This is a genomic window from Actinoplanes awajinensis subsp. mycoplanecinus (assembly GCF_001509495.1).
GTDB classification, from domain to species: domain Bacteria; phylum Actinomycetota; class Actinomycetes; order Mycobacteriales; family Micromonosporaceae; genus Actinoplanes; species Actinoplanes palleronii.
Window position 1 is genome coordinate 113,974 of sequence record NZ_LLZH01000167.1, and the last position, 56,012, is coordinate 169,985.

The 56,012-nt window shown below is 71.3% G+C and carries 54 protein-coding genes (2 of these 54 only partly in view); 23 read left to right on the forward strand and 31 right to left on the reverse strand.

Annotated features, from left to right (window positions below):
* Positions 1-160 carry the 3' portion of an NAD-dependent epimerase/dehydratase family protein gene (locus ADL15_RS19335; protein WP_067692758.1) on the forward strand. It extends 482 nt beyond the left edge of the window, so only the last 160 of its 642 coding nucleotides appear in the window; the start codon falls outside the window, past its left edge; the stop codon is at positions 158-160.
* Positions 161-164: 4 nt separating this feature from the next.
* On the opposite strand, the gene ADL15_RS19340 is transcribed toward ADL15_RS19335, so the two are convergent.
* Positions 165-1,115, reverse strand: a complete 951-nt coding sequence (locus ADL15_RS19340; protein WP_067692762.1) for a glutathione S-transferase family protein — start codon at positions 1,113-1,115, stop codon at positions 165-167.
* A gap of 67 nt (positions 1,116-1,182) precedes the next feature.
* Between ADL15_RS19340 and ADL15_RS19345 the strand changes: the two genes are divergently transcribed.
* Both ADL15_RS19345 and ADL15_RS19350 read left to right on the forward strand, forming a co-directional pair.
* A complete protein-coding gene (locus ADL15_RS19345; RefSeq protein WP_067692771.1) occupies positions 1,183-1,815 on the forward strand; it encodes a TMEM175 family protein in 633 nt (210 codons plus the stop codon).
* A gap of 11 nt (positions 1,816-1,826) precedes the next feature.
* Positions 1,827-3,143 carry an exonuclease domain-containing protein gene (locus ADL15_RS19350; RefSeq protein WP_067692775.1) on the forward strand — a complete coding sequence of 439 codons (1,317 nt, stop codon included), beginning with the start codon at positions 1,827-1,829 and terminating at the stop codon, positions 3,141-3,143.
* A 456-nt stretch (positions 3,144-3,599) separates the two neighbouring features.
* Here ADL15_RS19350 and ADL15_RS19355 read toward each other — a convergent pair whose 3' ends face one another.
* Entirely contained in the window at positions 3,600-4,349 is a 750-nt protein-coding gene (locus ADL15_RS19355) for a hypothetical protein (RefSeq protein WP_067692778.1), read from the reverse strand.
* A gap of 60 nt (positions 4,350-4,409) precedes the next feature.
* Between ADL15_RS19355 and ADL15_RS19360 the strand changes: the two genes are divergently transcribed.
* Genes ADL15_RS19360 through ADL15_RS19370 form a run of 3 tightly spaced genes read left to right on the forward strand, consistent with a single transcriptional unit; the run spans position 4,410 to position 6,971 of the window.
* Positions 4,410-5,105: a response regulator transcription factor gene (locus ADL15_RS19360; protein ID WP_157441470.1), complete on the forward strand. Its 696-nt coding sequence runs from the start codon at positions 4,410-4,412 to the stop codon at positions 5,103-5,105.
* Positions 5,098-6,453 carry a sensor histidine kinase gene (locus tag ADL15_RS19365; protein WP_067692788.1) on the forward strand — a complete coding sequence of 452 codons (1,356 nt, stop codon included), beginning with the start codon at positions 5,098-5,100 and terminating at the stop codon, positions 6,451-6,453. The genes ADL15_RS19360 and ADL15_RS19365 overlap by 8 nt, the downstream gene beginning before the upstream one ends.
* A gap of 35 nt (positions 6,454-6,488) precedes the next feature.
* Positions 6,489-6,971 (forward strand): DUF4388 domain-containing protein, encoded by a 483-nt coding sequence (locus ADL15_RS19370; RefSeq protein WP_067692794.1) that lies wholly within the window; start codon positions 6,489-6,491, stop codon positions 6,969-6,971.
* Positions 6,972-7,019: 48 nt separating this feature from the next.
* Here the strand turns inward: ADL15_RS19370 and ADL15_RS19375 are convergent, their stop codons facing one another.
* Entirely contained in the window at positions 7,020-7,790 is a 771-nt protein-coding gene (locus ADL15_RS19375) for a DUF5995 family protein (RefSeq protein WP_067692796.1), read from the reverse strand.
* 177 nt (positions 7,791-7,967) lie between these two features.
* On the reverse strand, positions 7,968-10,778 hold the full coding sequence (locus tag ADL15_RS19380; RefSeq protein ID WP_067692798.1) for a LuxR family transcriptional regulator: 2,811 nt from the start codon (positions 10,776-10,778) through the stop codon (positions 7,968-7,970).
* Between the two features lie 176 nt (positions 10,779-10,954).
* Here ADL15_RS19380 and ADL15_RS19385 point away from each other — a divergent pair, with 176 nt between their 5' ends.
* From ADL15_RS19385 to ADL15_RS19395, 3 genes are all read left to right on the forward strand, one after another.
* Positions 10,955-11,563 (forward strand): adenylate/guanylate cyclase domain-containing protein, encoded by a 609-nt coding sequence (locus ADL15_RS19385; RefSeq protein WP_067692801.1) that lies wholly within the window; start codon positions 10,955-10,957, stop codon positions 11,561-11,563.
* A gap of 100 nt (positions 11,564-11,663) precedes the next feature.
* On the forward strand, positions 11,664-13,751 hold the full coding sequence (locus ADL15_RS19390; protein WP_373873108.1) for a DNA gyrase/topoisomerase IV subunit B: 2,088 nt from the start codon (positions 11,664-11,666) through the stop codon (positions 13,749-13,751).
* Between the two features lie 14 nt (positions 13,752-13,765).
* On the forward strand, positions 13,766-16,285 hold the full coding sequence (locus tag ADL15_RS19395) for a DNA gyrase/topoisomerase IV subunit A (protein ID WP_067692805.1): 2,520 nt from the start codon (positions 13,766-13,768) through the stop codon (positions 16,283-16,285).
* A 119-nt stretch (positions 16,286-16,404) separates the two neighbouring features.
* Here ADL15_RS19395 and ADL15_RS19400 read toward each other — a convergent pair whose 3' ends face one another.
* Together ADL15_RS19400 and ADL15_RS19405 are read right to left on the reverse strand one after the other, a co-directional pair.
* Entirely contained in the window at positions 16,405-16,647 is a 243-nt protein-coding gene (locus ADL15_RS19400) for a hypothetical protein (RefSeq protein ID WP_067692809.1), read from the reverse strand.
* Complete coding sequence (locus ADL15_RS19405) at positions 16,641-17,084, reverse strand: MarR family winged helix-turn-helix transcriptional regulator (RefSeq protein WP_067692811.1); 444 nt, start codon at positions 17,082-17,084, stop codon at positions 16,641-16,643. The genes ADL15_RS19400 and ADL15_RS19405 overlap by 7 nt, the downstream gene beginning before the upstream one ends.
* Before the next feature lie 74 nt (positions 17,085-17,158).
* Between ADL15_RS19405 and ADL15_RS19410 the strand changes: the two genes are divergently transcribed.
* Complete coding sequence (locus tag ADL15_RS19410) at positions 17,159-17,533, forward strand: cupin domain-containing protein (RefSeq protein ID WP_067693055.1); 375 nt, start codon at positions 17,159-17,161, stop codon at positions 17,531-17,533.
* 236 nt (positions 17,534-17,769) lie between these two features.
* Here the strand turns inward: ADL15_RS19410 and ADL15_RS19415 are convergent, their stop codons facing one another.
* Positions 17,770-18,723, reverse strand: coding sequence for an aldo/keto reductase (locus tag ADL15_RS19415; RefSeq protein WP_067692814.1), 954 nt, complete (start codon positions 18,721-18,723; stop codon positions 17,770-17,772).
* A 49-nt stretch (positions 18,724-18,772) separates the two neighbouring features.
* A complete protein-coding gene (locus ADL15_RS19420; protein ID WP_067692817.1) occupies positions 18,773-18,973 on the reverse strand; it encodes a hypothetical protein in 201 nt (66 codons plus the stop codon).
* Positions 18,974-19,071: 98 nt separating this feature from the next.
* On the opposite strand from ADL15_RS19420, the gene ADL15_RS19425 reads away from it, so the two are divergent.
* A complete protein-coding gene (locus ADL15_RS19425; protein ID WP_067692819.1) occupies positions 19,072-20,529 on the forward strand; it encodes a GGDEF domain-containing protein in 1,458 nt (485 codons plus the stop codon).
* On the opposite strand, the gene ADL15_RS19430 is transcribed toward ADL15_RS19425, so the two are convergent.
* The 9 genes from ADL15_RS19430 to ADL15_RS19470 form a co-directional block, all read right to left on the reverse strand.
* A complete protein-coding gene (locus ADL15_RS19430) occupies positions 20,526-21,350 on the reverse strand; it encodes a class I SAM-dependent methyltransferase (RefSeq protein WP_067692821.1) in 825 nt (274 codons plus the stop codon). The two genes, ADL15_RS19425 and ADL15_RS19430, sit on opposite strands and share 4 nt — an antisense overlap.
* Positions 21,347-22,663 carry a GH1 family beta-glucosidase gene (locus ADL15_RS19435; protein ID WP_067692824.1) on the reverse strand — a complete coding sequence of 439 codons (1,317 nt, stop codon included), beginning with the start codon at positions 22,661-22,663 and terminating at the stop codon, positions 21,347-21,349. The genes ADL15_RS19430 and ADL15_RS19435 overlap by 4 nt, the downstream gene beginning before the upstream one ends.
* A gap of 76 nt (positions 22,664-22,739) precedes the next feature.
* The gene (locus tag ADL15_RS19440) at positions 22,740-23,741 is read right to left on the reverse strand and encodes an ABC transporter ATP-binding protein (RefSeq protein ID WP_067692827.1); all 1,002 of its coding nucleotides are present in this window, start codon (positions 23,739-23,741) and stop codon (positions 22,740-22,742) included.
* Positions 23,738-24,796 carry an ABC transporter permease gene (locus ADL15_RS19445; RefSeq protein ID WP_067692831.1) on the reverse strand — a complete coding sequence of 353 codons (1,059 nt, stop codon included), beginning with the start codon at positions 24,794-24,796 and terminating at the stop codon, positions 23,738-23,740. Before ADL15_RS19445 ends, ADL15_RS19440 begins: the two co-directional genes overlap by 4 nt.
* A 44-nt stretch (positions 24,797-24,840) precedes the next feature.
* On the reverse strand, positions 24,841-25,821 hold the full coding sequence (locus tag ADL15_RS19450) for an ABC transporter permease (RefSeq protein WP_067692835.1): 981 nt from the start codon (positions 25,819-25,821) through the stop codon (positions 24,841-24,843).
* Complete coding sequence (locus ADL15_RS19455) at positions 25,818-26,882, reverse strand: ABC transporter ATP-binding protein (protein ID WP_067692841.1); 1,065 nt, start codon at positions 26,880-26,882, stop codon at positions 25,818-25,820. The genes ADL15_RS19450 and ADL15_RS19455 overlap by 4 nt, the downstream gene beginning before the upstream one ends.
* A gap of 70 nt (positions 26,883-26,952) precedes the next feature.
* Complete coding sequence (locus ADL15_RS19460; RefSeq protein WP_067692844.1) at positions 26,953-28,638, reverse strand: ABC transporter substrate-binding protein; 1,686 nt, start codon at positions 28,636-28,638, stop codon at positions 26,953-26,955.
* A gap of 164 nt (positions 28,639-28,802) precedes the next feature.
* The gene (locus tag ADL15_RS19465; protein WP_067692846.1) at positions 28,803-29,807 is read right to left on the reverse strand and encodes a LacI family DNA-binding transcriptional regulator; all 1,005 of its coding nucleotides are present in this window, start codon (positions 29,805-29,807) and stop codon (positions 28,803-28,805) included.
* Positions 29,808-29,963: 156 nt separating this feature from the next.
* A complete protein-coding gene (locus ADL15_RS19470; protein ID WP_067692849.1) occupies positions 29,964-30,818 on the reverse strand; it encodes an NAD-dependent protein deacetylase in 855 nt (284 codons plus the stop codon).
* A gap of 95 nt (positions 30,819-30,913) precedes the next feature.
* Between ADL15_RS19470 and ADL15_RS19475 the strand changes: the two genes are divergently transcribed.
* The 3 genes from ADL15_RS19475 to ADL15_RS19485 all read left to right on the forward strand — a co-directional run bounded on the left by ADL15_RS19475 (position 30,914) and on the right by ADL15_RS19485 (position 33,131).
* On the forward strand, positions 30,914-31,225 hold the full coding sequence (locus ADL15_RS19475; protein WP_067692851.1) for a hypothetical protein: 312 nt from the start codon (positions 30,914-30,916) through the stop codon (positions 31,223-31,225).
* A gap of 72 nt (positions 31,226-31,297) precedes the next feature.
* Positions 31,298-31,993 carry a hypothetical protein gene (locus ADL15_RS19480; protein WP_067692852.1) on the forward strand — a complete coding sequence of 232 codons (696 nt, stop codon included), beginning with the start codon at positions 31,298-31,300 and terminating at the stop codon, positions 31,991-31,993.
* Between the two features lie 88 nt (positions 31,994-32,081).
* Entirely contained in the window at positions 32,082-33,131 is a 1,050-nt protein-coding gene (locus ADL15_RS19485; RefSeq protein WP_157441465.1) for an App1 family protein, read from the forward strand.
* A gap of 4 nt (positions 33,132-33,135) precedes the next feature.
* Here the strand turns inward: ADL15_RS19485 and ADL15_RS19490 are convergent, their stop codons facing one another.
* The gene (locus tag ADL15_RS19490; RefSeq protein ID WP_067692854.1) at positions 33,136-33,318 is read right to left on the reverse strand and encodes a hypothetical protein; all 183 of its coding nucleotides are present in this window, start codon (positions 33,316-33,318) and stop codon (positions 33,136-33,138) included.
* Positions 33,319-33,336: 18 nt separating this feature from the next.
* On the opposite strand from ADL15_RS19490, the gene ADL15_RS19495 reads away from it, so the two are divergent.
* Positions 33,337-33,987 carry a hypothetical protein gene (locus tag ADL15_RS19495; RefSeq protein WP_067692856.1) on the forward strand — a complete coding sequence of 217 codons (651 nt, stop codon included), beginning with the start codon at positions 33,337-33,339 and terminating at the stop codon, positions 33,985-33,987.
* Between the two features lie 778 nt (positions 33,988-34,765).
* Here ADL15_RS19495 and ADL15_RS19500 read toward each other — a convergent pair.
* Complete coding sequence (locus ADL15_RS19500) at positions 34,766-36,334, reverse strand: DEAD/DEAH box helicase (protein WP_067692859.1); 1,569 nt, start codon at positions 36,332-36,334, stop codon at positions 34,766-34,768.
* Positions 36,335-36,490: 156 nt separating this feature from the next.
* Between ADL15_RS19500 and ADL15_RS19505 the strand changes: the two genes are divergently transcribed.
* The gene (locus ADL15_RS19505; RefSeq protein ID WP_067692861.1) at positions 36,491-37,342 is read left to right on the forward strand and encodes a sigma-70 family RNA polymerase sigma factor; all 852 of its coding nucleotides are present in this window, start codon (positions 36,491-36,493) and stop codon (positions 37,340-37,342) included.
* A 56-nt stretch (positions 37,343-37,398) separates the two neighbouring features.
* Here ADL15_RS19505 and ADL15_RS19510 read toward each other — a convergent pair whose 3' ends face one another.
* On the reverse strand, positions 37,399-37,911 hold the full coding sequence (locus ADL15_RS19510) for a hypothetical protein (protein WP_067692863.1): 513 nt from the start codon (positions 37,909-37,911) through the stop codon (positions 37,399-37,401).
* Positions 37,912-38,077: 166 nt separating this feature from the next.
* On the opposite strand from ADL15_RS19510, the gene ADL15_RS19515 reads away from it, so the two are divergent.
* Positions 38,078-40,378 carry a HelD family protein gene (locus ADL15_RS19515; RefSeq protein WP_067692870.1) on the forward strand — a complete coding sequence of 767 codons (2,301 nt, stop codon included), beginning with the start codon at positions 38,078-38,080 and terminating at the stop codon, positions 40,376-40,378.
* A gap of 65 nt (positions 40,379-40,443) precedes the next feature.
* Here ADL15_RS19515 and ADL15_RS19520 read toward each other — a convergent pair whose 3' ends face one another.
* Together ADL15_RS19520 and ADL15_RS19525 are read right to left on the reverse strand one after the other, a co-directional pair.
* Positions 40,444-41,187: a class I SAM-dependent methyltransferase gene (locus tag ADL15_RS19520; protein ID WP_067692874.1), complete on the reverse strand. Its 744-nt coding sequence runs from the start codon at positions 41,185-41,187 to the stop codon at positions 40,444-40,446.
* A gap of 107 nt (positions 41,188-41,294) precedes the next feature.
* Positions 41,295-42,218 carry a sigma-70 family RNA polymerase sigma factor gene (locus ADL15_RS19525; RefSeq protein WP_067692882.1) on the reverse strand — a complete coding sequence of 308 codons (924 nt, stop codon included), beginning with the start codon at positions 42,216-42,218 and terminating at the stop codon, positions 41,295-41,297.
* Positions 42,219-42,426: 208 nt separating this feature from the next.
* Here ADL15_RS19525 and ADL15_RS19530 point away from each other — a divergent pair, with 208 nt between their 5' ends.
* Positions 42,427-42,927, forward strand: a complete 501-nt coding sequence (locus tag ADL15_RS19530) for a DUF456 domain-containing protein (RefSeq protein ID WP_067692885.1) — start codon at positions 42,427-42,429, stop codon at positions 42,925-42,927.
* A 169-nt stretch (positions 42,928-43,096) separates the two neighbouring features.
* On the opposite strand, the gene ADL15_RS19535 is transcribed toward ADL15_RS19530, so the two are convergent.
* A complete protein-coding gene (locus ADL15_RS19535; protein ID WP_083971471.1) occupies positions 43,097-44,269 on the reverse strand; it encodes a D-alanyl-D-alanine carboxypeptidase family protein in 1,173 nt (390 codons plus the stop codon).
* A gap of 50 nt (positions 44,270-44,319) precedes the next feature.
* Positions 44,320-44,751 carry a hypothetical protein gene (locus ADL15_RS19540; RefSeq protein ID WP_067692888.1) on the reverse strand — a complete coding sequence of 144 codons (432 nt, stop codon included), beginning with the start codon at positions 44,749-44,751 and terminating at the stop codon, positions 44,320-44,322.
* A gap of 197 nt (positions 44,752-44,948) precedes the next feature.
* On the opposite strand from ADL15_RS19540, the gene ADL15_RS19545 reads away from it, so the two are divergent.
* Entirely contained in the window at positions 44,949-45,299 is a 351-nt protein-coding gene (locus ADL15_RS19545) for a histone-like nucleoid-structuring protein Lsr2 (RefSeq protein ID WP_067692891.1), read from the forward strand.
* A gap of 43 nt (positions 45,300-45,342) precedes the next feature.
* Here ADL15_RS19545 and ADL15_RS19550 read toward each other — a convergent pair whose 3' ends face one another.
* The 4 genes from ADL15_RS19550 to ADL15_RS19565 form a co-directional block, all read right to left on the reverse strand.
* Complete coding sequence (locus tag ADL15_RS19550) at positions 45,343-46,224, reverse strand: LLM class flavin-dependent oxidoreductase (RefSeq protein ID WP_083971455.1); 882 nt, start codon at positions 46,222-46,224, stop codon at positions 45,343-45,345.
* Between the two features lie 9 nt (positions 46,225-46,233).
* Positions 46,234-46,704, reverse strand: coding sequence for a MarR family winged helix-turn-helix transcriptional regulator (locus ADL15_RS19555; RefSeq protein WP_067692897.1), 471 nt, complete (start codon positions 46,702-46,704; stop codon positions 46,234-46,236).
* 71 nt (positions 46,705-46,775) lie between these two features.
* Positions 46,776-47,918, reverse strand: a complete 1,143-nt coding sequence (locus ADL15_RS19560) for a PP2C family protein-serine/threonine phosphatase (RefSeq protein WP_067692900.1) — start codon at positions 47,916-47,918, stop codon at positions 46,776-46,778.
* Positions 47,919-48,033: 115 nt separating this feature from the next.
* Entirely contained in the window at positions 48,034-48,426 is a 393-nt protein-coding gene (locus ADL15_RS19565; protein WP_083971457.1) for an ATP-binding protein, read from the reverse strand.
* A gap of 129 nt (positions 48,427-48,555) precedes the next feature.
* Here ADL15_RS19565 and ADL15_RS19570 point away from each other — a divergent pair, with 129 nt between their 5' ends.
* Positions 48,556-50,382: a sigma-70 family RNA polymerase sigma factor gene (locus ADL15_RS19570; RefSeq protein ID WP_067692904.1), complete on the forward strand. Its 1,827-nt coding sequence runs from the start codon at positions 48,556-48,558 to the stop codon at positions 50,380-50,382.
* A gap of 10 nt (positions 50,383-50,392) precedes the next feature.
* The gene (gene fgd / locus ADL15_RS19575; protein ID WP_067692907.1) at positions 50,393-51,391 is read left to right on the forward strand and encodes a glucose-6-phosphate dehydrogenase (coenzyme-F420); all 999 of its coding nucleotides are present in this window, start codon (positions 50,393-50,395) and stop codon (positions 51,389-51,391) included.
* 54 nt (positions 51,392-51,445) lie between these two features.
* Here the strand turns inward: fgd and ADL15_RS19580 are convergent, their stop codons facing one another.
* The gene (locus tag ADL15_RS19580; protein WP_067692910.1) at positions 51,446-52,513 is read right to left on the reverse strand and encodes a glycosyltransferase family 2 protein; all 1,068 of its coding nucleotides are present in this window, start codon (positions 52,511-52,513) and stop codon (positions 51,446-51,448) included.
* 200 nt (positions 52,514-52,713) lie between these two features.
* Between ADL15_RS19580 and ADL15_RS19585 the strand changes: the two genes are divergently transcribed.
* Complete coding sequence (locus ADL15_RS19585; RefSeq protein ID WP_067692913.1) at positions 52,714-53,586, forward strand: LLM class F420-dependent oxidoreductase; 873 nt, start codon at positions 52,714-52,716, stop codon at positions 53,584-53,586.
* Positions 53,583-54,239, forward strand: a complete 657-nt coding sequence (locus ADL15_RS19590; protein ID WP_067692916.1) for an HAD family hydrolase — start codon at positions 53,583-53,585, stop codon at positions 54,237-54,239. Before ADL15_RS19585 ends, ADL15_RS19590 begins: the two co-directional genes overlap by 4 nt.
* Before the next feature lie 179 nt (positions 54,240-54,418).
* On the opposite strand, the gene ADL15_RS19595 is transcribed toward ADL15_RS19590, so the two are convergent.
* Together ADL15_RS19595 and ADL15_RS19600 are read right to left on the reverse strand one after the other, a co-directional pair.
* On the reverse strand, positions 54,419-54,769 hold the full coding sequence (locus ADL15_RS19595; protein ID WP_067692919.1) for a hypothetical protein: 351 nt from the start codon (positions 54,767-54,769) through the stop codon (positions 54,419-54,421).
* Between the two features lie 215 nt (positions 54,770-54,984).
* A protein-coding gene (locus tag ADL15_RS19600) for an FAD-dependent monooxygenase (RefSeq protein WP_067693061.1) crosses the window boundary here: on the reverse strand, positions 54,985-56,012 show its 3' portion. The gene runs 139 nt beyond the window's last position; 1,028 of the gene's 1,167 nt are visible here — the last part of the coding sequence; its start codon lies beyond the right edge, outside the window; its stop codon occupies positions 54,985-54,987.

A 56,012-nucleotide genomic window follows, 5' to 3' on the forward strand; every position in this document is an offset into this window, starting at 1 on the left:
GTGGTACAACGCGGTCTACACGGTCACCGCGCCGCTGATCCCGTTGTTCCGCCGGGTAGCGCCGCAGTACGTGACGAGCACCGACGTGATCGGCCAGGCGATGCTGCGGGCCGCCCGCACCGGTTTCCCGCGCCGCGTCGTCACCAACGCCGACATGTGAGCGCTCAGACAGCCCGCACCGGGGGAGTGCCGTCCCCGAACGGGCGCCCGCCCAGCGACTCCCGGCCGTGCGGCGTCAGCCAGCCGCTCAGATCCGGTCCGGCCGGGATGATGCCGCTCGGATTGATGGTCCGGTGCACCTGGTAGTAGTGCTGCTTGATCTGCACGAAGTCGATGGTGTCCCCGAACCCCGGTGTCTGAAAAAGATCACGCGCGTACGCCCACAGCACCGGCATCTCGGTCAGCTTCGACCGGTTGCACTTGAAGTGCCCGTGATACACCGCGTCGAAGCGCGCCAGCGTGGTGAACAGCCGTACGTCCGCCTCGGTGATCGTGTCGCCGACCAGGTAACGCCGGTCGGCCAGGCGCGCCGAGAGCCAGTCCAGCCGGTCGAACAGCCGGTGGTACGCCTTCTCGTACGCCTCCTGCGACGACGCGAACCCGGCCCGGTAGACGCCGTTGTTCACGTCCGCGAACACCACAGCGTTGACCTCGTCGATCTCGGCGCGCAGCTCCGGCGGGTAGAGCAGCGGCGCACCCGGCCGGTGGAACGCGGCCCACTCCAGCGACAGGTCCAGGGTGATCTGCGCGAAGTCGTTGGTGACCACGGCGCCGGACGGCACGTCCACGATCGCCGGGACGGTGATCCCCTTGTCGTAGTCGGGGAACCGCTTCAGGAACGCCTCCTGCAGCCGCTCGATGCCGAGCACCGGATCCCGGCCACCCGGATCCAGGTCGAACGTCCAGCTCCGCTCGTCGTGGGTCGGGCCGGCGACACCCATCGACAGCACGTCCTCCAGGCCGAGCAGCCGCCGTACGATGATCGCCCGGTTCGCCCACGGGCAGGCCCGGCTCACCACCAGCCGGTACCGCCCCGCCTCGACCGGGTACGGCCCGTCCGCGGCGATCCGGGTCGAGATGTAGCGCTGATCACGGTTGTACTCACCGGTTGCCATCCCCCCATCGTGCCCCCGCCGGACCTGGCAAAACCGGTGAGATCGACATCCCGGCATACTGGCGCGCATGACCGAACCGGAAGATCCGGCCGCCACCCCCGAGCGTCTGGTGCTGTTCACCGACGCGGTGGCCGCGATCGCGATCACCCTGCTCATCCTGCCGCTGCTGGAGACGCTCGCGGACGTCGAGGAGCACACCGACCTGTCCGACCTGATCCACGACAACCGGGCCGGGTTCGGCGCGTTCCTGCTGGGCTTCGCGGTGATCTTCCGCTTCTGGTGGGGCCACCACCGGGTGTTCGGCCACCTGTCGCAGCTGCGGGGACCGATCGTGATCCTCAGTGGCCTGTGGACGCTGGCGATCGTGACGCTGCCGGTGCTCACCGCGGTCATCACCGACTTCCCGCCGTCAAGCGGCTCGGTGGCGATGTACTGCGGCACCCTGGCCCTGGCCACCGGCTCGCTCAGCGTGCTGTCGATCTACGTGTACCGCCGCCCGGAGCTGAGCGTGGGCCGTACCCCGCTGCCGTTCGACGAGGTGGTCGGCACCCTGGTGACCTTCGGCGCCCTGCTGCTCGCCGCGGTGATCGGCTCGGTGTTCCCGCAGATCAACTACTTTGCGCTGTTCCTGCTGTTCCTCACCGGACCGGTCGAGCGCCTGCTCCGATCCCGCTGGCGCCGCCCCCGTCCGGTCGCCTAGTTTTCTTTTCCATGTACGCCGTAGTCGACCTGCAGACCACCGGCACCAGGACCAGCTGGCACGACCGGATCGTGGAGATCGCCATCGTCCGGCTGGACGCGACCGGCACGGTCGTGGACGAGTGGTGCACCCTGGTCAACCCGGACCGTGACCTGGGCCCCCAGTCGTTGCACGGGATCACCGGCGCCGAGGCCCGCCGCGCACCGGTCTTCGCCGAGGTGGCCGGCCAGATCGCCGAACGCCTGGCCGGGCAGCTGCTGGTGGCGCACAACCTGCTCTTCGACGCCGGTTTCCTGCTCGCCGAGTTCGGCAAGCTGGGCGTGACCGTGCCGGTCGACGACGACTGGGGACTGTGCACGATGCGCCTGGCCGGGCACTTCCTGCCCACCGCGTCGCGCAGCCTGAAGGCCTGCCGGGCCGCCGCCGGACTGCCGCCGCACCGGGAGTACTCCGCACTGCACGGCGCCCGCGCCGCCGCCGAGCTGCTCACCTACTACCTGGGCCGGGCCGGTGATCCGCCGCCGTGGGCCGAGCTGTCCGACGAGGTCCGGCAGATGAAATGGCCCGCGCTGCCGGTCACCGACGTGGTGCCGGTCGCGCGCGGCCGCACCGAGGAGCGCGAACCGCACTTCCTCACCCGGCTGGTCGAGCGGCTGCCCCGCCAGCTGAACCCGAAGGCGGACGCCTACCTGGCCCTGCTCGACGGCGTCCTGCTGGACCGGCACATCTCGGCCAGCGAGGCCGACCAGCTGGTCACCACCGCGGAACGGATCGGCCTGTCCCGCGCCGACGCCGAGTTCCTGCACCACCGCTACCTGTCCGGCCTGGCCGCGGTCGCCCTCGCCGACCAGATCCTCACCCCCGCGGAACGCCTCGACCTGGACGGCGTCGCCGAGCTGCTCGGCCTGACCAGCGCCGACGTCGACCGCGCCCTGGCCGGCGCCGCCGAGCACCCGTCCGCCCCGATCGCCCAGTGGCAGCTCAGCCCGGGCGACCAGGTGGTCTTCACCGGCATCCTGCAACCCCCGCGCGAACACCTCGAAGTCGACGCCCTCACCCACGGCCTGCGCACCGCCCGCAAGGTCACCAAACAGACCCGCCTGCTGGTCGCCGCCGACCCCGACTCGATGTCCCACAAAACAACCCCCCCTTCCTGTCCCCCCCCCCCCCCACCCCATTTCCCGCCCCCCCCAACCCCCCCCGCCAGTACAACATCCCGATCGTCACCACGACCGCCTACCGCGCGATGCTCGAGGCCCTGCTCCGCTAACCCCTTTCTGGTACGAATGCGGAGCGCCCGCCCGCAGGCCACAAGCCAAGCCCCCTGACTGCGGCCCGCCCCACCGCGCCCCTTCCGACCCGGCCGCGCCTCCCGCACCACCCCACTCACCGCACCCCCACCACCCAGCTGGCGCTGAGGGGTGCCAAAGTCCGCGGGACGCACCCCTGAGGACCAGCCGGAGTCGCGCGGCTGGTGCTCAGGGCTGCCTCGGAGCCCGGGAGACACCCCTGAGCGCCAGCCGGTACCGGGAGGCGCGCTGCGGTCCGGGGCGGGAACTGCCTCGCGGGGTGAGTTGCGTGGGGGCAGGGTGGGTGCCGCGGTTCGGTGGGGCGAGGCATCCCCCCGTGGTGACGCCTCGCCCGGCTCTCCGGTGGTGGGGCGCAGACGCCCACACGAGGGCTCGACGGTGGACCATGTCGTAGCCGCCGCCCTTTATAGCATGTAGGAGAGCGCTTTCCGAGGGTTATACAGGTGTTTGGGAGCGTTCCCAATTCGATGCGTCTCACTTGAGCAGATATGGGGCGATCAGCTCACTCCATCGGGGTTCACCCGTCTCGGCGATGTGCCGGACCGTGCCGGCCAGCATGTCGGCGAGCTGGATCTGCGGGTGCGACTCGGCGTCCAGGAAGCGGAACCCGAGCAGGTCGCCGCCGCAGCGTTCGCGCAGCAGGTCGATCCGGCGGGGCGGGAGCTGGGTCTGCCGGTCGTGTGCGACGGCCACCGGGCCCCACTGGCGGACCGCCGCGACCAGAGCCGGTACCAGCGGGTCCAGCACCGACCGGCCGATCGGGTCCTCGCACAGCCACTCCCGGAACGCCGCCGCGCCGGGAAACGACGGGGGACCCGCCGCGCTGGGGAAGGGCGGGGACGCGGCCATCGAGGGGAGCGGGTCACCGCGGCGTAGCCGGAGCGCGTCGTTCACCGCCGCGAGGCCGGTGTCGGGGAGGTCGAGGCCGAGGACGGACGCGGCTACCGATCGTACGAAAGCGGGTTTGTCCAGGAGGAAGACGTGGCCGTTGCCGCGCATCGGTCCGGAGGGGCCGAGGAACCAGGCGAGGGTTTCGTGGTGTTTCGCGCGGAGCAGATGGTTGGCCTTGTACTGGGTGGCGGGGGAGCGGATCCGGGCGCGCAGCTCGGTCAGCACCCCGGCGGGATCCGCGATCCGCACCGACGCGTGCGCGAACAGCCGGGTGGTCGAGCCGATCAGCTTTTCGCCCTCGTACCCGGATTCGTCGCACGCGATCTCCCGCATGCGTCCTGTCTAGTCGTCCTTACCTCGCTCGAACATCGGATAACCCGCCGGAACGGCATGATGGCTCCCGTGACTGACGCGTCCAAGGGTCTGGTTCTGATTGTCGAGGACGAGCGCCCGATCGCCGATCTGGTCCGGCTCTACCTGAGCCGGGAGGGCTTCGGTGTGCAGGTGGAGCACGACGGCGCGGCCGGGCTGGCGGCCACCCGGCGGCTGCGGCCGGTGGCGTGCATCCTGGACATCGCGCTGCCCGGGATGGACGGCACCGAGATCTGCCGGCGGATGCGGGCCGACGGCGACTGGACGCCGGTGATCTTCTTGACCGCGCGGGACGACGAGGTGGACCGGATCCTCGGCCTGGAGCTGGGCGGCGACGACTACGTGACGAAGCCGTTCAGCCCGCGGGAGCTGGTCACCCGGGTCAAGGCGTTGCTGCGCCGGGCCGCGGGCCCGCCGGAAACCGATCGGGTACGACAGCTGGGCCCCCTCGCCCTCGACCTCGGCCGCCGCACGGTCACCCTCGGCGCGCTGCCCCTGACCCTGACCGCGACCGAATTCGATCTGCTTGCGCACCTGGCCGGCCGGCCCGGGCGGGTGTTCACCCGGGAGGAGCTGCTCGCCGCGGTCTGGGGTTACGCCTCACACGCCGGCACCCGCACCGTCGACGTGCACGTGGCGCAGGTCCGGGCGAAGCTCGGCGCCGCGGCCGGCCTGATCCGGACCGTCCGGGGTGTCGGGTACACCGCCGATGCGTGACTTCTTCCGTACGCTGACCGGCCGCGCCGTGCTGGTCACCGTCGCGACCGCGGTGGTCGCCGTGATCGTCACCGCGCTGGTCGCCGTCCCGGTCGCGGTCCGCGCCGTGAACCTGCAGATCCGGGCCGAGCTGGTGGAGAAGTCCGCGATCGCGGTGGAGCTGCTCACCGACGAGCGCCCGGCGGCCCGCGAGAAGATCGCCAAGCGGCTGCGCCAGGACGCCATCGAGATCTACCTGATCCGGCGGGGCGTGCCCGACCACGCCGGCCTGCCGGCCGCGGTGATCACGGAGGTGACCGAGGGCAGCCTGGTGAACGTGCGGGCCCGGGTCGACGGGCGGTGGTCGTTCGTGGCCGGTCGCCCGCTGCCCGGGGTGGACGCCGGTGTGGTGCTCACCCGGCCGTCCTCGACCGGCGTCGCGCTGCAGGTGCTCGGCGGGGTCTGGTGGGCGCTGCTGGCCGGCCTGGTCGGCGGGATCCTGGCCGGCGCGCTGCTGGCCCGGTTCGTCTCCCGGCCGATCGAGCTGGCCGCGGCGGCGGCCGGGCGGCTCGCCGCCGGGGACCGGTCGGTGCGGATCGCCCGGCACGGCCCGGCCGAGGCGGTGCGGCTGGCCGAGGCGGTGAACCAGCTGGCCGCGGCGTTGCAGACCAGCGAGGGCCGGGAGCGTGACTTCCTGCTGTCGGTCTCGCACGAGCTGCGGACGCCGCTGGCCACCCTGCGCGGTTACGCCGAGGCCCTCGCCGACGGTGTGGTCGGCCCGGACGACGCCCCGCAGGCCGGCGCGACCATGCTGGCCGAGGCCGACCGCCTGGACCGGCTGATCTCCGACCTGCTCGTGCTGTCCCGGCTGGAGGCCGCCGACCTGCCGCTGGACGTGGTCGCGGTGGACCTGGTGGAGCTGGTCCGGGAGGCCGGCCGGGCCTGGTCGGCGCGGTGCTCGCCGGACGGACCGAACCTGACGGTCGACCTGCCGGACGAGCCGGTCACCGTGGCGACCGACCCGGGCCGGATCCGGCAGGTGCTCGACGGGCTGTGCGAGAACGCGCTGCGGGTGGTGCCGGGTGGTGCGCCGCTGGTGCTCGCGGTGCGCGCGGGGGAGTCCGGCGGTGTCGTCGAGGTGCGCGACGGCGGGCCCGGTTTCACCGACGACGACCTGGCCGTGGCGTTCGAGCGGGGCGCGCTGAACCGCCGCTACCGGGGCATCCGCAAGGTGGGCAGCGGGCTCGGGCTGGCGCTGGCGGCCCGTCTGGTCGGCCGGCTGGGCGGGCGGATCGAGGCCGGGCACGCCGCCGAGGGCGGGGCGCGGTTCACCGTGGAACTCCCTTACCGGACCCGAACAATCGGCTGACGTGCGTCGATCGGGGCGGGGCCAGTCTCGTACCCATGATTCGTACCGGAAAAGCTCTTGTCGTCGCGGCGACCGCGACCCTCGCTCTGGCCGGATGCGGCGCGGCCGCGGTGTCCGAAAAAGAGATCGACCCCGAGACCGTGGCACTCCAGGCGGTCGGTTTTGTCACCGATGAGGAGACCACGGCGACAACCGACAGGGTACGACCGAAAGTCGTCCGCCAGCTCCTGCGTCACAACGCGCTCCACGGCGAGGTGACCGTGCAGGCCAAGGACGGCGAGAAGACCGTCGTGGTGCAGCGCGGGAAGATCACCGCGGTGACCGACAAGGGCCTGACCGTGGAGTCCACCGACGGCTTCACGCTCACCTGGACCTACGGCGACCCGCTGCGCGTGGTGCAGCAGCGCAAGAAGGTGGAGCGGGACACGCTGAAGACCGGCACCGAGATCGGCGTCGGCGGCGTCGAGAGCGGCTCGGCGACCACGGCCCGGCTGATCGTGGTGAAGAAGCCGAAGTAGGGTGCCCGCTCGTGGATCCCCCCTCGAGATCCACGAGCGGAACCCGCCCTACTGCAGGAAGTCGGCGAACGGCGAGAGCAGCAGCTTGCCCAGGCCCGTGGCGGTGCGGTCGAGCCGGCGGCGCTCGTGGTCGAGCTGCGCCAGGTCGTGCCGGATCGCCCAGAGCTTCTGCGCGTTGCGCCAGGCGACATTGCGGGTGTATTCCACCATCTCGCCCTGCCACCAGTCGTCCAGGTCGCCGTTCATCGTGTCGATGAGCAGCTGCCAGCGGTCGAGATACCCCCGGCGCAGGCCCGGGATCTCCTCCGCGAAGATGTCGTTGACCTGCAGGTAGTCGTGGTGCTGGTCGCTGCCGTCGATCGGGTCGGTGCCCAGGTGGTCGAACGTGGTGACCAGCGCGAACGGCAGGTCGAAGTTGATGTGCGCGTTGACCCCGGCGACCGCCGACGGCAGCGGGCGGGCGTCCGGCCCGGGGATCCGGGTGAACAGGCCGGCCCAGACGCCGGGACAGGCCGGGCTGCCCTCGGTCCAGTAGCGCAGCGCGTCGAAATAGCGCCCGGCGAACTCGACGTCCAGCCGGGACAGGAACGCCGGATCCTTGAACTTGCCCGCGTAGAGCCGGTCCAGGACGTTCTCGGTGATGGCCAGGTAGAGCTTGTTGAAGTCCGCCAGCGGGTTGCTGTTCAGCAGCGGCGGGACTTGACAGAGCACGTCCTGCAACGCCTGGAGCTGGGTGACGACGGCGGGCACGTCATCCGGATGCTCCTGCAGGATGGTGGACATCTGACGTTGCACTGGTCCCCAGATGGGCTGGGTCATCGGATCCTCCACGCGACTTGCCGGGGTTACGCGGAGGGCCCCCAGCACCGCCCGGCGGCCGGAACCACCGGGCGGTGCTCCCCCGTGCGAAACAGCCTTTCACCGGCGCCGCGCGAGGGGATCGGTAGAACGACGTATTCCGTGTACGTATGTCACGGCGAGATAACGAACGCCTGGTCAGGCCGCCGTCAAGAAGACGCGACTGGCCTGCACGCGAGTGCGTACCTGAAGTTTGTCAAAGATGTGGCCCAGGTGCACGCCGACGGTGCGCTCGCTGATGAACAGCTGCTCGCCGATCTCCCGGTTGGTCAGCCCCTCGGCCACCGCTTCCAGCACCTCGCGCTCGCGGCCGGTGAGAACCGACAGCTCATCGCCCTGATCCGGCTCCGGCGGCGCCATCGCGACGGTGTCCGCGTCGTCGGCCAGCGACACCCGGAACCGCTGGGCGATGCCCCTGATCTCGTTCGCCAGGGGCCGGGCGCCCATCGCGATCGTGGTCGCGTACGCCTGACGCAGCCCGGCGATCGCGGTCGCCCGCCGCCCCCGGCGCTGCAGCGCCGCCTCGGCGTGCCGCAGGCGCGAGTACGCGGCCGGGTACGGCTGCTGCCGGCGATCCCAGATGGCCGCAGCCCGGGCCCACGGCTCCGGGTCCTGGCGATCCTCGATCCGGCTCAGCTCCGCGGCGCAGAGGTTGAGATAACCGTCGAGCACCGCCCTGACCTCGGTCGCGGCGTTGTCGGCGCCCTCCTGCAGCCGGCCGACCACGGTGTTGAGCCGGCGCAGCGCCGCCGGGTCGACGGGTGAGCCGGCCACGTGCGCCTCGGCCTCGGCGCGCAGCCCGTGCCAGGCCAGCACACCGAGCAGCACCAGGTCGTCGGAGCGGGTCTCGGTCAGGCCGCGCTGCACCGCGGCGCGGGCCTCGGCGTGCTCCTTCTGCCACATCGCCAGGCCGGCGCGCAGCGTGAGCATCGGCAGCACGTGCCGGGCCCCGCCGCCGGCCAGCAGGGTCGCGACCGCGTCCAGGTCCCGGCGGGCGTTGTCCACCTCGCCGAACCCGACCCAGAGCCGGCAGCGGGCGAGCAGCAGCTCGACCGCGTCGGCGCCGGACGGGCGGTGCTGCATCGCCGCTTCCAGCATGGAGTCCGCCTCGGCCCACTGTCCGATCCGGAACAAGCCGTTGCCGGCGATCGCCAGCAGCCGGGTCTGGTACGTCCGGCCGACCCCGCGCGCGGCCAGCGTGGCGGCGCCCCGGCGGGCCACCAGCACGCCCTCCTCGATGCTGTTCAGCGGGCCGGTCAGCAGCTCGGCCAGGTGCAGATAGGCGCAGCCCAGGTCGTCCGGGTGGCCGGAGCGCTCAGCGATCTCCACGGCGTGCCGGATGACCGCCAGCCCGGCGTCCGGGTCCTCGCGGAACGCGGCGCTGAAACCCAGCGCGGCGCTCGCCCGGACCAGGTCGGCGGTCGAGCCGTTGACCGCGGCCAGCTCCAAGGCGTCGCGGGCGCGCTGGTTGGCGTCCGCGTACCGGCCCAGGTGCAGCAGCAGCTCGGCGAGGAACGCGGCGGCGGTGGCGCGCAGCTGCGGGGTGCAGTCCGGGGCCTGCAGGGCGAGTTCGTACTCCCGCTCGGCGATCTCGGAACGGCCGGTGGCGGCCAGGTAGCGGGCCCGGCGCAGGTGCAGCTCGCACTCGCTGGGCGCGTCCTTGCGGCCGGCCAGCTCCTCCAGCCTGGCCAGGGCCAGCACGTGCTCGCCGCACTGGTGCGCCGACTCGGCGGCGTGTCCGAGCAGCTCAGCGCGTTCTGTGGCGTCGTCGGCGGTCAGTCGCAGGGCGATGGTCCAGTAGCGGTGGGCCTCGGCGAAGCCGTACAGGCCCTCGGCGGAGCGGGCCGCGGCGACCACCGACGGCAGCGCCCGGGCCGGCACGCCGGCCCGCTGCCAGTGATGGGCCAGCCGGGCGTGGTCGTCGGCGCCGCCGGCCGGCTCCAGGGCCTCCGCGTACCGCCGGTGCAGGGCGGCACCCTCGGCCGGCAGCACCTCCTGCTCCAGCACCTCGGCGACCAGCCGGTGCCGCAGCCGGTACCCCTCGGCGTCGCTGACCACGAACCGGTACGCCACCGCGGCCCGGATCGCCTCCAGCAGGCCGTCCTCCGGCAGGCGTACCACCTTGGCCAGCACGGCGTGGTCGACCGGCTCGACGCCGGCCGCGACCGCGTGCACCACGGCGTGCGCGTTGACCGGCAGCTCGTCGACCCGGGCCAGGAAGATCTCGCGCAGCGTGTCGGACAACTCGACCCGCCCGTCGCGCAGGTCACGGGAGAGTTCCTCGACCACGAACGGGTTGCCGCCGCTGCGCTTGTAGACCCGGTCGGCGTCCTCGCCGGCCACGTCGCCGCCGACGATCGCGGTGACCAGCTCCCGGGTGTGCTCCTCGGTCAGCGGCGCGATGTCGACCACCCGGACCGAACGGAGCCGGCGCAGCTCGGCCAGCACCCGGCGCAGCGGGTGAGTACCGTGCAGGGCCTCGGCGCGGATCGCGGCCAGCACCGAGATGCGCACGTCACCCAGGCCGGCCAGCAGGTAGAGCAGCAGCTGGCGGGTGCTCCGGTCGGCCCACTGCAGATCGTCGAGGACCAGCAGCAGCTGCCGGTCGCCGGCGATCGCCCGCAGGTCGCGGGAGACCCGCTCGAGCAGGGCACCCGGGTCGTCGGCGACCGTCGTGGTCGCACTGTCGTGCCGGCGCAGCGCCTGCAGCACCGGGTGCAGCGGTGAGGCGTCGCCGATGTCCAGGCAGGTGCCGAGCAGCACCGCGAAATCCCCACCGCGCAACGCGTCGGCGGTCTCGCGCAGCAGCCGGCTCTTGCCGACACCACTCTCGCCGGTCACGAATACCGCGGCGGTTCCACCAGGACCGACGTTGCGCAGGTAGGACTGAATATCGGCCAGCATGCCGGTGCGCCCGACAAGCGGCCCGTCGTCCCCCTGGCTGGCCATGTCCGGCAGCCTAGTGCGAAAGCACGTACCACGTTGTCGTCGGTTCGGACTGTTCTGCGTCACAAAAATGACGAGCGCCGATAGCCGTCACAGATACGTCGTTCTGCGGATCCGCTGGTGAACAACGGCTGGCACCGTACTCCCGGTCAACGCAGTGATCTGGGGGAGCGTGAGACATGACCACCATCACCGTAGCCGTCCAGGAGCGGCGCCAGACCGTGACCGTGCTGTTCATCGACATGGTCGGTTTCACCGCTCTGGTGGACCGGCTGGACTGCGCGGAGGTCCGGGCGTTGCAGCGGGACTACTTCTCGGTCGTGTCCGAGGTGGTCCGTGACTGCGGCGGCATCATCGAGAAGTACGTGGGGGATGCGGTGATGGCGGTCTTCGGCGCCGGCGAGGACGGCTTCGAGCCGGAAGCGGCCGCCTCGGCCGTGCGCGCGGGTCTGTCGGTCCAGGAGTCGTTGAGGGGGCGGCTCCTGGCCGGCAGGCACCGGGTGCGGACCCGGGTCGGGCTGGCCACCGGCGAGGTGATCGTCGATCCGGTGATGACCTTCAACGGCGGCTACGGGATGATCAGCGGCAGCGTGGTGAGCACCGCGGCGCGGCTGCAGGCCTACGCGCCGCACGACACCGTGGTGGTCTGCTCGTCGACCCGGGACGTCACCGACGCGCTTATCGCCTATCAGGAACTGCCACCCGTGTCGGTGCCCGGCAAGTCCTATCCGCTGGACCTGTGGCGAGCGCTACAGCCTCAGTCTGCCCCGCTGGTGGCGGTCGGCTAGCCTTTTTGTGGGTTTTTTCCGGTATTTTCGGGTCGGGTGGTCACGACCTGCCTCGCCTGGGGCAGAAGTGTCGGAGGCTCCGGGTAGGCTCGCGCCGTCCTTGACCACCTTGGCCGATCGGGAGTGCCGCCCTGTGACCGCACAGCCAGACACCTTGTACGGGGCTGACGACCTCACGCACCTGGAAGGGCTGGACGCTGTCCGGAAACGCCCAGGGATGTACATCGGGTCGACCGACAGCCGGGGCATCAACCACCTGGCCAACGAGATCATCGACAACTGCACCGACGAGGGTGTCGGTGGTCACGCCACCCGGATCGCCATCACGCTGCACAGCGACGGCTCGGTCCAGGTCGACGACGACGGCCGGGGCATCCCGACCGACGTGCACGCCAAGTCCGGGATCAGCGGCGTCGAGCTGGTGCTGACCCGCCTGCACGCCGGCGGCAAGTTCGGCGGCTCGGGCTACAAGGCCTCCGGCGGCCTGCACGGCGTCGGCGCCTCCGCGGTCAACGCGCTGTCGCTGCGCTTCGACGTCACCGTCAAGCGTGACGGCAAGGTGCACGAGATCTCGTTCCAGCGTGGGGTGCCGGGCGTCTTCGACGGTCCCGGCCCGGCGGCGACGTTCCGCCCGGAGGCCGGTCTGCGGATCGTCCGCAAGATGAAACGCGGCGAGCCGACCGGCACCGCGATCCGGTACTGGTACGACGCCCGGTATTTCGAGACCGGCGCCCGGCTGGACGTCGACGCGGTCCGCACCAAGCTGCGCAACACCGCGTTCCTGGTCCCCGGCGTGCAGTACACCGTCTTCGACGCGACCGCCGAGGAACCGGCCACCGAGGAGTTCCACTACCCCAACGGCCTGACCGACATGGTGGAGTTCCTCACCCCCGCGTCGGACAAGCCGGTCTCCGGCATCCTGCTGGTGACGGGTGAGGGGACGTACAAGGAAAACGCCGCCGACGCGAACGGCGTGATGCAGTCCAACGTGGTCCGGCAGGCCCAGATCGAGGTCGCCTTCCGCTGGGGCACGGGCTATGAGCGCAACGTCGAGTGCTTCACCAACACGATCCGCAACGTGCACGGCGGCACCCACCGCAAGGGCTTCGAGCGGGCCCTGGTCCGCTCCCTGACCGAGGCCATCCGCAACGCCCGTGGCCTGCTCAAGCCGAAGGAGGAGCCGCCCGTCCTGGACGACCTCCTGGAGGGCATGACCGCGGTCATCCACGTGCGGGTGCCGGAGCCGCAGTTCACCTCGCAGACCAAGGACGAGCTGTCCACGGCCGGCATCACCCGGGTGATGCAGACCCTGGTCGAGACGTTCGTCAAGGGCTGGATCGACGACCGGCGCACCAAGGTCGAGGCCCGCACGGTCCTGCAGAAGGTGGTGGACGCGGCCCGGGTCCGGCTGACCCAGAAGCAGCAGAAGGACGCGGCCCGCCGCAAGACCGCCCTCGAGGGCGCGTCGATGCCGCCGAAACTCGTCGACTGCCGCACCACCGGCATCGCCCGCAGCGAGCTCTACATCGTCGAGGGTGACAGCGCGCTCGGCACCGCCCGGATGGCCCGCTCCTCGGAGTACCAGGCCCTGCTGCCGATCCGCGGCAAGATCCTGAACGTGCAGAAGGCCAGCCTGCAGCAGGTGCTCGACAACGCCGAGTGCTCGGCGATCGTGCAGGTGCTCGGGGCCGGCTCCGGCCGCACCTTCGACATCGGCGCGATGCGCTACGGCCGGGTCATGCTGATGGCCGACGCCGACGTGGACGGCTCGCACATCCGGACCCTGCTGATCACGCTGTTCGCCAAGTACATGCGACCGGTGATCGAGGACGGCCGGCTCTACGCCGCGATGCCGCCGCTGCACAAGATGACCACCAAGGGCCGCAACCCGGAAACCATCTTCACGTACACCCAGCAGGAGATGGAGGCGACCCTCGGCAAGCTCCAGCGGGCCGGCAAGACTCTGGCGCCGGTGAGCCGGTTCAAGGGTCTCGGCGAGATGGACGCCGACGAGCTGTGGGACACCACGATGAACCCCGCCACCCGGACCGTCCGGCGGATCACGCTGGACGACGTCGAGCGCGCCGAGGCGACGCTCGAGCTGCTGATGGGTGAGCGGGTCGAGCCCCGGAAGAACTGGTTGATCGAGGCCGCCGGCCGGATCGACCAAGAGACGATCGACGCCTGAGGGGTTGTTGAGAAGTGGCACGCCGCAAGACCGAGAACCGCGTCGACCTGTCGGCATTCGACCAGGCCGGCGCCCGGGTCATCGACAATCCGCTCACCACCGAGGTGGAGGACTCCTACCTGGAGTACGCCTACTCGGTCATCCACTCCCGGGCCCTGCCGGACGCCCGTGACGGCCTCAAGCCGGTGCACCGGCGGATCCTCTGGTCGATGTCCGAGCAGGGGCACCGCCCCGACCGGGCGTATGTGAAGTCCGCCCGCGTCGTCGGCGACGTGATGGGCAAGTACCACCCGCACGGCGACGTGGCGATCTACGACGCCCTGGTCCGGCTCGCCCAGGATTTCTCCCTGAACACGCCGCTGATCGACGGGCACGGCAACTTCGGCTCGCCGGACGACGGCCCGGCCGCCTCCCGGTACACCGAGGCCCGGATGTCGCGCGAGGCGATGCTGCTGGTCGGCGAACTGGGCGAGGGCACGGTCGACTTCAAGCCGACCTACGACGGCTCCGACCTCGAACCCAAGGTGCTGCCGGCCGCCTTCCCGAACCTGCTGGTCAACGGCACGTCCGGGATCGCGGTCGGGATGGCCACCAACATGATCCCGCACAACCTGGGCGAGGTGGTCGCGGCCGCCCGGCACCTGATCACCAACCCGGAGGCCGACCTCGACGAGCTGATGCGCTTCGTGCCCGGCCCCGACCTACCCACCGGCGGTCAGCTGCTCGGCCTGGACGAGGTGCGCCGGGCGTACGAGACCGGCCGCGGTGTGGTCCGGATCCGGGCCAAGGCGCAGACCGGCCTGCTCGAGGGTGGCCGCGGACGCCAGGCGATCACGGTCACCGAGCTGCCCTACGGCGTCGGCACCGAGAAGATCATCGAGGCGATCACCGACGAGGTGAAGGGCAAGCTGATCACCTCCGGTCCGCGGCGCGGGCAGCGGCAGGCGGTGCGGCTGCAGGGCATCGCCGACGTCAAGGACCTCACCGACCGCGAGCACGGCACCCGGCTGGTGATCGAGTGCAAGGTCGGCGTCAACCCGCAGGCGCTGCTGGCCGACCTCTATCGGCTGACCCCGCTGGAGAGCTCGTTCGGCATCAACAACCTGGTGCTGGTCGACGGGCAGCCGCGGACTCTCGGGCTCAAGGCGCTGCTCGAGGTGTTCGTCCAGCACCGGTACGAGGTGGTCACCCGGCGGACGACGTACCGGCGGACCAAGCGCGAGGACCGGCTGCACCTGGTCGACGGCCTGCTGATCGCCCTGATCGACATCGACCGGGTGGTCGCGCTGATCCGGGCCAGCGACGACGCGGGCGCCGCCAAGACCTCGCTGATGAGCGAGTTCGGGCTCAGCGACATCCAGGCGACGTACATCCTGGACACGCCGCTGCGGCGGCTCACCCGGTTCGACCGGATCGAGCTGGAGACCGAGCAGGAGAAGCTGCGCGGCGAGATCGCCGAGCTCAGCCGGATCCTCGACAACGAGGACGTGCTCAAGCAGGTCGTCTCGGACGAGCTGGCCGCGGTGACCAGCGAGTTCGGCCGGCCGCGCAACACCACGCTGATCGACGGTGACCTCAAGGAGGTGCTCGCCGCCTCGATACCGGCCGGGCCGCTCGAGGTTGCCGACGACCCGTGCCAGATCATCCTCTCCGCCACCGGGCTGATCGCCCGGACCGCGGCGGAGAGCGAGGAGTCGGCCGAGGCCCGCAAGCGCAGCGGCCGGGTCAAGCACGACACGGTCCGCGCGATCATCCACGCCACCGCGCGCGGCCGGATCCTGCTGATCACCAACCGGGGGCGGGCGTTCAAGACCGATGTGCTGCCACTGCCGGTGCTGCCGGAGCAGTCCGGGACGGTCTCGCTGCGCGGCGGCATGTCCGCGTCCGAGCTGGTGCCGCTGGAGAAGGGCGAGCAGGTGGTCGGGCTCGCGCCGCTGACCCCCGGCGAGTCGCCCGGCCTCGCGCTGGGCACCCGGCTCGGCGTGGTCAAGGTGTGCGCGCCGGAGTGGCCGGTGCGCTCCGACGAGTTCGAGGTGATCACCCTCAAGGAGGGTGACGAGGTGCTGCAGGCGACCTGGCTCACCGACGGTGCGGAGGCGCTGGTCTTCGTCACCACCGACGCGTCGCTGCTGCGGTTCCCGGCCAAGCTGGTCCGGCCGCAGGGACTCAAGGGCGGCGGCATGGCCGGCATCAACCTGACCGCGGGGTCGTCGGTGGTCTCGTTCAACGTGGTGTCCACGTCGGAGGCCTCGCACGGCGAGCCGATGGTCGTCACGTCGACCGGCACCCAGGTGAAGGTGTCACCGTTCTCGTCCTACCCGGCCAAGGGTCGTGCCACCGGCGGTGTGCGGGTGCAGCGGTTCCTCAAGGGCGAGACCGAGCTGGTGGTGGCGTGGGTCGGCCCGCGCCCGGTCGGCGCCAGCAGCACCGGCGACCCGGTCGAGCTCCCCGAGCCGGACGCCCGCCGCGACGGCTCCGGCGTCGCGGTCATCATGGGCCCTCAGCTGATCGGCCACCACATCGAGCGCGACTGATTTTTTTGGTACGACGACGGCCCGCCGGTTCCTCCCGGCGGGCCGTTCGCTTTCCGACCGGCCACACCTCGCCGCTCGCCTGCCGTCTCCCGCCGCTCGATCTCGCCGAGACAGGGCTGCTACGTGGGTGGCGCGGCGACGAAGGCTTCGATGGTGGTGAGGTGCTCCGGCTGGAGCCCGCGGTTCGGGGCCGGCGCGATCAGCAGGGTCCGGCCGAGCCGGGCCGGGGCCCAGCGCATCAGGAAGCCGGTGCCCCCGGCGTAGGCCATGCCGCGGCGGGGCGCGGCGCTCCAGCCGGGACGGTTCGCGTTCAGGACACCGTCGACGTCCAGCAGCCAGACCGGCGCGGCGGCGGTCACCATGCCGGGCGGATACGGCCGGGGACGGTGAGGCGGGAGAGGGCTGTGCGGACCGTGGCCAGCTGTTCCGGGCCGAGGGAGTCGGCCCAGGGGCGGAGGACCTGCTCGGCGGCCTCGTCGGCGGCGCGGGTGCAGGCCCAGCCCCGGTCGGTGAGGGTCAGCAGGCGGGCGCGGGCGTCGGCCGGGTGCGGGCGGCGTTCGACGTAGCCCTTGCGGACCAGCTCGTCGGCCATCTGGCTGGCGGCCTGCTTGGTGACGCCCAGGTGCTCGGCGAGTTCGACGATGGTGGCGCCGTCCGGGGCGAGGCGGACGAACGCGTAGCCGTGCGCCGGGCGGATGTCGGTGAAGCCACGGGCCCGGACGCCGGCGTCGATGCCGTCGACCAGGGTGGATGCGGCGCCGAGCAGCAGCACCGGGAGGTCCAGAAGATCACGTCGCACCGTAACAGTTTGACATGAAGGTCAAGCCGGTTGACTATGTAGTCAAGAAGCTTGTCTATTTGCGGGGAGAGATCATGGCGATTCATCGGCGGGACGAGGCTGTTGTGCACCGGCTGCACGGTTCGGTCTTCCATTCGTACGTGGCGCCGGCGACCGGGAGCACGGAGCTCTGCGCCTGGCGGCTGGAGATCGCCGGCGGCGTGGAGGGGCTGACGCACCGGGTCGACCGGGAAGAGGTGTTCCTGTTGCTCGCCGGCCAGATCCGGGTGTCCCTGGACGGAGTGTCCGAGGGCATGGCCGCCGGGGACGTGCTGCGGGTGCCGGCCGGGTCGGTGTTCGGTGTCGACAACCCGAGCACCGAGACGGCGCAGGCGTGGGTGACCACCAGCGTCGGGCTGACGGCGACGCTCCCGGACGGCTCCGTGATCAGCCCACCCTGGGTCCGCTGACCCGACCGTGGGGAGTTGTGGCGCGCTCCGCACCGAAACTCCCCACGCAGGGTCGCAACAGCCGTTGCGTGGGGAGTTTCGGTGCGGAGCGCGCCGAAAGTCCCCACGCAGGGTTGGGGCGGCTGTTGCGTGGGGAGTTGTGGTGCGGAGCGCGCCGAAAGTCCCCACGCAGGGTTGTGACGGCTGTTGCGTGGGGAGTTGTGGTGCGGAGCGCGCCGAAAGTCCCCACGCAGGGGTTAGGTGGTGGTGCGCAAGGTCGTCAGGGCGTTCATTTCCGCTTCGGGGAGCGGGCCGGCCGCTTCGGCCGCGAGGCACTCGGTCAGCTCGGTGCGGTTCTTCACGCCGAGCACCACTGTGGACACCCCGGGCACGGACAGGGCGTAGCGGTGGGCCAGCACGGCGGGGGCCGTGCCCCACTCGGCGGCCAGCTTCCGGAACGGCTCCGCCCGTACAAAATCGATGGCCGCGGGATGAGCGGCCTCGAGCGTACGATCAAGGCTCGCGGTCAGTGACCCGGCGGCGACCGCGCGGATGCCGATCACCTGGACCCCGTTCTCGGTCGCGGAGCGGACGATGTCGTCGGTCCGCGGCCGGACGCCGGGGAAGAACCAGAGGTCCCCGTTGAAGTCGAGCGGGTTGACCACGATCTGCGCGGCGTCCGGACGCGGGGTGTTCCGCAGTGCGGTGAGCACGCCGTCCGGGTGGCCGACCGCGGTGATGCCCCAGGCCCGGATCAGGCCCTCGTCGCGCAGCCGCTCGAAGGTGGCGGCCGCCTCGAGGTAGCCGTCCGGGCCGATCGAACCGGGGTGCGGGCCCTCCACCCGGATCTGCGTGTGCAGCAGGAAGAGGTCGAGGTGGTCGCGGCCGATCCGGCCGAGGCTGGCGGTGAGGCCGCGGCGGATCCGGGCGGCGAAGTCCCGCTCGGTGTCGTCCTCGAGCGAGACCTTCGACGTGATCATGAGGTCCGGTGCGGAGACGGAGCGGAGGGCCTCGCCGGCCGCCCGCTCCGATTCGTGGTCGGCGCCGTAGGAGGGCGCCAGGTCCAGCATGGTGATGCCGGCGTCGAGGGCGGCATGGATGGTGGCCACCGCCTCCGCGCGTCCGGTCGAGCCCCAGACGCCGGCGATGCCGCCGCCGCCCAGGGTCAGTGCGCTGATCCGGCCGAGTCGTCCGAAGTCCCGTAGTTCCATGGTGCGGACGGTAGGACCTGGAGCGCGCTCCAGCACAAGAGCGGAACGCCTACTTGCTCGGCTCCGGGATGTCGCACTTGATCTTCGGGTTGACGCCGAGCCAGTTCAGCGGGCCCGCGACCACGGTGACGATGACCGTGCCGGCCTCCGCGCAACTCGTGTCGCCGGTGTCCTTGAAATAGCCGCGCTGGGCTGCCGCGACCGCGCCGAGCACGAGCCAGACGATGATGATTACCGCACCGATACGCATCGAGAGCCTCCTTGGGGGTATGCACCGCAGGTACCCGCAACCCGTCGATCTTTAAACGGGATCCCTAAAGAGCGGCCCGGCACGGGCGATGGACCAGCGTGCTCTCGTCGGTGGTGACCCTGATCGGGGACCTCTATCAGTCTCATACCGGGCTCGCCGAGCGTGCCACGGCGCTGATCGCGAGCGCCGACGCGGCTGGCGACCGGCAGAGCGCCGACCTGGCCCGCCTGGTCCTCGCCGAGCTGGACAACCGCGGCGGCCGGGCCATCGAGGGCGTCGCCACCGCCCGTGACCTGCTCGACGCGAGCGACGACCGGCTGGTGCGGGCACACGCGCACGCGCGCATCGCCGGTGGCGTGTGGCGGATCGGGGACACCGCGACCGGGGTGCGGCACGCGCTCTGGGCGACCCGGATGCTCCGGCCGGAGGACCCGGCGCCGATCCGCGCCGACCACGCGATCATCCTGGCCGTGATGGTGAACGACCAGCGGGTGGGCGGTTTCGAGTCGGCCGAGTTCGCCGCCGCGCAGGTCGAGGCGGAGGCGTCCGGCCGGCCGACGCTGGAGATCGCGAACCTGAACAACTGGGCCTGGTACGCCTACGAGGGCGGCGACCTGGACGCCGCCGCCGTGATGGTCGAGCGGATGCGGGCCCGGGTGGAGTCGTCCGGCCTCGGGCTGAACTGCTCGTGCGCGGACACCGTCGCCCGGGTGCTGCTGGAGACCGGCCGCCCGGAGAAGGCCGAGTCGGTGATCCTGGACGCGATCGAGAACGCGCCGGCCACCGACTCGGACGCGGTACCGGCCGCGCTGCTGACCCTCGCCGAGATCGAGCGCCGGCAGGGTGACCTGGCCGGCGCGATCCGGACGCTCGACCGGGTCCGGAAGATGGCGGCTGAGAGCGACCGGCCGGACGCCGGCGCCGAGGCGCTGCGTGGGCTGGCGTCCTGCCACGCCGAGGCCGGGGACTTCGAGGCGGCGTACCGGACCATGTGCGAGTTCCACGAGGCGTGGGAGGTCCTGCGGACGCAGCAGAGCGCGGTCGCGGCCCGGTTCGCGCACGCGCAGTTCTCCGTCGAGCAGGCGCAGGAGATGGCCGAGCGGGACCCGCTGACCGGCCTGGGCAACCGGCGCCGCTCCGACGCGGAGCTGGCCGCCGCGGTGCAGGGCGCCGGACCGGTCACCGTCGCGCTCGTCGACCTGGATCACTTCAAGCTGGTCAACGACACGTTCTCGCACGCCACCGGCGACGAGGTGCTGCGCCGGGTGGCCCGGCTGCTGGCCGCGACGCCGGGATTCGCCGGCCGGCTGGGCGGCGAGGAGTTCGTGCTGATCTTCCGGGCCGGGCTGGACGCCGCGACCGGGTACTGCTCGGCGCTGCGCGCCGCGATCGAGGGACATGCGTGGGCCGAGGTCGTCGACGGACTCGCGGTGACGGCCAGCATCGGGCTCACCGAGGTACGGCCCGGCGAGGACCGGGCCGATGCGCTGCTGCGGGCCGACGATTTTCTGTACGCGGCGAAGCGCACCGGCCGGAACCGGGTCGAAGTCTGCTAACCCGCCTTGCGGGCCTGCAAGGTGTACGTGTGCGGCAACCGCTCCGGCCGCTGCGCCAGCTGCCACTCGCCGTTGTCGAGTTGCCGCATCCGGCCGGGCAGCGCGTTCCACGGCACGCTCTGGTGCTCGACCAGCCCGGTCAGGGTCAGCCCGGCCTCCAGCACCGCGGTGACGATCTCGCCGAGCCCGTGGTTCCACTCGTGCGTGACGGTGTGGGTGAACTCGTGGTCGGTGGCGACGTACGTCCCCGGCTCGTCGTACACCTGCGGCTCGGCCTGCTCGAAGTACGGCTCGTCCAGCGCGATCACGTCGTCGGTACGGTCGTACTCGCACGTCCACAGCACCGGGTGGCCCTCCCGGATGAACAGCCGCCCGCCCGGCGCCAGCAGCGACGCCACGGTGGCCGCCCAGCGCTTGATGTCGGGCAGCCAGCCGAGCGCACCGATCCCGGTGAAGACCAGGTCGAACTCGCCGTCCAGGACGTCCCGCGCGGCGTACACGTCACTCTGCACGAACGGGATGTCGGCGCCCGCCCGTGCGGCCAGGTCCCGCGCCTGCTTCAGCGACTCGCCGGAGAAGTCCAGCCCGGTCATCCGGGCACCGAGGCGGGACAGCGAGAGCGTGTCGGTGCCGATGTGGCACTGCAGGTGCACCCCGCGCAGCCCGGTGATGTCGCCGAGCAGCGGGAGGTCGAAGCGGACCACCCGGCTCAGGTGCTCGGGGTCGGCCACGAAGCGCGACACCTCGTAGCCCTCCGACGCGGCGTGTGCGGGGGCCCGCTCGTCCCAGTTGGCCCGGTTGACGGTCAGATAGTCGCTCACGCGCCGGACTTTATGCGATCCCGGAACCACAGCGCACTCTGTTTCGGCGTACGCGTCTGGGTCTCGTAATTGACCGCGACCAGGCCGAACCGGCGGCCGTAACCCTCGGCCCACTCGAAGTTGTCCATCAGTGACCAGGCGAAATATCCGCGCAGGTCGGCGCCCTGTGCCCGGGCCGCGAGAGCCGCCTCGATGTGCGCCTCCAAGTACGCGGTCCGCTCCTTGTCGGCGACGAAACCATCAGCGGAAGGGACGTCGTCGTAGACCGCGCCGTTCTCGGTCACGGCCAGCGGCACGCCGTAGTCGTGGTGCAGGCGCAGCAGCAGCGTGGTGAACCGGTCCGCGGTGATCGGCCAGCCCATCGCGGTGGTCGGCACGTCCGGCTTGATCTCCCGGACGATCGGCAGGCCCTGCGCGTCGTGCGTACGGCCCTGCTCGTCGCGGCCGGCGAAGTCCTGTCCGAAGTAGAAGTTGACGCCGAGCACGTCGGGTCGCTGCGCGATGATCGCCAGGTCCCCGTCGAGGACGGGGAGGGTGTGGCCCTGCTGGTGCAGGTCGGCCAGCACGTCGGCGGGGTAGTGGCCGAAAACGATCGGGTCGAGGAAGATCCGGGTGACGTTGCCGTCCGCGCGGCGGGCCGCGGCGATGTCCAGCGGGTCGTCGGTGTGCGGGGTTGCCGTGCCGATGTTGAGCGCAATGCCGACAGAATTGTCCGGTTTCTTCAGGATGGAAGCGGCCAGCCCGTGTCCCAGTAGCAGGTGATGAGTGGCGGCCAGCGCGTCTGTCAGGCTGCGGCGGCCGGGCGCGTGCACCCCGTGCTGATACCCGAGATACGCCGCGCACCACGGCTCGTTCAGGGTCTGCCAGTTCTTGACCCGGTCCTGCAACCTGTCGAAGACCAGCGCGGAGAAGTCCGCGAACCGGTACGCGGTGTCCCGCTCCGGCCAGCCACCGGCGTCCTCCAGCTCCTGCGGCAGGTCCCAGTGGTAGAGCGTGAGCCACGGCGCGATCCCGTTGCCCAGCAGCTCGTCCACGAGACGGTCGTAGAACGCCAGCCCGGCCGGGTTGGCCGGGCCGCGCCCACCGGGCTGCACCCGCGGCCAGGAGACCGAGAACCGGTACGCGTCAACACCCAGGCTCTTGATCAGCTGCACGTCGGCCGGCATCCGGTGGTAGTGGTCGCAGGCCACGTCGCCGTGCTCGCCGACGACCCGGTGACCGAACGTGTCCCAGATGGACGGTGTCCGGCCGTCCTCGGCGGCGGCGCCCTCGATCTGGTACGCGGAGGTGGCCACACCCCAGGTGAATGTCACTTCTTCTCCCGTTTCAGCTGGAGGTGGACATGGTGAGGGCCGGTCCCGACGGCAGGGGACCGGCCCTCTGCTTCATCTAGCCGACCGGCTCTTTCACGGGGTGCAACCAGCACGCCACCGATCGCGGCGAGTCGTCCGGCCGGGCCAGCACCGGGATGTTCGTCGAGCACGGCTCGAACGCCTTCGGGCAGCGCGGGTGGAACGAGCAGCCGCTCGGCATCCCCTTCAGGTCGGGCGGGGTGCCCGGGATGCCGGTCAGCTCGCGGCGCGGCCCGCGCAGGGACGGGAACGACCCGAGCAGACCCTGCGAGTACGGGTGCAGCGAGTCCTTGTAGATCGCCGCCGCCGCGGCCTCCTCGACGATCCGGCCGCCGTACATGATCGCGATCCGGTTCGAGAACTCGACGAGCAGCGACAGGTCGTGCGTGATGAAGATGACCGAGAAGCCGAGCCGTTCCCGCAGCTCGATCAGCTGACCGAGGATCTGCCGCTGCATCACCACGTCGAGCGCGGTGGTCGGCTCATCCATGATCACGACCTGCGGCTGCAGGATCAGCGCCATGCCGATCATCACGCGCTGGCGCATGCCGCCGGAGAGCTGGTGCGGGTACGCCTCCATCCGGTCGGCCGCGATACCGACCAGCTTGAGCATCTCCCGGGCCCGGGCGTTGCGGGCCGCCTCGGACATCTCCGGGCGGTGCGCCCGGAGCACGTCGGTGAGCTGGGTGGAGATCTTGTGCACCGGGTTGAGCGAGTTCATCGCGCCCTGGAACACGATCGCCGTCTCGGCCCAGCGGAACGCCTGCAGGTGCCGGTCGGAGAGGCCGAGCACGTCGTACGCCTCGCCCTTCTCCGGGTGGTAGATCACCTCGCCGCCGGTGATCACGCCGGGCGGGGCGAGCAGGCGGGTCATCCCGTACGCCAGGGTGGACTTGCCGGAGCCGCTCTCGCCGGCCAGGCCGAGCACCTCCCCGCGGTGCAGGGTGAGGTTGACGTCGCGGACGGCGCGGACCGCCTGGTCGCCCAGGCCGTACTCGACGTTCAGGTTGCGGATCTCCAGAACCGGGGTGCTGCTCACTGGGTGACCTCCTTCCGAATGACGGGCGTCGGGGTGGCGTGGGTGTGTGGCGCTGCCGAGCGGCTGAGCACCGGGGTGAAGCCGATGCGCATCCGTACGGTCCGGCCGTCCACGGTCTTGATCTTCGTCTTGCCGACGCTGCGCAACCGTGGGCTGACGAACTCGTCGATACCGAAGTTGATCAGCGAGAGCGCGGTGCCGAGGATCGCGATCGCCAGACCGGCCGGGATGAACCACCACCAGGCCTCCTGGGCGAGCGCCTGCTGGCCCTGCGCCCAGAACAGGATGGTGCCCCAGTTCCAGGTGGTGCCGGAGGTGACGCCGATGAACGCCAGGGTGATCTCGGAGAGCACCGCGAAGATCACCGTGCCGACGAAGCCGGACGCGATCACCGCGGTCAGGTTCGGCATCAGCTCGAAGACGATCACACGCCAGGTCTTCTCGCCGGTGGCCCGGGACGCGTCGACGAAGTCCCGCCGGCGCAGCGACAGCGTCTGCGCGCGCAGCACCCGGGCGTTCCAGGACCACGAGGTGAAGCCGATCACCAGGGCGATCAGCCAGTCCTCGGCGCTCTCCAGAGTGGACGTGATGATGATGATCAGTGGCAGCGCCGGGATGACCAGGAAGACGTTGGAGAGCGCGGACAGGCCCTCGTCGGTCCGGCCGCCCAGGTAGCCGGCGGTCACTCCGATCAGCACCGAGAGCACGGTGGCCACGGTCCCGGCGAAGAAGCCGACGAACATCACGCTGCGGGTGCCGCTCAGCAGCTGGCTGAAGACGTCCTGGCCGAGGTGCGTGGTGCCGAGCCAGTGCGCGCCCGACGGGGGCTGGACCAGGTCGTTGCCGCGGGCGTCCGGGTCGTACGGCGCCACCCACGGTCCGATGATCGCGATGACCACGTAGATGCCGAGGATGATCAGGCCGGCCGCGGCCTTCTTGTTGCTGATGAAGCGGAACCGCTGGCGCTTGGCCTTGGTCGGCTTGTCGGCCTCCGGCTGCGCCATCGAGCCCTGGCCGGGGATGACCTGTTCGAGGCTGGAGGTGGGAATGGTCATCGGGCCGCCCTCCGCTCGATGCTGGGGGTGAGAACCGTCATCGCTCAGCCCTCCTTGCGGGTGCGCGGGTCGAGGAGCAGGTAGGCCACGTCCGCGATCAGGTTCGCCACCAGCACCGAGATCGTGATGATCAGGAAGATGCCCTGCATCAGCGGGTAGTCCTGGGCGCCGAGCGCCTGGAAGAGCTGGAAGCCGACGCCCGGGTAGGAGAAGACGATCTCCACGAGCAGGGTGCCGCCGACGATGAAGCCGAGCGACAGTGCGAAACCGGACACGTTCGGCAGCAGCGCGTTGCGGGCCGCGTAGCTCAGGGCCACCCGGCGGTCGGAGAGGCCCTTGGCGTGCGCCACGGTGATGTAGTCCTCGGAGGACACCGTCACCATCATGTTGCGCATGCTGAGGATCCAGCCGCTGACCGAGGAGATCAGGATGGTCAGCGCGGGCAGCAGGCTGTGCTGGATCGCGCTCGGGATGAAGTACTGGTCCCAGGCCGGCACCAGGCCGCTGCCGAAACCGCCGGACGACGGGAAGAAGCTGTCCGGTCCGGTGAGCAGGTAGATCGCGATGATGCCGAGCCAGAAGTACGGCACCGAGGAGAGGAACGTGGTCACCGGCAGCAGGCCGTCGGCCCAGGAGCCGCGGCGCCAGCCGGCCAGCACGCCCAGACCGGTGCCGAGGAAGAAGCTGATCACGGTGGTGATGCCGACGAGCGTCAGCGTCCACGGCAGGCTGCTGGAGATGATCTCCGAGACCGGGGTCGGGAAGAACGTGAAGGACAGGCCCAGGTCGCCGTGGAACAGCTGGTTCCAGTAGTCGAGGTACTCCTGCCAGACGCTCTTGTCCTTGTCCAGTCCGAACAGGACGTACAGCGACTCGATCGCCTTGCTGCTGAGCTGGCCCTGGAACTTGGTGATCAGCGCCTGTACCGGGTCGCCGGGGACCATCCGCGGGATGAAGAAGTTTAGCGTGATCGCGGCCCACGCGGTGAAGAGGTAGAAGGCCACGCGCTGGAGGAAGTACTTCACTGCTTCACCTCGGCCTTGTCGTCGCTGTCGTAGAGCCAGCAGGCGGCCCAGTGGCCGGGCACGTCGCCGATCTGCAGCGGCACCGGCAGGTCGGTGCGGCACCGTTCCATGGCGACCGGGCAGCGGGGGTGGAACCGGCATCCGGTCGGCGGGTGGATCAGGCTCGGCGGCTCACCGTTCCCGGCGTCCTCGCCTTCGGCTTCGGATCCGCCGATCATCCGGTCCGGGTCCGGCGCCGAGTGGATGAGCAATTTTGTGTACGGGTGAGCCGGCGACTGGGTGACCGTCTCGCTGTCGCCACCCTCGACCAGCCGGCCGGCGTACATGACCATCGTCTGATCCGCGAAATAGCGCGCCGACGCGATGTCGTGGGTGATGTAGAGGATCGCCAGGTCGAGCCGGTCGCGCAGGTCGCGCAGCAGGTTCAGCACGCCGAGCCGGATCGACACGTCCAGCATGGACACCGGCTCGTCGGCGAGCAGGGCCTCGGGGCCCGCGCCGAGCGCCCGGGCGATCGCCACGCGTTGCCGCTGGCCGCCGGAGAGCTCGTGCGGGAACTTGTCCAGGTACCGCTCCGGCGGGGTCAGCTGCACCCGCTCGAGCAGGTCGTCGAGGGCCTGGGCCAGGTCGCCCGCGGTGGTCCCGGCGTTGCCGTGGATCTTCAGCGACCGGGTCAGGTGATAGCGGATGGTGTGCGTCGGGTTCAGCGACGCGAACGGGTCCTGGAAGATCATCTGGACCTGGGAGCAGTACCGGCGGAACGCCGCACCACCCCGGACCTTCGTCGTCTCGCCGTGCAGCTGGATGTCCCCGCCGGTACGCGGGTACAGCTGGGCGAGGAGCCGGGCGATGGTGGACTTGCCCGAACCGGATTCGCCGACCAGGGCCACCACCTGGCCGCGGCGGAGAGTGAGGTCCACATCGTCGACGGCGTGGACCACGTCGTGCCGGTGGGAGAAGAGGTCGCGCAGCTTCCGGCGGACGGGGAAGTGCTTGGTCAGGCCGATCGCCTCAAGCACCACCTCGCCGGCCGGCGCCTTCGCGTCGGGAATCGACGTCATGGCCGGTTTCCTTACAGGCTGGGGAGGGGCACGGGCGCCCCGGAGAAGATCCGGGGCGCCCGCGGGACGATCAGGAAGTGGCGGGCTTGAGGTGCATGATCACGTCGAGCGCACCGGACTGGGTGGGCTGCAGCGGGGCGTACGGGTCGGTCTCCGACGGCCAGCCGATCCAGTTCTTGGTGCTGATCGCGCCACCGACGTTGTCCGAGCCGATCGGCAGCATCGGCGCCTGCTCCACGAAGATCTTCTGGATCGTGGCCAGAGCGGGGATGCGGTCCGCGTCGCTGGTGGCGTTCGCGTACGCCTTGAGCGCGGCGGTCGCCTCCGGGCTCTTGAAGCGGCCGAAGTTGCCCTGCTGGGCCGGGGTGCCGATCGGCTTCATCAGGTCGCCGTCCATCACCGTCTGGTAGATGTCGAACGGCGTCGAGCCACCGTTCGTCCAGCGCATGACGGCGTCGAAGTCGCCCTTCTGCACGTTGGCGTCCCAGACGTTCTGGTTCGGCTTGTCCACCGTGGCCTTGATGCCGATCTCGGCCAGGTTGCTCTTGATGATCTCGAGCGTGGTCTGGTAGTCCGACCACGGCGCCGGGTCGCTCAGCTTCAGGGTGACCGGCTTGCCGGACTTGTCCTTCAGGGTGTCGCCGTCCAGCTTGTAGCCGGCGCCGGTGAGCAGGGTCTTGGCCCCCGCGACGTCGACCGAGAGGGTCTTGCCCTTGTAGGCCTCGGTGACGAACGCGTCACCAGCGCCCTCCGGCAGACCCGTGACGCTCTTCAGCTCCGGGTGGAAGTAGCCGGCCTCGGCCTGGTTGAAGATGTCCGCCCGGTTGATGACCATGTTCATGGCGTTGCGCAGCGCCGGGTCGTCGAACGGCTTGCGGGTGGTGTTGATGTAGAGGCCGTGGATGCCCAGCACGCCCGGCGCCCAGACCTTGAAGTGCTCCGGGTCCTTGGCGATGAAGGTCTGCTGGTACGCCGGGATGAAGACGAAGCTCCACTCGGAGGCGCCGGTGGCCAGTGCCGTGGTCTGCGCGTTGTTGTCGGTGTACGACGTGTAGCGCAGCTCCTTGACGGCCGGCTTCTCCTGCCAGTAACCGCTCTCCCGGCGCTCGAGCACGATGCCCTGCTGGCTGAACGTCTTCAGCGTGTACGGGCCGCTGCCGACCGGCTCCTTGATCGGGTCGGTGGCCGGGTCCGCGATCTTCTCCCAGAGGTGCTTCGGCACGATCGGGATCTGGCTGATGATCTTGTGCCACGCGGTGAACTGCGAGCTCTTGAACGTGACGGTGACCTTGTTGCCGGTCACCGTGACCTGGTCGATCGGGATCGCGAAGACGTTCAGCGCGTCCTTCGACTTGATCAGGTTGAACGTGTACGCGACGTCCTCGGCGGTCAGCTTCTGGCCGTCCGACCAGGTGGCGTTGTCGCGGATGGTGACGTCGAGGGCCTTGTAGTCGTCGGCCCACTTGATCTCGCTGGCCAGCCACGGCTTCGCGGGGTCGGCCGGCTTGACGTTGTTCCACATGCCCAGCGGCTCGTAGATGGTCCAGCGGTAACCGAGCGACGCGCCCGCCGAGGTGCCGATGAACGGGTTGTTGTTGTCGGTGACCGTGCCGTTCGGCATGCCGATCGACAGGAAGTCCGCGGCCTTGCTGTTGTCGGCGTTCTTGTTGGCGTTCGGCGAATCACCGCACGCCGCCACGCCGCCGGTGGCGAGCACGCCCGCCAGAGCGACCGCGAACAGCTTCCTTCTCTGCATCGGAGAATCTCCTCGATTACTGATTTTGAGAGGTGGGAGGGGTGCCCGAGGGCGTGCGGCATCGCGTGACCGGCGGCAGCCGGCCCCGAGGTGCGCGGGGGTGCCCGACCGGCCTGACGGCCGGTCGGAGCGATGTGTGATCTAGGTGCGGACGAGCTGGTGTGTCAGGCCTGGGTCGAGGCGCGCACGGTGAACGTCGCCGGGATGATGGTCTGCCGGTTCGGGACCGGGGTGCCGTCGAAGTGCGCGAGCAGGGTACGGGCCGCGGCCTCGCCCATCTCGCGCATCGGCTGGTGCACCGTACTCAGGGGTGGCTGGTGGTGCGCCGCCATCGGGATGTCGTCGAAGCCGACCACCGCGACGTCGTCCGGCACCCGCCGGCCACTGTCCTGGATGGCCTGGACGACGCCGAAGGCGGAGAGGTCGTTGTGGCAGAACACCGCGTCGAATTCGAGGCCGAGGGCGATCGCCTGCTTGACCCCGTCGGCGCCACACGCGACGGTGAAGTCGCCGGTCATCACGTGCGCGTCCGAGATGGGGTGGCCGGCCTCGGCGTAGACCGAGGAGAAGCCGTCGGTCCGCTGCACGGTGCAGCCGAAGCGGGCCGGGCCGGTGATCACGAGCGGCTTGTGGCGCCCGATCGCCAGCAGGTGCCGGGCGGCGTCGGCCGCCCCACTGTGGTTGGTGGTGCCGATGGTCGGGATCTGGCCACCGGACAGCTGATCGCGGTCGTCGATCAGCACCATCGGCAGGCCCCGGGAGTGCAACGTGGTGATGTAGTCCAGGGTCCCCTCCGGCTCGATCACCAGCAGGCCGTCGAACGACTTGGCGGCGACCTGCGCACCGAACTGGCGCATCGAGTCGTCGCCCCGGTTGCAGGTGAACAGCAGCAGGCCGTATTCCTCGGCCTCCAGCACGTCCACCGCGCCCTGCAGCACCTCGCCCATCCAGGGCCAGGTGAGCGAGGGCACCAGCATGCCGACCACCCGGGTGCGGCCGCGGGCCAGGTTGACCGCGCGGGCACTGGGGACGTAGCCGAGTTCGTCGATCACGGCGCGGACTCGCGCGGCGGTCGACTCGTCCAGCTCACCCTTGCCGTTGAGCACCCGGGACACGGTCGTCTTGCTGACCTTCGCCCGAGCCGCCACGTCGGCGATGGTGATCGGCACAGCTCCTCCGAGGATTTGTGACCAGCGGGTTGCGCTGGGGTTCGGAACCGGTTTCGGTACCGGTTTCGGCAGTCAACCTCAGTGAGGGCGGTCACGTCAATGTGCCGAGAGATCTATTTAGGTTTCGTTCCGATAACCGGCGCGAGCCGGCTTCGTTTACCCAGCTAACAAACGGTACGTATCGGTCCCCGAGGCAAGATTCGGGAGGACCACCCCGAGCGGGGCATCGATCAACAGGTCCGCGTACGGCTCCCCGCGGGTCACGCCCCGGTTCACGATCGCCACCCGGAGACCCTGCTTCACCGCCCGCAGCACGAACCGCCGCCCGGACATCACGGTCAGCGAGGAGCCCAGGACCAGCAGCGTCCGCGCGCCGGCGACCAGCTCGAAGGCCCGGGACACCCGGTCGGCCGGCACGGTCTCGCCGAAATACACCACGTCCGGTTTGAGAGTCCCGGCGCAGGCCCGGCAGTCCACCACCGCGAAGCCGTCCAGCGCGGCGTCGTCCAGCTCCACGTCGCCGTCCGCGTTCATCGCCGACGCGGTCGCGGTGAAGTCCGGGTTCGCCGCGGTCAGCCGCTGCTCCAGCTCGGCCCGCCCGGTCAGGTCACCGCAGTCCAGGCAGGTGACCCGGGCCAGGTTGCCGTGCAGCTCGACCACGCTCCGGGCGCCGGCCGCCTGGTGCAGGCCGTCCACGTTCTGGGTGATCACGCCGTGCAGCAGGCCCTGCTCCTGCCAGCGAGCCACCGCGCGGTGGCCGTCGTTCGGCCGGGCCAGGCCGATGGTGTGCCAGCCGAGGTGGCTGCGCGCCCAGTAGCGGCGCCGGGCCAGCGGATCGCCGGTGAACGTCTGATAGGTCATCGGGGTGTTGCGCCGGGCCGAGCCGGACGGGCCCCGGTAGTCCGGGATGCCGGACTCGGTGGAGAGGCCGGCCCCGCTGAGCACCACCACGCCGCCCTCGCCGAGCCAGCCGTCGAGGCGGGCCACCTGATCCAGCAGTTCGAGGTCCATGACGGTAATGGTCCCTCTCCCGGGTGACCTCCGTCCGGTGGGCGTCATCGGAACGGTCCCGCCGCGTTCACCGGCCTGCCTGTAGGTTGACTGGTGTGACCGCTGAGGCGCAGGAGGCGAACCGTCCGTGGGACGGTCGCCGGCTGCTGCGGTTCCTCACCAGCCTGGCGATGCTGGCCCTGGCCGTCACCCTGCAGCTGCCCGCCGCCACCGTCACCACAGCGGCTGAGGCCGCTCCGGCGGCGGTCGTGGTGGCCGAGGTCGCCGTCGCCCCCGTGGAGCAGGAGCGTGTCGACCCGCTCCCGCCGGTCGACGCACTTGTTGTCCCGGCTCCGGTTCCGGCGCCGGTTGTACTGACCGGCATCGTCCCGGTCACCGGCGATCCCCGGGGCCCCCCGACCCGCTGACCCTCCCGGTCCGGACGTGACCTGTCCGCCGTACGTCGGCCTGTCGATTTTTCGCTTTTCTGGGGGTGTTCCGTGGATACCGCATTCCTGAATTCCGTCCCGCAAGCCGTCGGGATCTGGCTGATCATCGTGCTGCTCCTCGCCGTCGCCGCGGCGACCGTGTCGGTGCCACGCCTGCTCACCGAGCCGACCCCGGCGGTGACCGACCGGGAGAAGTACGCCACCGAGGTCGCGCTCGCCGCCGGTCGCGCGGCCGGCACCGCTGCCCGGCGGCGCGCCGAGTGGGAGGCCGCCCAGGTCGCGGTCGACGAGGCCTGGAGCGCGTACGAGAAAGCCGACCAGATCACCCGGCGGATCGCCGCCGCCGGGGCGTACCCGGTGATGAGCCGCCGCCGCAAGCCCGGCGAGAACGTCGACCGGCAGCGCTACCTGCACCGCGCCGCCAGCGCCCTGTGCCGCAGTCACGACCTCTCCATCGACCAGCTCAACGACGTCTTCGCGCACCGCGGCTGGAATCCGCGGCTGCACCCGATCCAGCAGGAGGCGGTGCTCACCCAGGCGGTCCGGGCCCACCGGCTGGAGGACTACCTCGCCGCGGTGGAGGAGGAGCGGTCGGCCTGGCGTGGCGCCGAGGCCGCCGCCGACGCGCTGAGCAGCCTGCGGGCCGAGGCGATGGCCGCACCGCTGCTCGTGGACGTCCCGGAGCCGGTCGACCAGCAGTGGTGGGCCGAGCAATGGACGACGACCGAACTCCCGGCAGCGGCCTGATGTCCATCCTGGAGCGGGTTCACGTTCCGGGGCGGACTGTCGCACCGGCCCGGTAACGTTGCCTGCGCGGCGGGACGGCGAGGAGGAGATGGTGGCGGTGACACCGGCGGAGACGGCCCAGGCAGTGGCCCGGATGCATCGGGCGGCCCTGGTCGAGGACGCCGTGCACGAGGTCATCGAGCGGAGTCTGCGCAACCGGGGCTGGAAGCCGTACATCACGGCCTATACCGGCTACGGCGCGCCCGGCTGGGCCCGGGTGATGGGCCGGGTGCTGCTCTCCCGGCCCCGCCTGGTCCGCAAGCGGCGGGAGAAGGTGCGCGGCTGGCGCAGCTTCACCACCACCCCGGTCAGCGGCGCGGTGGTGCGCATCGAGGTCGGCGGCGTCGTCACCGAGACCCGGACGGACCGTAGTGGGTATGTCGACTGCCGGGTCAAGGGCGACCTCGAACCGGGCTGGGCCAGCGTCCGGCTCAGCTGTGACGGCGCCACCCCGGTGGACGCGCCGATCCGGGTGATCGACCCGGCCGTCACGGTCGGCCTGATCTCCGACATCGACGACACCGTGATGGTCACCACACTGCCCCGGCCGCTGCTCGCCGCGTGGAACACGTTTGTCCTCGACGAGCACGCCCGCGCCGCGGTGCCCGGCATGGCGGTGCTCTACGAGCGGCTGATCAACGCGAACCCCGGCGCCCCGGTGATCTATCTCTCCACCGGCGCGTGGAACGTCGCTCCCGCGCTCACCCGGTTCCTCAGCCGGCACCTCTACCCGGCCGGCCCGATCCTGCTCACCGACTGGGGCCCGACCCCGGACCGCTGGTTCCGCAGCGGGCAGGAGCACAAGCGCACCTCGCTGCGCCGGCTCGCCGAGGAGTTCCCGTCGGTGAAGTGGCTGCTGGTCGGCGACGACGGCCAGCACGACCAGGAGATCTACTCCGAGTTCGCCCGCGAGCACCCGGAAAATGTCGCGGCCGTGGCGATCCGCCGGCTCTCACCCACCCAGGCGGTGCTGGCCGGTGCGATCCCCGGCCCGACCGAGACTCCGGAGGCGGTGCCGTCCGGTGGCAAGACATGGTTCTCCGCCCCGGACGGCGCCGGCCTCTGGTCCCTTCTGCGCGACACCGACCTCGCCGAATGAGTTCCTACTCGGGCTTCTCCGGCGAGGGCGACGGTGTCGTCGCGGCCTCGGCCACCCGGTCGTGCAACCGCGCCCGGATCTCGTCCGCGGAGTACGCCCGGCGCTTGCGTTCCGCCCGGGCGATCACCGCCCCGGTCGCCGCGACTCCCGCCAGCCCCGCCAGTCCCGCTACCTTCCACCACCGCATCAGCTGAGAATAGACACCGTGGTTGCCGACATCAGCCTCGACGAGGCCATTGAACTGACCCGCACGGGTGACATCTGGATCTTCCGGGGTCGTTCCGGTCCGGATCGAGCCATTCAGACCCTCACCAACAGCCCGGTCAACCATGTCGGGATGTCCTTGGTGATCGAGGACATGCCACCCCTGATGTGGCATGCCGAGCTGGGCCGGTCCCTGCCCGACATGTGGTCCGGGACCTTCCAGCGCGGCGTCCAGCTGCACGATCTCCGCGACGCGGTCACCGTCTGGGCCCGCCGCTACGGCCAGCGCGGCTGGCTCCGCCAACTCGAACCCGGCGTTACCCGGGCCATGGAGGACAAAGCACTCAAAACAGTCGCCCGTCTGGACGGCACCCCGTTCCCGTCCACCTCCCAGCTCGCCATGCGCTGGGTCCGTGGCCGGGTGCCCCAGATCCGCCCGCCGTGGAAGCCCTCCGAGTCCTCCGACGCGACACTGGAGCGGGCATACTGCGCCGAGGTCGTCGCGGTCACCTACGAGGACATGGGCCTGCTCCCGCACAACCGCAAAGCCAACTGGTACGACCCGGGCCGCTTCTGGTCCGGCGACGAACTCGAACTCAACGCCGGCTTCACCCTCAGCGACGAGATCGCGGTCCGGGTCCCGGACGCCTGACCCCGGGAGGCCGCCCGGCCCAGGCCTCTCAAGGCCCCCGCGCCCCACCAGGCGGCCTCCCTCAAGCTCTTTCCGGTACGCCCGGAAGCCCACCCACCCCCAGAGCCACCCAGCAGCCACGGAGGCCGGCCCAGCCTGCCCCGGGGCGCCTGGGCTCCCCAGAGCCAGCTCGGCTGGCCCTGGCGGCCCTCAACAGGTGCGGATTACGGCCCTCAGAGCCAGCGCGGTGTGCCCGGCTGGCCCTGGCGGCCCTTAACGGGTGCGGATTACGGCCCTCAGAGCCAGCTCGGTGTGTCCGGCTGGCTCTGAGGGCCGTTATCGGGGGCGATTATGGCGCTCAGGGCCAGCTTGGTGTGTCCGGCTGGTGCTGGTGGTGGTATCGGCGGCCGGGATACCACCCTGAGCGCCAGCCGGGGCGCGTGGTGGGCTGCTGCCGCCCTGGGCGCGGGACATTGCGTGGCTCATGACGTACCAGAGGATGGGCGCAGCCCGCGACAACCCCGAGCGGACCATCTGCCGGGACCGGACGACCACCTCTCGGGACGGTCGTGCCCGGCGACGAGCGGCGAGCGGCGTGGCGGACCGCAACCAACCGGCACCTCGCCTGGCCGGCCAAGCCGGGACGGGCCGCCTGGCGGGGCCGGGCCGTCTGCCGGGACCGGGTCGCCTGCCGGGACCGGTCGCCCACCTGGTGGGAACGGTCGGTCGGTTGGTGAAACGCCACTGGGAGCGCGGCCCGACAGGCCGGCGCTCCCAGTGAACACGTGCGTTGTGCGGATCAGCGGCCCGCGCGGCGACCCCCGGATCGGGACGAGAACGCGGCAGCGCCGCCACCGCCCGCGGCCGGGCGTGGTGCCGGTGTGCCGGAGCGGGTGGAGCGCGGCGTGCCGGAAGCGGATCGCCCACCGGTAGCACCGCCCCGCGGCGTGCCGGAACCGGCACGCTGACCGCCACCGTCACCGGTGGTGGACGTGTGCCGGCGTGCGGAACCGGACTTGTCGCCGGTCGCCGCCGGTGCGCCGCCCGATCCGCGCCGTCCGCCGGCCGAACCGCCGGTCGACTGGGACGGGCCGGCCGGACGCCGGCGCCGGGAGGCGGAGCGACCGCCGGCCGCGGAGTCCCCGGTGCTGGTGCCGCCACTGCTGCGGTCCGGCGCCTCGGGTGCCGGCGGCGTGTACGCCACGAACGTCCGCTCACCCGGCGCCAGGTCGGCCAGCAGCGCGTCACCCGGACGCGCCCGCCGCGTGATCGGCTTGATGCCGGCCTTGCGGGTCAGGTCCCGTACGTCGGCCTGCTGGTCGTCGGTCATCAGCGTGATCACCGTGCCGCGCGCACCGGCCCGTGCGGTGCGGCCGGAGCGGTGCAGGTACGCCTTGTGCTCCACCGGCGGGTCCGCGTGGATCACCAGCAGCACGTCGTCGACGTGGATGCCGCGAGCCGCGATGTCGGTGGCCACCAGGGTGGCCGCGCTGCCGTCGGAGAACGCCGACAGGTTGCGGTTCCGGGCGTTCTGCGCCAGGTTGCCGTGCAGTTCGACGGCCGGCACCCCGGCCGAGATCAGCTGCTTGGTGAGCACCTTCGCCCGGCGCTTGGTCCGGGTGAAGACGACCGACCGGCCGGGCGCGGCGAGCAGGTCGACGAGCACGCCGAACCGGTCGTCCGGGTGCACGTGCAGCACGTGGTGGTCCATCTCGACCGGCGCCTGGGCGGCCGAGTCGACGTGGTGGGTGACCGGCTTGCGCAGGAACTGGCGGACCAGGATGTCGATCCCGTTGTCCAGGGTCGCCGAGAACAGCAGCCGCTGGCCGCCGGCCGGGGTCTGCCCGAGCAGACGCTTGACCACCGGAAGGAAGCCCAGGTCGGCCATGTGGTCGGCCTCGTCGAGCACGGTGATCTCGACAGCGTCCAGCGACGCGTGCCCGTTGCGGATGTGGTCGTCGAGCCGGCCCGGGCAGGCGACCAGGATGTCGACGCCGTTGCGCAGCGCGTTGATCTGCGGGTTCGCTCCGACACCGCCGAAGACGGTCATGGTGCGCAGCCCGGCCGCGTCGGCGAGCGGGCGCACGGCGGCCTCGATCTGTGTGGCCAGTTCCCGGGTGGGCGCCAGGATCAGCGCACGCGGGCGGCCGGGGCGTCGCGGCTTGTTGGCGGCGGCCAGACGGGCCACCACCGGCAATGCGAACGCGTACGTCTTCCCGGATCCGGTTCGCCCTCGTCCGAGCAGGTCACGCCCGGCGAGCGAATCTGGCAGCGTGGCCGCCTGGATCGGGAACGGTGAGGTGATGCCGAGCTCGGCGAGGGCGCCGGACAGAACGGCAGGGACGCCTAGCTCGATGAACGATGTCATTAAGGGGGTAACTCCGTAGGTCAGTTGGAGATCAATCCTACTGGTCACCCGTGGCAACCACTCTGCACCCGGTATCGAACCAGGATGCTCTCAGCCTCGCAGATCTTTTTCCTCAGCGCCGGAACCCCTCTCCGGCTTGTACTGAGGAGACCCCTGATGAACGGTGAGGCACCTGCCGTCGATCGGCGTCGTGAGGACATCGTACGGGCGAACATGCCGCTCGTCGGGCACCTGGTCCGCGAGATGCTGGCGCGGGTCCCCGCCCACGTCAATCGCGACGATCTGCTGTCCGCCGGGTACGCCGCCCTGGTCGCCGCCGCTCGTGGCTTCGACGTGGAGCGCGGCGTCCCCTTCCCGAGGTTCGCCGCGGCCCGGGTACGCGGCGCGCTGTTGGACGAATTGCGCGGGCTGGACTGGGCGAGCCGCTCGGTACGGCAGCGGGCCCGGCGTACCGACGCGGCCCGTGAGGAGCTGATCGCCGAGCTGGGCCGGACCCCCACCGTGCCGGAGCTGGCGGGCCGGCTCGGCTGCACGGTCGAGGACATCGAGAACGCCGAAGGTGACGTACATCGCGCCACGGTGTTCAGCCTTCAGGGCTTCGCGACGGCGACGGCGGACGACATCGTCACCGAGCCGACCGCCGGCCCGGAGGAGATGCTGATCATCCGGGAGCGGCTCGGGTATCTGCGGCACGCCGTGGAGGCTCTGCCGGAGCGGCTGCGCGCGGTGGTCCAGGGCTACTTCTTCGAGGAGCGCCCGATGGCCGAGATCGCCACCGATCTCGGGGTCAGCGAGTCGCGCGTGTCGCAACTGCGCGCCGAGGCGCTGGTCCTGCTGCGGGACGGGATGAACACCCACCTGGACCCGGCGATGGCCGCACAGGACCCACCCAAGGAGGGCTGCGTGGCCCGGCGCCGGGCGGCGTACTACGACCGGATCGCCAGCCGCGGCACGCTGAGCACCCGGCTCGCCCTGACCGGCCCGGACGGACTGCCGGTGGCGGCCTAGACATTCAGCAGGTTGCCGGGGCCCGTCGCGGTTCGCGACGGGCCCCAACCTGTTGATCAAGCGTTCGCGCAGGTGCCGGCCTTCTTCTGCGCCGCGATCGCCTTCACCGCGCCCATCTTGTAGAGCGCCAGGCCCTCCGGGGCCGGCTCCAGCTTCCACGCGTCCGCCTCGTAGACCATGGTGTACGACTGCGCCGCGACCAGCTGCTTCGCGATCACGATGGCCTTGTCGGTGCCCTCCATCCGGGCGCTGGTCAGCTGGATCGCCAGGCCCTTGCGGGAGCACGCGGTGTTGAGCTTGACGTAGTCGTCCTTGCTGATCGCCTGCTTGCCGGCCGAGGTGTACATCTCCCAGGCGCCGGCGAAGTCGCCACCGCTGAACCGGTCGAACACGGTCTGCGCGGCGTTCTTCGCACCGTCGACGGTCTTCTGCTCCGGGCCTCCGGCGGCGGCCGCGGCGGCGTTGCCGGCCGGGTCGTCGTCGTCGGAGCAGGCCGAGGTGACGCCGAGGGTGGCGACGGCGGCGAGAGCGAGGACGGCAAGTCGGCGGTACGGGCGGTTGTTGTCCATGTCCCGGTTAAGCCCGGCACGGGGTTCCGCGTAACGGCCCCGGCGTGTCGATGACGGGTTACGGACACTTGCCGTCGCGGCCGTAACCCCGCGGGCTTCAGCTAGTCTGGTCGTTTGCCGTAAACAGAAAAGGCAACCACAGAAAATGTGGTTGCCAGCGGCCGGAATGATAGCACGAAAAGGGGCGATTTTGTCAAGCTCGAACGCCGACGTCGATTCCGAGCAGGCGTACTTGACCGCGCTCTACCAGCGACTCGATCAATTGCGGGAGCAGGCCGACGGCCGGCTCAAAGCGATCCTGCTGGAGGCCGGTGGCACCCCGCAGGGCCGCACCCAGCGCGAGGCCACCCGCTCCCACTACGCCGAACAGCTCGCCCAGATGAATTCCGTCGAGAACGGGCTCTGTTTCGGGCGGCTGGACTTCTCCGCGGACGTTCCGCGCTACATCGGCCGGATCGGCCTGTTCGCCGAGGACCGTGACCAGGACCCGCTCCTGATCGACTGGCGCGCGGCGGCGGCCCGGCCGTTCTACCTCGCCACCGCGGTCAGCCCGGAGGGCGTCACCCGGCGGCGGCACCTGCGCACCCGCGGCCGGGTGCTCACCGGTGTCGACGACGAGGTGCTCGACATCGAGTCCGGCGACGGGACCGGCCGGGAGGACGTGACCGGCGAGGCCGCGCTGCTCTCCGCGCTCACCGCGAACCGCACCGGCCGGATGCGGGACATCGTCGAGACCATCCAGGCCGAGCAGGACGAGGTGATCCGGTCCGGGCTGGCCGGTGCACTGGTCGTGCAGGGCGGGCCGGGGACCGGCAAGACCGCGGTGGCGCTGCACCGGGCGGCCTACCTGCTCTACACGTACCGGCAGCAGCTGACCCGGTCCGGCGTGCTGATCCTCGGGCCGAACACCACGTTCCTGCGCTACATCTCCCAGGTGCTGCCGTCGCTCGCCGAGACCGGTGTGCTGCTGGCCACGCTCGGCGACATGTTCCCGGGTGTCCGTGCCCGCGCCGTCGAGCCGGGCGCCGTCGCCGCGCTCAAGGGCGACCTCGAGCTGATGCTCCCGGCCCTGGAGAACGCGGTCGCCGACCGGCAGACCGTGCCGGACGACTTCGCCGAGGTCGACCACGACGGGTACCCGCTGCGGATCGACCGTACGGTGCTGGAGGACGCGCGGTCCGCGGCCCGCCGCACCGGCCGCCCGCACAACGTGGCCCGGGCGGTCTTCGTCACCGAGGCGATCCACCAGCTGTCCCAGCAGATCGCCGACCGGATCGGCGCCGACCCGCTGGGCGGTGACAACCTGCTCTCCGAGGCGGATCTCGCCGAGACCCGCCGGGAGCTGCGCGAGGACGTCGACGTCCAGCAGGCGCTGTTCGACTTCTGGCCGGTGCTGACGCCCCGGCAGGTGCTGCGTGACCTGCTCACCGACGCCGGCCGGCTGGAGTCGGCCGGTCTGCCGCCGGCGCTGCTGCGCGACGAGTCGGCCGGCTGGACCCCGGCCGACGTGCCGCTGCTCGACGAGCTGGCCGAGCTGCTCGGGGTCGACGACACGCTCAAGGTCCGTGAGCAGAGCCGGCAGCGCAAGGCCGCCATCGAGTACGCCGAGGGCGTGCTGGAGATCGTCGAGGGCTCCCGGTCGCTGGACTTCGAGGACGTCGAGGAGGAGATCCTCTCCGCCATCGACGTGGTCGACGCGAGCGCGTTCGTGGAACGCCACGAGGTGATCGACACCCGGACCGCGGCGGAGCGGGCGGCGGCCGACCGGACCTGGGTGTTCGGGCACGTGATCGTGGACGAGGCGCAGGAGCTGTCGCCGATGGCCTGGCGGCTGCTGATGCGCCGCTGCCCGAGCCGGTCGATGACCGCGGTCGGTGACGTGGCGCAGACCTCGGAGCTGTCCGGCAGCACGACCTGGGACCAGGTCTTCGAACCGTACGTCGCGCAGCGCTGGCGGCTGGTCGAGCTGAGCGTCAACTACCGGACGCCGGCCGAGGTGATGACGGTCGCCGGTGACATCCTCGCGGCGATCGACCCGGCGCTGAGGCCGCCGCGGTCGGTGCGGTCGGCCGGGGTCACCCCGTGGGCCCGGCGGGTCGCGCCGGAAGGGCTCGCCGAGGAGCTGATCGCGGACGTCCGCAAGGAGGCCGGCGCGGTCGAGCCGGGCCGGGTGGGTGTCCTGGTGCCGGCCCGCCTCGAGTCGTCGCTCGGCGCCGAGCTGGTCGCGGCGGTGCCCGGCGCGGCCGTGGGGGAGCAGCCCGACCTGCTCAACCACGTGGTGCTGATGACCGTGCAGCAGGCCAAGGGCCTGGAGTTCGACTCCGTGCTGGTGGTCTGTCCGGATGAGATCATCGCGGAGAGCCCGCGGGGTCTGTCCGATCTCTACGTCGCGGTGACCCGGGCCACCCAGCGTCTCGGGATCCTGCACACCGGGCCGCTGCCCGGCGTGCTGTCCTCGCTCGGCTGACGGTTCTTCCGGAACCGGCCGCGGCCTCGGACCGCGGCCGGTCCCACAATTTTTCCGGTACGGCCTCAGCCGGCGACCCGGGCCAGGAAGACGTATTCACGGCCGGGCCGGTCCGGGGCCTCACGGACGTCCAGAACGTCGAATCCGGCATCCACCAGCGACGTGGCGATCTCGTCCTCGGAACGGAATCGCAGGGTCGAGTCCGAGGTCAGGATCGTCCCGTCGGCGTGGAAGCGATACTCGTAGTGGAATGTAACGAACGGGAGTTTCACCTCGGTGAGGGAGAAACGGCGTTCCACCGCGCCGACGCCCGCCACGTCCCGGGTCGTGGGAACGTTCACCTCGACCCATTCCTCCCAGCCGCGGAATTCCGGGCGGCGGGACTCGAAGACCAGATGGCCACCGGGACGCGTCACCCGGCGGACGCCGCGCAGCGCGGCGGCCCAGTCGTCGTCGGTGCGGAAGACCTGTGCGACGTTCCCGATCATCAGGGCCAGGTCCACCGGTTCCCGGCCGGCCCACACGCCGGGCAGTTCCGCGGCGCCGGCGTGCAGCCAGGTGACCGAGGAGCTGTCCGGTTTGGCCCGGGCCACCTCCAGCGACGCCGCGGCGGGATCCGCGCCGATCACGGTGCGGCCGGTGCGTGCGAGCCGCAGGGCGGGGGTCCCGGTGCCGCAGCCGATGTCGAGGATGCGCGCGGGATCCAGCGTGCCGACGATCGTCAGATAGGCGTCCAGGTCGGTGCGGCCGCCGTCGAAGGCGTCGTAGATCCCGGCGAGCCGGGGATGGTCGAAGCACGCGTCAGGCATGCCCGGAACCTACGGATATCGGGGCGGTCCCGCCACGAGATAAAAAGCGGGAGTAAAACCGGATGAAACGGAGGGTTCGGCGGGGGAACGCCGAACCCTCCGGGTCGTCAGGCGGCCGTCGCGGTGCGGGCGCCGCGGCCGAGCGAGGTGTGGCCGTGGGCGTTGGTCATCGCCAGGCGGCTGTGCATGGTGGTGTTGCTGGCGATGGTCGCGTAGTAGGACGCGCGGCGGCGGGCCGTGATGCTGTCCGGGTTCTCCGGGATCGGCGCCATCTCCGGGTCGAGGTGGGTGTTCAGGCCGTCGCGGAGCAGCGAGAGCGCCTCGGCGCGCAGCTGGGAGACCCGGGACTCGGTGACGCCCAGGTCCTTGGCGATGTCGGCCATCGGGCGCTCCTGCAGGAAGTACTCGGTGACCACGGTCTGCAGGCGCTCCGGCAGCGAGCTGATCGCGTGGTGCAGGTACCCGATCTGCTCGCGGCGCAGCAGCATCTCCTCCGGGCCCGGGGTGCGCTCGGTGACCAGGTCGTCGGCGCTGCTGGTGGTGAAGCCCTGCAGCGACAGCACGGTGGCGCGCTGCACGTCGGTGTCGGTCTGCTGCAGGTCGGTGGTGGTGGTGCCGAGCGCCTGGGCGAGTTCCTCCGCCGTCGGCGTACGGCCCAGGCTGGTGGTCAGGCTCTGCCGGGTGGTGTCGGTGCTGCGGGCCTTGGACCGCACCGAGCGGGTCGCCCAGTCCAGCGAGCGCAGCTCGTCGAGCAGGCCACCGCGGATCCGGGTGCCGGCGAAGCGGTGGAACGGCACACCGCGCTGCGGGTCCCAGCCGCGGGCGGCGGTGCACAGGGCGTGCAGACCGGCGCTGGTCAGGTCGTCGCGGTGGATGTGGTTCGGAATCCGGCTGAGCATGTCCCGCACCAGGTGGCCGACGAGCGGCATGTGCGTACGGATCAGCTCCTCCTGCTCGCGGGCGGTGAGCACCGGAACGGCGGGCGCGGTGTCGGCGGTGAGGTCGGCAACGGTCGTCACGGTGCTGGTCATGTTGTATCCCCCGGTTGTTGTCGGCGCTCATTGGCTGGAAGAGCACCGGCTGACAGGGAGAAACTTTGACGACGCGGTGGTGCGGGAGCAGGTCACGGACAGTTGCCTCCCGGTTGCTTGAAAACCGGGCCGGTCGTCCGCGTTGCCGGAGCCATCGGCGGCGCACGGACCGGTATGAGACTTTCCCTCCGCCGGTACGGTGTGCCGCATGGAACTGAGCGACAGCGGCACGGCCGTCAACGTCATCGCCGGGGTGCTGATCGCCGCCGGGGTGATCGGCGTGATCCTGCCGGTGATCCCCGGGCTCCTCCTGACCTGGTCCGGGGTGCTGCTCTGGGCGTTCCTGTCGGATGCCGCCCCGGGTGCCCGGTGGACCGTGCTGGCGCTGGCCACGGTGATCGCCGGGGCCGGGATGATCGCCAAGTTCGTCTGGCCGGGCCGCAAGCTCAAGGACAGCGGCGTGCCGGCCTCGACCCTGATGGTCGGCGGGCTGGTCGGCCTGGTCGGGTTCTTCGTGGTGCCGGTGGTCGGCCTGGTGCTCGGCTTCCTGCTCGGTGTGTGGGCCATGGAGGCCGGCCGGCTGGGCGGCGATCAGGCGTGGCCGTCGGCCCGCCGTGCGCTCGCCGCGGTCGGACTGTCCCTGCTCGTCGAGTTCGCCGCGTCACTGGCCATCGCGGTCATCTGGGTCTTCGGCCTGATCCTCGGCTGACCATCCCCGGTCCCAGACCCCGAAACCCGGAGGCCGTAAGCGGAACCCGGAACCCGGGGCGGAACCACGTGCGGGTCCGGGTCTGCGGCAGGCGCGAGGTCCTGGCTGGTTCTCAGGGGTGTCTCCGGGCCCCGGAGACACCCCTGAGAACCAGCCAACCTCCGGTGAGTCAGGCGGTGGTGCGGGAGCGGCGGCGGCGCTGGGCGATCAGCAGCAGGAGCGGGATCGCGGCCAGCACCACGGCCACCGTGCCGGCCACGAGCACCGACAGCCCGCGCGACGTGCCGCCGGCCGGCGCCGCCGCGGCACCGGCCGGGCTGGTGGTGGCCTTCTCCGCGGTCGCGGTCGCGCTGCTCGCCGCCGCGGCCACCTCCGCCGGGGTCACCAGGTGACCCACCGAGGTGCCCTTCGGCTGGGCGAAACCCCAGTCCAGCAGGGCCGCGCCCTGCTGCCAGCCGCGCATCGGGTGGGCCTCGGCGCCGAGCAGGGTGACCACCAGGCGCCGGCCGCCGCGCTGGGCCGCGCCCACGTAGCTGTGCCGGGCGACAGTGGTGAACCCGGTCTTGCCGCCCATCGCCCCCGGGTAGTTGTAGATCAGCTTGTTCTCGTTCTGGAACTGGAACCCGCCGACCTTGCGCGCCTTCTGCGCCGGCATCTGCGCGCTCTTGGTCAGCACGTACTTGCGGAAGTCGGCGTTGGCGAAGCAGACCCGGGCGATCAGCGCGAGATCGTACGAACTGGTGAACTGCCCCTTGCCGTCCAGCCCGGACGGGGTGACCGCGTGCGTCTGGAACGCGCCGATCGCCCGTGCCTTGGCGTTCATCGCGGCGACCGTGGTGGCCACGCCGTCGGCGCCGCCGCCACCGGCCATCCGGGCCAGCGCGTTGGCCGCGTCGTTGCCGGAGTTGAGCAGCAGGCCGAGCCAGAGCGTGGAGATCGGGTAGGTGCCGCCGACCACGATCCCGACCGCCGAGCTGTTCACCTCGATGTCGAGGTCGCTCGGCACCACCTTGATCTTCTGCTTCGGGTCGAGCTTGTCGATCGCGGTCGCCGCGAGCAGTGTCTTCTGCACGCTGGCCGGGGTCTGGTAGACGTGCGGGCCGCACGCGCCGAGCACCTCACCGGTGTCCAGGTCGGCGACGATCCAGGTGGTCGCGGTGACGGCCGGCGGCTGCTTCGCGCCGGTCGGGACGATCAGCCCGTGGGTGGCCAGAGCGTCGCCACCGACCCGGGACGCCACCGGGTCGTCGGCCGGCGGGACCGGGCGCGGCGGTGCGCTGGGCTTGGCGATCTTCGGCTTGGGGCAGGGGATCTCGGCGGCCTGCGCCGGGCTCACCGGCATGGCGACGAGGGCGGCGATCAGCGACAGGGCGGCTGCTGCGCGGGGAACCGTCACGGCCAGAGCGCTCCCGCGTCCAGCCGGCGGTCCAGCAGCTGGTCGAGCGGCACCGTCTCGCCGTCGCCGCCACCGGCGCCGACGATCAGCCGGGGCAGGCTCGGCGACAGGTCGGCCCCGGCGAACCGGGAGCGCAGCGAGGCCGGGACGGTGAGCACGTAATACGCCGCGTCCTCGCCGACGGCGACCGACCGGTTCGACTTCAGGTACCACCCGCGGACCCGGGTCCGGTAGGTCCACCGGCCGTCGTAGCTGGTCGCGTTGAGCGGGTGCGGCGCCAGCCCGCGCTCGGCGGCGCGGCGCACGAAGTCCTCGAGGAGCGTCGCGGCGTGCCGGGCCTCGGCGCTGCGCCCGGCGTCCAGCGCGGCGGCGCGGCCGGCCACGGCTTGCCGGTGCTGCGCCAGCCAGGCGGCATGCTCGTCCTGCATGGCGCCGACCCTAACGTGGCTTCCGGGCCGGAGGCCAACCGGGCTTTCTCAGGATTCGGTGCGAATACCCTCAGCACATTCTGATAAGGGACCTGTCGACCGGAACTAAGAATTGCCGGATCGTGCCGGGGAGTTGCGCCGGAAGCGGTTCGGGGGCCAGACTGTGCGCGGGCGATTAAATTCTTTCGGGAGTCGTTATGGCGCGGCAGGTAATCACCACCCTGATCGACGATCTGGACGGCAAGAAGGCAGATCGCACCGTCGAGTTCAGTCTCGACGGAGTCAGCTACACGATCGACCTTTCCGAGTCGAATGCCGGAAAGCTGCGCAAGGCTCTGGATCCGTACATCAACGCGGGCACGCGGCTGGGTCGCAACGCCGCGGGGCGCATCCCGGCCCGCGGTGCCGCACCGGTGCGTTCGGCCGGCTCCCGGGACGAGAACCGGCTGGTCCGCGAGTGGGCCATCAGCAACGGTCACAAAATCTCCGAGCGGGGCCGCATTCCGCAGGAGGTCAGCAGCGCCTATCGGGCGGCACACGGCCGCTGACCCCCGCCACGCCGGAATGGCATCCCGTCCGAATTGGACGGTTTTAAATAGTCGCGCGCAGGCGCGGCAGCTCCGCGGCCACCGCCTCCAGTGTCTTCTCTTCGCCCGCATACCAACTGGACTGGCGTGGCCAATGCGTGATCACATCGGTGAATCCGAGCGCTGCGGCCCGGCCGGTGGCGTCCTGGAACGCGTCGACACTGCTCAACGAGAACACCGGTGACGAGTCCAGATTGAGGTAACGTTCCACCGATTCCGGGGGCCGCCCGGCCGCAGCCAGGGTGTTTTCGAAACGGTCCCGGATCTCGGCGACCGCCTGCCACCATTCGTCGGCGGTGTCGGCCTGCGGTCCGGTGGTGACCCAGCCGTCGCCGTGCTTGACGGCCAGTCGCAGCGCGCGCGGGCCGTTGGCGGCGATCACGAACGGCGGCCGGGGCTGCTGGACCGGCCCCGGTGTGCTGCGCGCGTCGACCGCCGAGAAGTACGACCCGGACCACGTGGTGGACTCCGAGCGCAGGATGGTGTCGAACAGGTCCAGGAACTCGGTGAACCGGTCGACCCGTTCGCGTGGGCTCAGCTCCGGGTTGCCGAGCACCGCCGAGTCGAAGCCGATCCCACCGGCGCCCAGGCCGAGCAGCAGCCGGCCGCCGGAGATGTCGTCGAGCGCGGTCGCCTCGCGGGCGAAGTGCACCGGATGCCGGAAGTTGGGCGAGGCGACGTAGGTGCCGAGCCGGATCCGCTCGGTGACCATGGCGGCCGCGGTCAGGGTGGGCACGGCGTCGAACCAGGGTCCGGAGACCAGGTCACGCCAGCCGAGGTGGTCGTAGGTCCAGGCGTGGTCGAAGCCGTACTCCTCGGCCAGGCGCCAACGCCGGCTCGACTCGGACCAGCGCTGGTCGGGAAGGATCACGATGCCGAAACGCATCGTCACAGACTAGGCGGTCCGCAGGTCGTCGTCGGCCGGGGCTTCGGCGCCGAGGTCGCCGGAGGCCGCCTCGAACGCGCGCAACGCCCGGAGCAGGTCCTGACGGGCCGAGGCCGGCATCCGCTCGAGCACCCCGGCGAGTGCCTCCCGGCGGCGTTCGCGCAGGTCGGAGAGGAGCCGGCGGGACGCGGCGGTGAGCAGCAGGCGCACCTCGCGACGGTCCCGCGGGTCGGCGACCCGGCGCAGCAGGCCGGTGGCCTCGAGACGGTCGCAGAGCCGGCTGGCCGAGGAGGGCACCACGTCGAGGGCCTCGGCGAGCCGGCTCATGTTGGTGTGCCGGTTCTCCGCGACGATCGTCAGCACCCGCAGCTGAGCGGGTGGGATCACCGGAGTGTGCGTCAGTCGTGCCCGTTCCAGCACAGCGACCAGCGCTTCCACCGACGACTCGATCGCCGCGGCGACATCGGTGGCGTGCTCCATGGAGTTCCCCGTCGCGAAGTCACGTTGTCAAAGACCTACTCCGTACCCCGCTCGGGGCCGGCGCAAACCTGTCAGCGCCGCCAATCCAAGCAGACCGTGACCGCGTCGTCCTCCGGCTCGGCGCCGGCGTGGAACTCGCGCAGCCCTCGCATAACCGTACCGACCGCTTCGGTGGCCGGTTGCAACCTAGTCCCGCGCAACGCTGTGAGCAGGGCGGACTCCCCGAACGGGGTGCTACCGCCAGGTGCCGCGGCGTGCACGCCGTCACTCACCACCAGCATCCGGTCGCCGGGTTCGAGCCGGAACCGCTCGATCTCGTAGCGCGCCTCGCCGAACATGCCGAGCGGCAGCTGCTGCTCCAGCCGGACCTGGGTGATCTCGTTGCCCCGGCCGATCAGGCAGTGCGGGGAGCCGGCGTCGACGGCATCCACCCAGCCGCCGACCAGGTCGATCTCGAGCAGCAGGGCGGACGCGTGCCGGCCGCCGGCGTACCGGGTGTGCAGCGCGTCGGAGGCCAGCTCGGCCTGCTCGACGATGTCCGCGCCGCAGCGCCGGGCGTTGCGCATCGCGTTCACCGCGACGGTGGTGAGCATCGCGGCGTCCATGCCCTCCCCGCCGCCGTTGAGCACGGTCAGCGTCAGCCGGTCGCCGCTGAGCGCCCAGTCGTAGTGGTCGCCGTGCACGTCGTACGCCGGTTCCAGCTGGCCGGCGAGGTGGAAGCGCTCGTCGGCGAGGGACCGGCCGGGCAGCAGGTCCCACTGCAGCTCGGCGGCCATGGTGAGCCGCTGCAGGCGCTGGGCCTGGCGGTATCGGTCGGTCATCCGGTCGGCGGCGCGCAGGGCCACCGCCAGTTCGTCCGCGTGGTGCCGCAGTTGCTCGGCCTGGTCCGGGCCGGGCCGGCCGGGCAGCACCACCCGGAGCACCCCGAGCCGCTCGCCCCAGCAGGACAGCGGCAGGTGCAGCCGGGTCCGGCCGGTGACGCCGACCTCGGTGCCGGAGCGCTGGCTGTGCAGGCAGCGCAGCGCACCCGGGTCGGTCTCCGGGCCGGTCGGGCCGAGCAGCGGCACGAGTCTTCGCAGCGTCAGATCGGCGACCAGCACCTCCACCTGCTCGGCCGCGAGGTGGCGGCGCAGATGATCCGCGGCCACCTCCGGCAGGCGGTCGGGCGCCGTGGCGCGCAGCAGAGCGCCTAGGGGCGCCGGTCTGTCGGACAACCTGTACTCCTCTCCTGGGCGTGTCTCGAGAAGGTCTCTCCTGAGTCGATATTTGTTATACGGCAAATAAAAGGCGTGCGGGCAGACCGCCACGGCGGCAACGCCGTGCGGTGCGTCAGGCGAAGGACTTCTCGAAGTGGATCAATGAACCGGTGCGCGGGCTGGACTGCATCCGCACGTTCTCGGCCAGGGCCCGGATCAGGAACAGGCCCCGCCCGCGCTCGCTGGTCGCGGTGGGCGCCGGCTTGTCGGTCAGGTCGAAGCCGCTGCCGTTGTCGACCACGTCGATCGCGCAGTGCGCCTCGCCGACGTCCAGCCGGACCTGGTAGCCCTCCGCGCCGTCCGCGTGATGGACCACGTTCGCGCACGCCTCGGTCAGGGCGATCTCCAGATCGGCGCCCGCCTGCCGGTCCACCCGGAGCGTCGTCAGCGCGCACCGCAGCAGGCGGCGCACGGCGGGGACACTGTCCACCTCGCGGGGAAGGTTGAGCCGAACGGACATGCGCATGGCGATTAACGTTCCCGATCGATCAGCCGGCTAACCGTGAGGGAGATGACGTCCCCGATTCGTGTTATCCATGATCCCCTGCACCCGTCTCCCTTCCCGGCGCCCCCACGCCGGACGAAAGGCAGGAAGATGGCGAACCAACCCGACACCGCGACCGTGCTGGCCGCGCGAGCCGGCGACCCGGCCGCGGTCGACCGGCTCGTGGCCGGTTACCTCCCGCTCGTCTACACCATCGTGGGCCGGGCCCTGGAGGGTCACGCGGACGTCGACGACGTGGTGCAGGAGACCATGATCCGGGTCCTGCGGAACCTCGGTGAGCTGCGCGAGCCGGAGGCGTTCCGCTCCTGGCTGGTGGCGATCACGGTGCGCCAGGTGCGGGACCGGTTCCGCAGCCGGCAGGTCGCACCGGACGCCCTGCTCGATCCGGACCTGCGCGACCCGGGCGCCGACTTCACCGACCTGGCGATCACCCGGCTGGAACTCTCCGGCCAGCGCCGGGAGACCGCCGAGGCGACCCGCTGGCTGGACGAGGAGAACCGGGAGCTGCTCTCGCTCTGGTGGCTGGAGGCCTCCGGCGAGCTGACCCGGGACGAGATCGTGGACGGCACCGGTCTCGGCCGGCAGCACGCCGCGGTCCGCATCCAGCGGATGAAGGGTCAACTCGAGACGGCCCGGGCGGTGGTCCGGGCGCTGCACCACACCCCGGTCTGCCCGGATCTGGTTGTGCTGCTCGAGCCGTGGGACCGCCGGCCGAACGCGCTCTGGCGCAAACGGATCGCCCGGCACACCCGGGAGTGCCGGCACTGCGCGCCGGCCTGGCACGACCTGGTCGCGGCGGAACGCCTGCTGGCGGGTCTGGCCCTGATCGTGCCGCCGTCGGCGCTGACCGCCGGGCTGACCACGGCCGGGGGAGCGAAGGCCGTCGTGGGTGGCGGCAAGGTCGTCCTCGGCAAGCTGGCCGCCAAGGCCGGTGTCAGCGTGGCGCAGAAGGTGCTGGTCACCGCGCTGGCGGCGAGCGTGGTCGGTGGCGCGGGCGCGGCCGTCTACGTCCTGCAGGGGCAGAACGACCCGGCCTCGCCGGCGATCCCGCAGGCCCTCGTGGTGCCGTCCCCGGCCGCCGTCAGCACGGCGCCGTCGATCGCCCCGTCGTCCGCGTCGCCGGCTCCCACCCGTACAAAATCGAAAAAACCGACCCCGAAGCCTGCCGTGCCGGCCGCAGCGGTCTCGGCCAAGAAGGGCGTCGGCGTCTGGAAGTTCACCGGCGCGAAAGCGGCGCTGTCGGACGTGGGCGCCGGCTGGTATTACGACTGGGCGGCGCAGAACGACGAGATCCCCGGCCCGGCCGACGTCGAGTTCGTCCCGATGATCTGGGGCAAGGCGAACGTCACCAGCGCGACCCTGAAGCAGGCGAAGGCCGAGGGTGACGTGCTGCTCGGCTTCAACGAGCCGGACATGCCCGGGCAGGCGGACATGAGTGTCGAGGACGCCCTGGCCGCCTGGCCGCAGCTGGAGGCGACCGGGATGCGCATGATCAGCCCGGCTGTCGCGTTCGGCGGGGACACCGCGGGCGGGTGGCTCGACCGGTTCATGAAGGGTGCGAAGGACAAGGGGCTGCGGGTCGACGCGATCGCGCTGCACTGGTACGGCTCGGACTTCAGCGCCGCCTCGGTCAACCAGTTCCTCGGCTACGTCGACGCGGTGCACGAGCGGTACGGCAAGCCGATCTGGATCACCGAGTACGGCCTGATGAACTTCTCCGGTTCGCCGAAGTACCCGACCGACCCGCAGAAGGTCACGTTCATCAAGGGCACCACGGCGGGCCTGGAGAAACGGTCGTTCGTCGAGCGGTACGCGTGGTTCGGGCTGCCGGCGGTGGGCGACAGCGTGAACTTCGGCCTTTATCGGGATGGGACAACCCCGACCGAGGCGGGCAAGGCGTACCGGGCCGCGGGTTAGGCTGAGTTTCATGATTCGGTTCGGGTACAAGGCGTCGGCGGAGCAGTTCGCGCCGGCTGAACTGCTCAGGTACGGCATCCTCGCGGAGGAGCTCGGCTTCGACTCGGTGTTCGTCAGCGACCACCTGCAACCGTGGCGCCACGACGGCGGGCACGCCCCGGCCGCGCTGCCCTGGCTCGGAGCGCTCGCCGCGCGGACCGAGCGGATCCTGGTCGGCACGAGCGTGCTGACGCCGACGTTCCGCTACCACCCGGCCGTGGTCGCGCAGGCCTTCGCGACCCTGGGCTGCCTCGCGCCGGGCCGGGCGATCCTCGGCGTCGGCTCCGGCGAGTCGCTCAACGAGGTGCCGCTGGGCATCGCGTGGCCGGACGGCAAGGAGCGATTCGCCCGGCTCAAGGAGGCCGTGCTGCTGATCCAGAAGCTGTGGGCCGAGGACCGGGTGACGCACGAGGGGCAGTTCTTCTCCACCGAGAACGCCACCATCTACGACAAGCCGGAGACGCCGGTCCCGATCTACATCGGGGCGTCCGGCCCGGCCGCGACCCGGATGGCCGGCCGGATCGCCGACGGCTTCATCACCACCAGCGGCAAGGGCCACGGCCTCTACACCGACACGCTGCTGCCGGCCGTCACCGAGGGCGCCGAGAAGGCCGGTCGCAAGATCGACGACCTGGACCTGATGATCGAGGTCAAGGTCTCCTTCGACGACGACCTGGACCGGGCGCGCAACGACACGCACTACTGGGGCGCGCTCGCCCTGTCGCCGGAGGAGAAGACCGGCGTCGAGGACCCGGTCGAGATGCAGCGGCTGGCCGACGCGCTCCCGGTCGAGCGGACCGCGACCCGGTGGATCGTCTCGTCCGACCCGGAGGAGCACGCCGCCAAGGTCGTCGAGTATCTCGACATGGGCTTCAAGCACCTGGTGTTCCACGCGCCGGGGCCGGACCAGGAGCGCTTCCTGCGCCTCTACTCCACCGAGATCCTGCCCCGCCTCCGCGACCGGAGCTGATCAGGTTTCTGCTCGTGATCGCCGTCCGGCCTCAGGCCGGGCGGCGATCGTCGTCTACCGGTCCGGGTCCACCGGCGGCACGGCCCGCAACTGCCCGGTACGACCACCGCCCCCGCCCCCCTCGCCGTTGATCACGCGCAGGTTCGGCCGCCCCTGGAGCCGTCGCCGCCCGGCGCCCACCTCACGCCCGTTCGCCGTCCCCTGGTTGTCCCGCCACCGGCGGCGCACCGTCGTCGCCTCACTCAACGTCCGCTGCACGGGAGGCGTGCTCCGCTGGACGGGAGGCGTGCCGGAGCCGAACCCACCGAACTGCCCGAAACCGAGCCGCTCCTGATCAGCCGCCGCCGTCCGCGGATCGGCCGACGGCCAGCGCGCCGCGAGCCCGGCCGCATCCGTCCCGGTCCGGTCGAGCGCCTGCCCGGTCATCACCACGATGCTGTCCGCCTGCCCGGGTTTCTCCACCCGGCCGCGCTCGCGCCGCTCGGCGACCAGCGCGGCCACCGCCGGCACCAGCCCGGCCCGCGCCGCCCGGGCGGTACGCGGGTACGCCACCGCCGGCACCTCCGTCACGAACAGCCCGTTCGCCCCGGCCCGTACGGTCAGCAGCGCCTCGATCTCGGCGCCGTCCCCGCGTACCGGGTCGACGCCGGCCACCCGGGGCAGCCCGATCGTCCCGGCCACGTCCCGCCAGAACGCCCGGAACCCGAACCCGGGGTCGGTGCGCCGGCAGCCGAATAGCACGGTCATGAACCAGAGCAGCACCCGCGCGTTCACCTGGGACGCCCGCCCGCCGGACAGGTCGCGTCCGCCGAGCCGGAACCGGGAGCCCTGTGCCACGTCCGCGCCGTCCTGCAGCGCGCGCAGGTACCGCGGGATCTCGGCCGGGTCGCACGAGCCGTCCCCGGCCAGGGTGATCACGATGTCGCCGGTGCTGGCGGCGACCCCGCAGGCCAGCGCGTTGCCGACGCCGGTACGGGTCTGCCGGATCACCCGGGCGGCGCGCGGCGCGGTGGCGGTGGTGTCGTCGTCCCGCCCGACCACCACGATCACTTCGGCGACCGGTGGCAGGGCGGCGAGCAGGACCGGCAGGGCTGCCGTCCCGGCCGGGATCACGATGCTCACGGACGGTGACGAAGGGCGGTGGGGTACAACGGGCATGGGTGACTGGCTCCCCCGGTCTGGTGCAGTGCTCCCGACGAAGCTACCGGTCCGCAACCTGCTCGCAACCCCTCTGAACGGTGGATCGTGATCATCTGCGCGGCTCGCTCGGCGCTCCGACGGGCGTCGTCACTGTCCGTACGAAGAGTAGGGTTTGTCCGGTGATGCGACTGGGACTGCACATCTCGAACTTCACCTGGCCGGACGGCACGTCCCATCTCGGGACGACGCTCGCCGAGATCGCGTCGGCCGCCGACGAGGCGGGTTTCGAGCGGATCAGTGTGATGGACCACCTCTGGCAGATCGGGATGATCGGGCCGCCCGAGCACGAGATGCTCGAGGCCTATACGACTCTGGGTTTCCTGGCCGCGCACACCCGCCGGGCCAAGCTGCTGACCCTGGTCACCGGCGTGGTCTACCGTGAGCCGGGCCTGCTCGCCAAGGCGGTGACCACGCTCGACGTGCTCTCCGGCGGCCGGGCCATCCTCGGCATCGGCGCGGCCTGGAACGCCGACGAGTCGGCCGGGCTGGGCCTGCCGTTCCCGCCGACCGCGGAGCGTTTCGAGCGTCTCGAGGAGGCGCTGAAGATCTGCCGGCAGATGTTCGACGGCGACGAGTCCGCGTTCGACGGGCAGCACTACCGGCTCGGCCGGCCGCTGAACTCGCCGCTGCCGCTGTCCCGCCCGCGCCCGCCGATCCTGGTCGGCGGCGGTGGCGAGAAGAAGACGTTGCTGCTGGTCGCGAAGTACGCGGACGCCTGCAACCTGTTCCCCGGCCCGGAGCTGCAGCACAAGCTGGACGTGCTGAAGCGGCACTGCGACGCGGTCGGCCGGGACTACGACGAGATCGAGAAGACGGTGCTGCACCGCTTCGCGATCGGCGAGCGTGGCGAGAAGGTCGGCGAGGTCATCGACGACATGCGCCGGTTCGCCGCGATGGGCATCACTGTCACCCACGGCGGCGTCCGCGACGCCTGGGACACCAAACGATTCGACATCTTCCGGGACGAGATCATCCCGGCGGCGGAGGCACTGTGAGCATCGAGGCGATCGTCTTCGACCTGGACGGCGTGATCATCGACACCGAGGAGGTCTGGGAGGAGGTCCGCCGGGCCTACGTGGCCGGGCACGGCCGCGAGTTCCTCCCGGACAGCCAGGACCGGATGATGGGGATGAGCACCGTCGAGTGGTCCACCCACCTGGCCGAGGAGGTCGGCGTCCCGCTGCCGCCCGCTCAGGTCGCCACGGACGTGCTCGGCAAGATGGCGGAGCGCTACAGGGAATCCCTGCCGCTGATCCCCGGCTCGGTCGAGACGGTCCGCGCGCTCGGTGCCCGCTATCGGCTCGCGCTGGCCAGCTCGTCCGCCCGCCTGCTGATCGACCAGGTCCTCGACACCGCCGGGCTGACCGACGCGTTCGAGCTCACCCTGTCGACCGAGGAGGTCGCCCGGGGCAAGCCCGCGCCGGACGTCTACCTCAAGGCCGTCGCCGAGCTGGGCCTCACGCCCGAGGTCTGCGCCGCCGTCGAGGACTCCAGCAACGGCCTGCGCTCGGCCGGGTCCGCCGGGCTCGCGGTGATCGCCGTCCCGCACGGCGTCTACCCGCCGGCTCCGGACGCGCTCGCCCAGGCATCGCTGGTCGTCAAGGCCGTCACCGAGGTCACCGTGGATGCGGTGGCCGCTCTCCGCTGAACCCCATGCGGTACGAATACGGAGCGCCCGCCCGCAGGCTACAAGCCGAGTCCCGTGGCTGCCTCGCGCGACACCGCTCTCAGCCCGGGCCGCGGGGCGCCGCCCGGTGGTCGGCTGGTTCGCAGGGGTGTCTCGAGAGCACGGAGACACCCCTGCGGACCAGCCGGGATCGGGTCACGTCAGCGGGCCTGCACCGCGGCGGCGTGACCGAACACCTCATAGGCCACGAACAGCATGACGACCAGGACGAACGTCATCGCCAGCTCACCGGAGAGCCGGAGGCCGGCCCGGAACCGGGAACCCGGGACGCTCAGGTGCTCCGGCGCGACCACCCGCTCGTCGGGCTGTGCCGGCGGGCGCAGGTGCGGCCGGTTCGCCGGGGCGTTGCCGCTGGGCTGTTGCACCGGCCACCGGATGCCGGTCGGTATGTCGAACGCGCGGGTCACGGTTGTCCGGCCCGGGTACCGATACGCAGCGTTGCTGTTCAGCGGCCATCGGTCATCGGAGTCGGGGCGTGCGCGCGGATTCACGCCGTTAAAGATGCCCCCGGTCGTTCCGATGTGTAACGCGACCCCCGCCTTTCGTTCCCCGGCTGGCTTCCAGGGGTGTGTCGACGGCACGGAGACACCCCTGGGAGCCAGCCGACGACCTGGCGGCGCGCTGCGGCCGGAGTGGGGGCGGTGTCGCGCGGGACCGGCCCGGGGCGTGGCTCGTAGCCTGCGGCGGGGCGCTCCCTGCTCGTACCCTAAAAGGGGTAATCCGGAAGGCGCAGGTTCGTGCTGCGGTCGGCGGTGATCTTGAAGGTCAGGTTCAGGAACCATTGCTGGTTGTTGAACCAGTTGCGGGCGCGGATGCCGCGGGCGGTCCTCGGGGCGAGGAAGCGGCCGGTGGTGTCGCCGCCCTTCTGGGTGCCGCGGGCGAAGCGGGCGATCCGGTCGACGTAGCGGGGGAACGCGATCCGGTGGTCGCCGCCGGCCGCGGCGAGTTCGCCGGCCAGGACGTAGGCGCTGACGATCGCGGTGCCGTTGCCCTGGCCGCCGATGGTGGCGCCGCAGGCGGCGTCGCCGACCAGCGCGATCCGGCCACGGGTCCACTCCGGGGCGTCGACCCGGCAGATCTGGTCGAAGTAGACGTCGTCCACGTGATCGAGCTCGGCCAGCAGGCGCGGGGCCAGCCAGCCCATGCCGGCGAACCGGTCGCGCAGGATCGCCTTGACCGCGCCGGGATCGCCCCTGTCGTAGCGCAGGGCGGGTGAGGCGAACGCGGCGAAGACGCCGGCCCGGGACGGGTCGCGGTGGTCGCCGCCGACGCTGATCATCCGGCCGGGGGAGTTGTGCAACACGCTGTCCCGGGTCAGCTCCCACTCGTTCGGCACCGGCCAGGTGGCCACGTAGTAACCGAGGTGCTTGACGAACTGCTCCTCCGGGCCGAAGGCCAGCCGCCGCACGCCGGAGTGCACCCCGTCGGCGCCGACCACCAGGTCGAACCGGCGTCGCAGGCCGGAGGCGAAGGTGACGTCGACGCCGTCGGCGGTCTCGTCCAGCGCGGTGATCCGGTCGCCGAACAGATAGGTGGTGTGACCGTTGCCGGCCTCGCTGAGGATCCGGGACAGGTCGCCGCGGAGCACCTCCAGGTCGCCGCCGGCCAGCCCGGCCGGCCACTCCATCAGCTTCGCGCCGTGCTCGTCGACGAACCGCATCGCGGTGCCACGGGTCTGCACCGCCCGCAGCGCGTCGAGCACACCCATCTTGGTGAGCACACCCATGTGCAGCG

Coding starts and splice junctions, on each gene's coding strand:
- ADL15_RS19445 (WP_067692831.1), bottom strand. CDS start 24,796: ATGACCATTCCCACCTCCAGCCTCGAACAGGTCATCCCCGGCCAGGGC.
- ADL15_RS19485 (WP_157441465.1), top strand. CDS start 32,082: ATGGTGGCGGTGACACCGGCGGAGACGGCCCAGGCAGTGGCCCGGATG.
- ADL15_RS19370 (WP_067692794.1), top strand. CDS start 6,489: ATGATTCGTACCGGAAAAGCTCTTGTCGTCGCGGCGACCGCGACCCTC.
- ADL15_RS19510 (WP_067692863.1), bottom strand. CDS start 37,911: ATGGACAACAACCGCCCGTACCGCCGACTTGCCGTCCTCGCTCTCGCC.
- ADL15_RS19520 (WP_067692874.1), bottom strand. CDS start 41,187: ATGCCTGACGCGTGCTTCGACCATCCCCGGCTCGCCGGGATCTACGAC.
- ADL15_RS19375 (WP_067692796.1), bottom strand. CDS start 7,790: ATGACCCAGCCCATCTGGGGACCAGTGCAACGTCAGATGTCCACCATC.
- ADL15_RS19530 (WP_067692885.1), top strand. CDS start 42,427: ATGGAACTGAGCGACAGCGGCACGGCCGTCAACGTCATCGCCGGGGTG.
- ADL15_RS19540 (WP_067692888.1), bottom strand. CDS start 44,751: ATGCAGGACGAGCATGCCGCCTGGCTGGCGCAGCACCGGCAAGCCGTG.
- ADL15_RS19555 (WP_067692897.1), bottom strand. CDS start 46,704: ATGGAGCACGCCACCGATGTCGCCGCGGCGATCGAGTCGTCGGTGGAA.
- ADL15_RS19515 (WP_067692870.1), top strand. CDS start 38,078: ATGATAGCACGAAAAGGGGCGATTTTGTCAAGCTCGAACGCCGACGTC.
- ADL15_RS19455 (WP_067692841.1), bottom strand. CDS start 26,882: ATGACGTCGATTCCCGACGCGAAGGCGCCGGCCGGCGAGGTGGTGCTT.
- ADL15_RS19550 (WP_083971455.1), bottom strand. CDS start 46,224: ATGCGTTTCGGCATCGTGATCCTTCCCGACCAGCGCTGGTCCGAGTCG.
- ADL15_RS19365 (WP_067692788.1), top strand. CDS start 5,098: ATGCGTGACTTCTTCCGTACGCTGACCGGCCGCGCCGTGCTGGTCACC.
- ADL15_RS19500 (WP_067692859.1), bottom strand. CDS start 36,334: ATGACATCGTTCATCGAGCTAGGCGTCCCTGCCGTTCTGTCCGGCGCC.
- ADL15_RS19410 (WP_067693055.1), top strand. CDS start 17,159: ATGGCGATTCATCGGCGGGACGAGGCTGTTGTGCACCGGCTGCACGGT.
- ADL15_RS19355 (WP_067692778.1), bottom strand. CDS start 4,349: ATGCGGGAGATCGCGTGCGACGAATCCGGGTACGAGGGCGAAAAGCTG.
- ADL15_RS19345 (WP_067692771.1), top strand. CDS start 1,183: ATGACCGAACCGGAAGATCCGGCCGCCACCCCCGAGCGTCTGGTGCTG.
- ADL15_RS19340 (WP_067692762.1), bottom strand. CDS start 1,115: ATGGCAACCGGTGAGTACAACCGTGATCAGCGCTACATCTCGACCCGG.
- ADL15_RS19360 (WP_157441470.1), top strand. CDS start 4,410: ATGGCTCCCGTGACTGACGCGTCCAAGGGTCTGGTTCTGATTGTCGAG.
- ADL15_RS19585 (WP_067692913.1), top strand. CDS start 52,714: ATGCGACTGGGACTGCACATCTCGAACTTCACCTGGCCGGACGGCACG.
- ADL15_RS19380 (WP_067692798.1), bottom strand. CDS start 10,778: ATGGCCAGCCAGGGGGACGACGGGCCGCTTGTCGGGCGCACCGGCATG.
- ADL15_RS19350 (WP_067692775.1), top strand. CDS start 1,827: ATGTACGCCGTAGTCGACCTGCAGACCACCGGCACCAGGACCAGCTGG.
- ADL15_RS19570 (WP_067692904.1), top strand. CDS start 48,556: ATGGCGAACCAACCCGACACCGCGACCGTGCTGGCCGCGCGAGCCGGC.
- ADL15_RS19565 (WP_083971457.1), bottom strand. CDS start 48,426: ATGCGCATGTCCGTTCGGCTCAACCTTCCCCGCGAGGTGGACAGTGTC.
- ADL15_RS19460 (WP_067692844.1), bottom strand. CDS start 28,638: ATGCAGAGAAGGAAGCTGTTCGCGGTCGCTCTGGCGGGCGTGCTCGCC.
- ADL15_RS19535 (WP_083971471.1), bottom strand. CDS start 44,269: ATGCCGGTGAGCCCGGCGCAGGCCGCCGAGATCCCCTGCCCCAAGCCG.
- ADL15_RS19490 (WP_067692854.1), bottom strand. CDS start 33,318: ATGCGGTGGTGGAAGGTAGCGGGACTGGCGGGGCTGGCGGGAGTCGCG.
- fgd (WP_067692907.1), top strand. CDS start 50,393: ATGATTCGGTTCGGGTACAAGGCGTCGGCGGAGCAGTTCGCGCCGGCT.
- ADL15_RS19420 (WP_067692817.1), bottom strand. CDS start 18,973: ATGCGTATCGGTGCGGTAATCATCATCGTCTGGCTCGTGCTCGGCGCG.
- ADL15_RS19400 (WP_067692809.1), bottom strand. CDS start 16,647: ATGGTGACCGCCGCCGCGCCGGTCTGGCTGCTGGACGTCGACGGTGTC.
- ADL15_RS19525 (WP_067692882.1), bottom strand. CDS start 42,218: ATGACCAGCACCGTGACGACCGTTGCCGACCTCACCGCCGACACCGCG.
- ADL15_RS19470 (WP_067692849.1), bottom strand. CDS start 30,818: ATGGACCTCGAACTGCTGGATCAGGTGGCCCGCCTCGACGGCTGGCTC.
- ADL15_RS19415 (WP_067692814.1), bottom strand. CDS start 18,723: ATGGAACTACGGGACTTCGGACGACTCGGCCGGATCAGCGCACTGACC.
- ADL15_RS19385 (WP_067692801.1), top strand. CDS start 10,955: ATGACCACCATCACCGTAGCCGTCCAGGAGCGGCGCCAGACCGTGACC.
- ADL15_RS19545 (WP_067692891.1), top strand. CDS start 44,949: ATGGCGCGGCAGGTAATCACCACCCTGATCGACGATCTGGACGGCAAG.
- ADL15_RS19505 (WP_067692861.1), top strand. CDS start 36,491: ATGAACGGTGAGGCACCTGCCGTCGATCGGCGTCGTGAGGACATCGTA.